Consider the following 57,671-nt stretch of genomic DNA (forward strand, 5'->3'; position numbering starts at 1 on the left):
GGCCGGAGCCGATCCGGCGTGGGCACGCACCGCGCTGCGGCTGACCCGCGACGTGGCGGCCGCGTTCGCCGAGGACCCCGACACGCTCTGACCGTTGAGGCCGGGCGGCGGGCCGAGGGGGAGTTGGCAACCGGGAACTGTCGGGGGCCTCGACTAGGCTTCCGGGCTGTGAGCGAATCGACGGATGCAGCCATCACCGCACCTCCCGAGGCGCGTGAGCGCTGGCAACAACTCGCCGAGGAAGTGCGCGAACACCAATTCCGCTACTACGTGCGCGACGCCCCGACCATCTCCGACGGCGCGTTCGACCAACTCCTCGGCGAGTTGAACGCACTCGAAGAACAGTATTCGGAACTGCGCACGCCCGACTCGCCGACTCAGCTCGTCGGCGGCGGCTTCGCCACCGACTTCACCGCCGTCGACCACCTCGAGCGGATGCTCAGTCTCGACAATGTTTTCGACGAGGGCGAACTGCGCGGCTGGATCGCCCGCATCGAATCGGAGACCGGCAGCGACCTGCACTATCTGTGCGAGGTGAAGATCGACGGTGTCGCGTTGAACCTGGTCTACGAGAACGGCAGACTGGTGCGCGCGGCGACCCGCGGCGACGGCCGCACCGGCGAGGAGGTCACACTCAACGCCCTGACCATCGAGGACATCCCGGAACGCCTCGTCGGTACCGACGAGTTTCCGGTCCCGACTCTGCTCGAGGTGCGCGGCGAGGTGTTCTTCCGGCTCGAGGACTTCCAGGCGCTCAACGCGAGCCTGGTCGCGGAAGGCAAGGCGCCGTTCGCGAATCCGCGCAATTCCGCGGCGGGGTCGCTGCGGCAGAAGAACCCCGCGGTCACCGCCCGGCGTCGGCTCGGCATGATCTGCCACGGATTCGGGCGCCTCGACGGGTTCCAGCCGGTATCCCAGTCCGAGGCGTACACCGCGCTCGCGGCATGGGGTCTGCCCGTCTCCTCGCACACCGTCCGGGTGCAGGGCGCCGACGCGGTCGTCGAACGGATGCGCTTCTGGGGTGAGCACCGGCACGACATCGAACACGAAATCGACGGTCTCGTCGTCAAGGTCGACGAAATGTCGCTGCACCGGCGCCTCGGCGCGACCTCCCGTGCGCCGCGCTGGGCGATCGCCTACAAGTATCCGCCCGAGGAGGTCACCACGAAACTCCTCGACATCCGGGTCAGCGTCGGCCGGACCGGCCGTGTCACCCCGTTCGCGTACATGGAACCGGTGACGGTCGCCGGTTCGACGGTGTCGCTGGCGACCCTGCACAACGCATCCGAGGTGGTCCGCAAGGGTGTGCTCATCGGCGACACCGTGGTGCTGCGCAAGGCCGGTGATGTGATTCCCGAGGTGCTCGGTCCCGTCGTCGACCTGCGCGACGGCACCGAACGCGAATTCGTGATGCCCACCGAATGTCCGGAATGTGCAACATCTCTCGCGCCCGCGAAAGAGTCCGACGTCGATCTGCGGTGCCCCAATCAGCAGCACTGCCCGGCGCAACTACGCGAACGAGTGTTCCATGTCGCCGGGCGCGGCGCGTTCGACATCGAGGCGCTGGGTTACGAGGCATCCGCCGCGCTGGTCACCTCCGGTGCGATCGGCAACGAAGGCGACCTGTTCACGCTCACCGCCGACGATCTGATGACCACCTCGATCTTCCGCACCACCAAAGGTGCGCTGTCGAAGAACGGCGAGCGGCTGCTCGAGAATCTCGCAGGTGCCAAGGACAAACCGCTGTGGCGGGTACTGGTCGCGCTGTCCATCCGGCACGTCGGGCCGACTGCCGCGCGGGCACTGGCCACCGAATTCGGCAGTCTCGAACGGATCAGGGCCGCGTCGGTGGACGACCTCGCCGCCGCCCCAGGGGTCGGCCCGACCATCGCCGCGTCGATCGGTGAATGGTTCGCCGTCGACTGGCACGTCGACATCGTCGACAAGTGGGCGGCCGCGGGGGTTCGCATGGAGGACGAACGTGACGAATCGGTGGAGCGAAACCTCGAGGGCCTGTCCATCGTCGTCACCGGCAGCCTCGACGGATTCTCCCGCGATCAGGCGAAGGAAGCGATCCTGCTGCGCGGTGGCAAGGCCGCCGGGTCGGTGTCGAAGAAGACCGCGTTCGTCGTGATCGGTGACGCCCCCGGTTCGAAGGCCGACAAGGCTGCGGATCTCGGGGTCCCGATCCTCGACGAGGCCGGATTCCGCACGCTGCTCGAGTTCGGCCCGGACGCGGTGGCCGGTAGTGCGGCGGCCGACAGTGACGAGTGACGCAGGCGACGTCGAGACCTGACTGTCGTGAGGATCGCTCTCGCGGATTTGGGCGGCTGCAGAATCGGCTGTCATAGTGCAGCAATGATCGAGATCAGGCGTGTGAGCCCGGACGAGTACGAGACCGTCGGCGACCTCACCGTCGACGTGTACGTCGGTGGTGGCTTCGTCGAACCCGACGATCCGTACGTCCGCCGGCTGCGCGACACCGCCGCCCGCGACGCTCAGGCGGAGGTCGTCGTCGCGGTCGCGGACGGCGAGGTCGTGGGGTCGCTGACCCTCGCCGAACCGTCCTCGCGGCTCGCGGACATCGCCGAAGAGGGTGAACTCGAGTTGCGCATGCTGGCGGTCTCACCGAACGCGCGTTGTCGCGGTGTCGGTTCCGCTCTGATACGCCACGCCCTCGAGTCCGCCTACGAACGCGGAGACCGCGCCGTGGTGATCTCGACGGAACCGGCGATGGTCGACGCCCGCCGCATCTACGACCGCAACGGATTCGTTCCGGTCGTCGAACGCAACTGGGTGCCGGTTCCCGGCGTCGAACTGACCGCGATGGTGCGCGAACTCGTGTGACCCTGCCCAGGCCTGATCGGCCCAGTCCCGGAGGTTCAGCCCAGCACGGTCCCGATGATCCCGGCGAGGTAGCCGACCCGCGCGACTTCGGACGGCCGGAACTCCGGTCCGCCCGGACGGCCGAGCATGAGTACCCGGTTGGGGGAGCCGAGGGGTGCGGCGGCGAGCATCGTGTCCATCTGTTGCCACACCGCGGGCACCCACGAGGCTTCGTGGTCGAGTAGTTGCGGCTTCTCGAGCGGCATCCACGGCAGGTTCAACGCGTGGGTTTCCGGCGCGCCGGGACTACCCGCGACCCGGTAGGGGCCGTTCGGGCCGACCGCGATCACCGTGGCCCAGCCGACGCGCAGCACCCGCGGCGCGCCGTCGGCGAGGATCTGGAGCCGGCCGTCACGCGCGGCGGCGACCTGGTCGATCAGTTCGAGTTCACGATGGGTGTCGAGCATGCCCGCGTACGGCCGGATGGAGTCGACGGTGACGCCGTCGAGTGCTTCGGCCGCGGTGATCAGCGTGTCGGGCAGTTTGCCGGGCTCGACATCGACGACGAGGTCGTCGATGGCGAAGTCCACGCCCCGCTCGACGACGTCGAGCGACAGAATGTCCGCTCCGACCGAGCCGAGCGCGACGGCGAGGGCGCCGAGGCTGCCGGGCCGATCGGGTAGCTGGACACGCAACAGGTACGACACGTGCGTCCTTTCGGTCACCTATGGGCACAGCTGCCCCCGGTGGGGAGCGGCAGTTTCGAGGCCGCACGGCGACCCCCGACGGTCACCATCCTGTCACCTTCGCGGCGACCCCGAAATGGCAATATCGGGCGAAACGGGCGGGGGGCCGGCAAATTCCCCGGTCGCAGGCGGGCAGGAAACACGATTGCAACGCGCGTTTCGCGGCGAAGAAACGGTTCGGCCGCCCGCAGGGTCCCGCACAAGGGGTTGAGCCGGGCACGCACTAGGCTGGATGCGACGTTCGTTCTCCATGAAAGGGGTCACCGACGGTGCCTGCCATCTCCCGCGACGAGGTCGCACACCTCGCCCGGTTGTCCCGGCTCGCGCTGTCCGATGCCGAACTCGACGAGTTCGCCGGACAGCTGGATTCGATTCTCGGTCACGTCAAGGCGGTGTCGGAAGTGGCCGCGGACGATGTCACACCGATGGCCAACCCGAACGCGGTGACCAACGTGACCAGGCCCGACGTCGTCGTACCGGGCCTGACCCCCGACGAAGCGCTCTCGGGCGCACCGCTCGTCGAGGAAGGCCGTTTCTCGGTTCCGCAGATCCTGGGAGAAGGCGAATGAGCAGCGAACTGACCCGACTGTCCGCCGCCGACCTGGCGTCGAAGATCCACGCCGGTGAGGTGTCCTCGGTGGAGGTCACCCAGGCGCATCTCGACCGCATCGGCGACGTCGACGGCGACTACCACGCGTTCCTGCACATCGCCGGTGAACGGGCGCTCGCCGCGGCCGCCGAGGTCGACCGTGCGGTCGCCGCCGGAGACGGCCCCGTCTCACCGCTCGCCGGCGTGCCGATCGCCCTCAAGGACGTGTTCACCACCACGGACATGCCCACCACCTGCGGATCGAAGATCCTCGAAGGCTGGGTCGCACCGTACGACGCGACGCTGACCACGAAGCTGCGGCAGGCGGGCATCCCGATCCTCGGCAAGACCAACATGGACGAATTCGCGATGGGTTCGTCCACCGAGAACTCCGCGTACGGCCCGACCCGCAACCCGTGGGACACCAGCCGCATCCCGGGTGGTTCCGGTGGCGGCTCCGCCGCGGCACTCGCGTCGTATCAGGCGCCGCTCGCGATCGGTACGGACACCGGCGGCTCGATCCGCCAGCCCGCCGCTGTCACCGCGACCGTCGGCACCAAACCCACCTACGGCACCGTGTCCCGGTACGGCCTGGTGGCGTGCGCGTCGTCGCTGGACCAGGGCGGACCGTGCGGCCGCACCGTTCTCGACACCGCGCTGCTGCACGAGGTCATCGCCGGGCACGACCCCCGCGACTCCACCTCCGTCGACGCCTCGGTCCGACCGGTCGTCGAGGCGGCCCGCCGGGGCGCGGCCGGCGACCTGACGGGTCTGCGGGTCGGTGTCGTCAAGGAACTGCACTCGGACAGCTACCAGCCCGGCGTCATCGCCTCGTTCGACGCCGCCGTCGAAACCCTGACCAAGCTCGGCGCCGAAGTCGTGGAGGTGTCCTGCCCGCACTTCGAGTACGCGCTCGCTTCCTACTACCTGATCCTGCCGTCCGAGGTGTCCTCGAATCTCGCGCGGTTCGATGCCATGCGTTACGGCATGCGCGTCGACGACGGCACCATGAGCGCCGAACAGGTCATGGCCGCCACCCGCGCCGCGGGTTTCGGCAAGGAAGTCAAGCGGCGCATCATGATCGGCACCTACGCGCTGTCCTCGGGCTACTACGACGCCTACTACGGTCAGGCGCTGAAGGTCCGCTCGCTCATCGCGCAGGACTTCGACAAGGCGTACGAGCAGGTCGATGTCCTGGTGTCGCCGACGAGCCCGTTCACCCCGTGGAAGCTCGGCGACAAGGTCGACGATCCGCTGGCGATGTACCTGTCCGACCTGTGCACCCTGCCGACCAACCTGGCCGGGCACTGTGCGATGTCGGTGCCGTCGGGTCTCTCCGACGACGACGGCCTGCCGGTCGGTCTGCAGATCATGGCGCCGGCGCTGGCCGACGAGCGCCTGTACCGCGTCGGCGCGGCCTTCGAGGCGGCGCGCGGCCCGGTTCTCGTCTGATCCCGACCGGGCAGGGTCACGGCGCGACGCACCGGGCCTGGTCGGGCCCGTAGCGATGCCCGTGACCCGGTGCCGCGTCCAGCGCGAACAGCAGATCCACCGAGGTCTGCACGAACCCGACGACCGGTAGCCACGCGGGCTGCGGGGCGTCGACGCGGGCGCGGGACAGGTCCGGCGGAGACCACAGCAGCGACGGCTGCCAGCGGATCACCGGATCCGACGAATTCGCCAGCACCGTCCCGCCGTCCGGGCGCACCGATCCGGCCGGCGGACCCGCCCACAACGCGTCGCACGGCCCCGGCGCGGGGAGTCCGTCGAAGGCGGCGCCGGCACCGATCGCGCCGAGGCTCTGCCCGTACACGTGCAGTTCCGGACGGTGCGCCGGATCCAGTGTGGCCAGATGCGAGCGGACCGCGGTCACCAGTGTGGTGGCCGCGTCGAGCGCGGCATCACGGTCCAGCATGAACGTCACCCAACTCGGAGCCGACGAATACTGTGTCGCCACCAGGGCGACGTCGTCGCCGTAGACGGTTTCGAAGCCCGCCACCGCGTTCGCGTCGATCCAACCGGAACCGGTCGGTACCGCAACCACCACGTGCCCACGATCGAAACCGCCGGCCCGGTCCAGTTCCCGCACCGCCAGCGCGGCACGCGCCCGCGTATCCGGCGCCGAATCCACACCCACATACGTGCGAATCGGGGACCCGGCCGAATCGAGCGCCACGAAACGGCGGCCCTGCTCGCCGAGGGTGTCCCACGACACCAGTGAGGACGGTGCGCCGGATACCCCCGCCGACAGCGGCGGCGCCGCGGCGGACGCGAGTGCCGCCGGTGCGACACCGGTCGCGGCGGCGTATCCGGCGACTGCGATCGCCGCGGCTGCCGCGATCGACCGCGCGGGTCCGACGCGGTACACGCGTGCGGCGGCACCGAGGCCGACGACCGAACCCACGATCAGGGCGGCGACGGACGCGACCGTCACCCAGTGCACGATGCCGACCGGATCGACACCCATCGCGGCGCGAAGGCCGTTCTGCCACCGGTCCGCCGCGAGTATCGCCGCCCCGCACAGCACAGCTGCCGAGCCTGCCGCGCTCTGTCTAACGCGAAGCGACGTGAAATGGTCTGTGCCACATGTTCTTGCGCGAACAGTTCGGGAGGCGGCGAGCAACCCGAGTCCGCACAACACCGACACCGCGGTGAACACCGCCTGCGTCACAGCGGGCCGCGGTAACAGCGACGGGGCCAGCGAGACCCACACCGACACGGTCATCATGATCGCCGTCGACACGCGCGGGTACGTCGGCGCGTGCGCGAACGGGATCAGCGAGATCGGCGAGGGTGCAGTGCTCGACGTCGGCGACCAGACGACATCCGCGCTCACGAGCGCACCCGCAGCCCCGCGACTCCCACGACGAGGGCCGCACCCAACCCGAGCAGGATCGGCAGCGGCGACTCCGGACTCGGCGGCCGATACTGCTGCCGCCACGAATTGATCCGCACCGCAACCGAGGCGACCTCGGCGACGACAGCACAGCCCGGATCGGCATCCGGTGCCGCCGCGCACGCCGTGCGCAGGTCCCGGGTCAGATTCCGATCCAGTGCGCGTCGCGCGTCGGGGCGCAGTTCGGCACCGGAGTCTCCGGCGAACCGCAGCAGGTCGTATCCGAGATCGTGGGTGCGGCAGGCCGGTTCGAAAAGCGCAGGCAGAGGTACCGGCGACGAACACGAACCGTGCGGATCACTCAGTCGCTCCCCGCCCCCGGCCGCGGGTTCGCGGATCGGGCGGTAGTGCATCGCCGCGCCGAAATCCGACGGGAACGCGGCACTCGCCGCGTCGGTATCGCCCGAGCCCATCGCGGCCACGGTGGCCGCGGCGGCGGGATGCCCGGCGACGGCCGGAATCTCGGTGACGGGGGAGCCGGCGGCACCCACACAGGCGCAGGCGGCGAGGGCACCGATGGCCGTTGCGGTCCGGGCCTTCGCGGATCGGATGATCATGGACATCGACGCTACGAACGCCGCACCGATGTCCGGATCACCCGACAGGCCCGTTCGCGACGGGCGGGGGCATACCGTGGCGGTAGCCGGATATCACTCCCCGGTATGACGACACTCGGCGTCGCGGAATCTAGCGTGGGAGCTGTGAAGTCGTTGGTACCTGAGGGTGTCCGAAGCAGTGCGAACCTGTCGGCCCGGTTCGCGCGTGGCCGCGGGTGGGACGTCGTGATCGTCGCGGTCACCCTGATCCTGTATTCGATCGCGTGGCCGACCCTCCAGGTCACGCATGAGGTGCCGGCGGCGCTGATGCCGATCATCTCCGGGCTGGCGGTGTTCCCGTTCCTGCTGGTCCGGGCGCAACCGGCACTGGGCTGGTCGATCTCGGCGGCCGCGGCGATGGTCGTGCCGTGGGCGTTCGACCGCGTCCCCGGCTACGACTTTCCCTGGCAGGTCGTGCATCTTCTGGTGCTGCTGGCCCTGCTGATCGCGGTGTGCGTGCACGACGAGATCCGCATCGTCGCAGTCGTCTGGCTCGCGACCGTCCTGCTGTTCTTCGCCTACACCCCCGGCAACGACGGGTGGGGCTGGGCGATCGGCATCACCGCGATCGTGGCGTTCGCGCTGCTCGTGCGCTGGCTGGTGCTGTCGCGTCGCCAGCTCGCCCGCGAGGAGGAGGTGAGCGAACTCGAACGCGCACGCCGCGCGGTGCTCGAGGAGAAGGCGCGGATCGCCCGCGACCTGCACGACATCGTCGCGCACCACATGTCCCTGGTCGTGGTGCAGGCACAGAGCGCCCCGTATCGGTTGCCGGACGTCTCCGACGAGTCGCGCGCCGAGTTCGAGTCGATCGGGTCGCTCGCGCGGGAGGCACTGAACGAGGTTCGCGGCATGCTCGGTGTGTTGCGCAGTGACGGCACGCTGCCGGAGAACGCGCCGCAGCCCGGCGTGGGCAGGCTCGAGGAACTGTTCGTCGCGTCGCGTCGCGCCGGGGTCGACCTGACCGCCCGGATCGAGGGGGACACCACGTCGGTGTCCGACGGCGCGGGACTCGCGGTGTACCGGATCCTGCAGGAATCGCTTGCCAATGCCGCCCGGCACGCCCCGGGATCGGAGGTGTCGGTGCAGATCGTGTGCGGTGCGGAGCAGGTGGAGGTGACGGTGTGCAACGGCGCCGCCGCCGACGACGGTATCGACCGGCCGGTCACCCAACCGGAACTCGGCGGTGGAAACGGCATCCGCGGCATGTCCGATCGGGCCGCGTCGGTCGGCGGTCGACTGCACGCACATCCGCGACCCGACGGGGGATTCGAGGTGTCGGCGACGCTGCCGCGTGTACCCGCGGCATAGGCTGGGGGACGATGCCTCAACCACCTGCACCCATCACCGTGTTCATCGCCGACGATCAGGCCATGGTTCGCCAGGGCTTCGGCGCGCTGCTCGCCGCGCAACCCGACATCAGCGTGGTCGGCGATGCCCCGGACGGGAAGGTCGCGGTGAGCGAGGTTGCGCGGCTGCGGCCGAATGTGGTGCTGATGGATGTGCGGATGCCGGAGATGAACGGTCTCGACGCGGCCCGCAGTATCCTCGCCGACCGCCGGGAACCCCGCTCGAAAGTGTTGATGCTCACGACATTCGATTTGGACGACTACGTGTACGAGGCGCTCGGTATGGGTGCGAGCGGCTTCCTGCTCAAGGACGCCCCCGCCGACGAACTCGTGCGGGCCGTTCGGGTCGTCGCCGACGGGCAGGCGCTGCTCGCGCCGACCGTCACACGGCGGCTCATCGCCGACGTCACGAAGCGCCGGGTGCCACGACGCAGCACCGCCCTCGATGCATTGACCCCGAGAGAAACCGAGGTGCTCGAACTCATCGCGCACGGGCTGTCGAACCAGGAGATCGCCGAGAAGTTGTTCGTCGCCGAGCAGACCGTGAAGACGCATGTCGGCAAGGTGCTCGGCAAACTGCACCTGCGTGACCGCGCGCAGGCGGTCGTGGTGGCCTACGAGTCGGGTCTCGTGGTGCCCGGCTGACACGAGCGTGAGCCGGGCACCGGATCGCTACGCGCGTACCGCGGCTGTGTCGGAAGCCGCTGGGTCGGAAGCGGCTGTGGCGGTGCCGGAATCCGCTGCGACGTCCTGCTGAAGTCCGCCCTGCGCGGGGGTTCGTCCGTGTTTCATGATCAGCACGACGACCAGTCCGACGGCGCCGACCAGTGCGGCGAAGAGATAGCCCCGGGTGATCGCTTCGTCGGCGTAGAGCACCGCGTGGGTCTGCGGATTCACCGTGAGAACATGATTCGACATCACCACACCGGTCAGTGTGGTGGCGATACCGCCGGCCAGCAGGGCACCCATCCCGCCGATCGTGTTGCCCACACCACCCTGCGATGCGGGCAGTGCGTCCTGAATGAGATTCGCGTTCGACGACTGCAGGAAGCCGACCGCGAAACCGGCGGTGACGCTCATGATCGCGACCTGCCATTGCAGGGTGAACAGGCGCGAGCCGAGGAACATGACGCCCAGGAACAGGATCGCCGCGGCGAGCAAGACGTACCGTGCACCGATGCGCCGGGAGAGGAATCCGCCGAGTGGTCCCGTGAACATCGCGACGATGCCCAGCGGGAAGATCCAGATGGCCAGTTCGGTGGCCGACAAGCCGGAGCCGTAGCTGATCCCCGGAAGTCCGGCGGGTGTCTGCAGCATCGTCGGAACGATGAGCGCGTGCGCGTTCATCATGTACGAGACGCACGAGACAGCGAGAATGGTCGGCCCGAATTTACTGCCCAGCAGCACCTTCAGATCGATCAGTGGACTGGAGGCGATGCGCTGCCGCCACACGAACGCCACCAGCATCGCCGCGCCGGCGGTCAACACCGCGAGCGTGGTCGGCGACATCCATCCCCACTGGTTGCCCTTCCCGACGCCGACGAGCACGACCGCGATGCCAGGGCCGAGCAGGGCGGTGCTCACGTAGTCCACCGGCCGATCGACGCGCACCGGACTCTCCGGAACGACCAGCGCATAGATCGGCAGCAGGGCGACCACGTAGATCGCCATGAACCAGAAGATTCCCCGGAATCCGGGACCGTCGATCAGCCAGCCCGCGATGAACGGACTTGCGATGGCGGACATGCCGATTCCGGTGACCACCACGCCGAGTGCCACGGGCACCAGGTCCCGCGGGATGATGTCGCGAACGAGCCCGTAGGAGATCGCGACGATGCCCACCAGCGAACCCTGAAGCAGACGCCCGGCCAGCAGCATCGGCAGCGACGTGGACAGTGCACATACGACGCTACCCGCGACGAACACGCCGGCCATCACGATGATGATTCGCTTCTTGCCCCACTTGTCCGACGCTTTGCCCACCAGCGGACTGACCGTCGCGCCGGCGAGTGTCACGATCGAGACGACCCATGCGATGTCGAGGGTCTGGAACTCGGGAACCATGTGTGGCAGTGCGGGGAGCACCATCAGGATTTCGAAGGTGGCCATCTCCGACAGCAGAACGATGAGTGCCAGGACGGCAACTATCCGCCCACGGCTCATCGACACAGATTCGGCATTCACTTCGTGCACTCGTCCTGTCCGGCGCCGACACCGACCGGTCTGTCGCCGACGATCGAGATGCGGTCCATCACCCGGCGGGCCGGATAGTAGTCGCTCGATGCGTAGTGCTGACACGTGCGGTTGTCCCAGAATGCGATGGTGTTCGGCTGCCAGCGCAGCCGCACCTGGAGTTCGGGGCGCATCACGTGGCGGTACAGCAGGCGCAGCAGTTCGTTGGACTCGTCCTCGGTGACACCGAGGACGCGCTGGGTGAATGCGGCGTTGACGAACAGCGCCCGCCGTCCCGTCTCGGGGATCACCCGCACGACCGGGTGCGCGACCGCAGGGAATTGGGGACGCAGCGCTTTCACGGCGTCGTCCGGCATCGCGGAACCGAACGAGACGATCCAGTCGTGCTCCGCCTCCAGACGGTCGATTCTCGCCTGGATGTCTTCGGGCAGCAGGTCGTAGGCCGCACCCATGTCCGCCCACAGCGTGTCCCCACCGACCGGGGGGACCTCGACGGCACGCAGAACCGCTGCGAACGAAGGAAATTCGTGCCAGGTGACGTCGTTGTGCCAGATGTTCTCGGCGCCGACCGCGGTTGCATCCTTCGCGAGCGTGGTGACATCGACATCCGACTGTCCGGGTTGGGTGAACTTGAAGAACGGGTGCTGCTCGAGTTCGCCCCATCGTGCGGCGAAAGCGCGATGGTCCGCGCGTTCGATGTCCTGGTCCCGGAAGAACAGCACCTTCCATTCGAGGAGAGCTCGGCGGATTTCGGCGATCACATCGTCGGTGAGGTCGCCGCCGAGTCGGATTCCGGTGATCTCGGCCCCGATCGTCGGGGTCTGCGGTTCGAGCGAGAACAGTTCGTAGGGACGATCGTCGACGCCGGCGGCGGTTCGGGGGGCGACCAGGGGGCCGAAGCACGCGAGCGGGTCGGTCGGCATGGTCACGCCTGTTGCGGGAAGCGCATAGGTCACGGAGTGGCTCCTGGAAATTCGGTGGTGGTTTCGGAAACTGTGGTATCGGAAGTGGGGGCCTCCAGCATGGCGACGCACGTGTCGACGAGGTCCGACACGATGGCAGCGGTGCGCGCGGGGGTGCTGTCGACGCCTTCTCGTGCGGCCAGGATGGTCATGCTGAACATGACGATGTTGTCGGTACGCCACGCGGCGATCTCGCTCGGCGCCGGGCAGAGATCAATCATCAGTTGATGTGTGTGCCGGTAGGTTTCGGCGCGCAGATGCTTCTGAACGAGATATGCGAGAGCGGGGTCGAACATTGCCTGGACGAGGAAGCGGGCGTATCGGCTGCCCGGCCGTCCGATCGTCTCGGCGGCCAGCGGCCGGATGAGCGCCTGCACTGCCTGACGGATCGTGAGAGGAGCGTCGAGCCGCTCCAACTCCGCGAGCAGTTCCTGCCGGCGGGTGTCGACGCGCGACATGCGGAACTCGACGACGGCCTCGATGAGGCCCTCGCGGGAACCGAAATGGTATTTCGCCGCCGACTTGTTGGATTGGTCGGCGGCGATCTGCACGTCTTTGAGCGTCAACGCGGGCATTCCGCGTTCCGCGATGATCTGTTCGGCTGCTTCGATCATCGCCAGCCGTGCTGTGGTCTCGGTCACAAATTCGAGATTAAGGTTCCAGCCTTACTTCGTCAATAGTTCGGATCCGCGAGATTTCAACGACGATCGGTCGGCAGACAGCGCAGAACGGACCGGGCGCCACGACCGCGCCCGATCCGTTCTGTATTCGAGAGGTGAATGCTGCTGTATCAGACCGATTCCGTCTCGCGTGCCGGTGCGATCTCGACCGCGGCGCGTTTCGGCCGGGTGCGAACATGGGTGGTATAGATGGCCAGGCCGACGAACACCACACCGCCGACGAGATTGCCGAGGACCGTGGGAATCTCGTTCCACACGAGGTAGTCGACGAGAGTGAAATCGGCACCGAGCAGCAGACCGGCCGGGAATAGGAACATGTTGACCACGGAATGCTCGAAACCCATGTAGAAGAACAACATTACCGGCATCCACATGCCCAGCACCTTGCCGGTCACGTGCTTCGACATCATCGCGGCGACCACACCGGTCGAGACCATCCAGTTGCACAGCACACCGCGCAGGAACAAGGTGGCCATGCCGGCGGCGCCGTGCTCGGCGTATCCGAGGGTGCGCCCCTCGCCGATGTGCATGAGTTTCTCGCCGACCTCACCGGGCCCGATCGAATAGCCGTAGGTGAGGACGAACGTGATGATGACGGCGACGGTGAACGCACCGGCGAAGTTGCCGAGGAACACCAGCCCCCAGTTGCGCAGTATGGCGCCGATCGTGACGCCCGGTCTGCGATCGAGATACGCGATCGGCGCGAGAGTGAAGACGCCGGTGAGCAGGTCGAAACCGAGCAGATAGAGCAGGCAGAAGCCGATCGGGAACAGGGCGGCACCGAGCAGGGCGTTGCCGGTCTGGACGGTGACGGTGACCGCGAACGCCGCCGCGAGTGTGAGCAGCGCACCGCCCATGAACGCGCGGATCAGAGTGTCGCGGGTGGACGTGAGGACTTTGCTATGGCCGGCGTCGACCATTGCGCGGGCCAGCTCGGCCGGCGGGACATAGGACACGGCAAACCTCCTGTGGGATCGGAGAAAGTGTCCGGGGTCATGGTGTCCGGCGTGTTGCTTCATCGTTAGTGCACGTTGCGTTCCGCTCAGCGTCACCGCAGATTCGTTGTGAGACTTCGCAGCAAGTAACGTCGTTGATCGAGATGACGCTCACGCCTGTTGCGGGCAGGATGACAGGAGCGATAGGGATCCGCGACAGCAGGAGGCGTACATGACGAAGGTCGGGATTCTCACCAGTGGTGGAGACTGCCCCGGACTCAACGCGGTGATCCGAGGAGCCGTCCTGAAAGGGGAGACGGTGCACGGCCAGGAGTTCGTCGGATTCCTCGACGGCTGGCGCGGACTCGTCGAAGGCGACGCGATACCCCTCGACCGCAGTTCGGTGCGAGGCCTGTCGAGTCAGGGCGGCACCATCCTCGGAACGAGCCGATTCGGCCCGTACCAAGGTCCGCAGGGGGGCGCGCAGAACATTGCCCGCACCCTCGACACGCTCGGTGTCGACGCGGTCGTCGCGATCGGTGGGGAGGGCACCGCGGCGGCGTCGAAACGGTTGTTCGAGGAAGGTATCCCGATCGTCGGGGTCCCCAAGACGATCGACAACGATCTCGGCCGCACCGACTACACGTTCGGATTCGACACGGCCGTCGAGATCGCCACCGTCGCCATCGACCGGTTGCGCACCACCGGCAACTCACACAAACGGTGCATGGTACTCGAAGTGATGGGCCGCCACGCCGGGTGGATCGCCCTGCACTCGGGAACCGCGGGCGGCGCCCACGCCATCCTCATTCCCGAAAACCCGGAAAGCATCGACCAGATCTGCACGTGGGTCACCAGTGTGCGCGACCGCGGCCGCGCCCCGATGGTCGTCGTCGCCGAAGGATTCACCCTGCCGGACATGGCCGAAGCACACTCACACAAGGGCCTCGACGGGTTCGACCGCCCACGGCTCGGCGGTGTCGCCGAGATCCTGGCGCCGATGATCGAGGAACGCACCGGCATCGAGACCCGCGCGACGGTGCTCGGGCACATCCAGCGCGGGGGAGTGCCCACCGCCTTCGACCGGGTCCTCGCGACCCGGCTCGGCATGGCCGTGACCGATCTCGTCGCCGACGAAGACTGGGGACACATGGTCGCGCTGCACGGAACCAGCATCGCCCGGGTCGGGTTCGACGAGGCGCTCGCCCATCACAAGCTGGTGCCCGCCGACCGGTATCAGGAGATGCGCGTTCTGTTCGGCTGACTGCGCAAGACGACAGGCCACTGGTGGTGGCGAGGGCGGAGGCGGCGACGTCTAAAATCGAGCACATGACTGCCGCCATGTCCGATGATCTGCTCGCCTACGACGACGTGCTCGCGACGTTCGAGCCCGTGATGGGCATGGAGGTGCACGTCGAGCTGCACACCGCCACCAAGATGTTCTGCGGCTGCCCGACCGCGTTCGGTGCCGAACCCAACACGCAGGTGTGCCCGGTGTGCCTCGGCATGCCCGGTTCGCTGCCCGTCGTCAACCAGGCGGCGGTCGAATCGGCGATCCGCATCGGCCTGGCCCTGAACTGTTCGATCACCCCGTGGGGGCGGTTCGCGCGGAAAAACTACTTCTACCCGGATCAGCCGAAGAACTACCAGATCTCGCAGTACGACGAGCCGATCGCGACGAACGGCCACCTCGACGTCGTCCTCGACGACGGCACCACCTGGCGGGTCGACATCGAACGTGCCCACATGGAAGAGGACACCGGCAAGTCGCTGCACGTCGGCGGCGCCACCGGTCGTATCCACGGTGCGAGCCATTCGCTGCTCGACTACAACCGTGCCGGTGTGCCGCTCGTCGAGATCGTCACCAAGCCGATCGTCGGCGCCGGTGAACGCGCCCCCGAGGTGGCGCGCGCCTACGTCACCGCGCTGCGCGATCTGCTGAGATCCCTCGACGTGTCCGACGTCCGCATGGACCAGGGGTCGATGCGCTGCGACGCCAACCTGTCGCTCAACCCGATCGGCGCCGGCGAGTTCGGTACGCGCACCGAAACGAAGAACGTCAACTCGCTCAAGTCCGTCGAGGTCGCCGTCCGCTACGAGATGCGCCGCCAGGCCGCGGTGCTCCTCGCCGGCGGCGAGGTCATCCAGGAGACCAGGCACTTCCAGGAAGGTGACGGCAGCACCTCGCCCGGTCGCCGTAAGGAAACCGCCGAGGACTACCGCTACTTCCCGGAGCCGGACCTCGAGCCGGTCGCGCCGAGCGTCGACTGGATCGAGGAACTGCGCGGCACACTTCCGGAACTGCCGTGGCTGCGCCGCGCCCGCATCCAGGCCGAATGGGGTGTGTCCGACGAGGAGATGCGCGACCTCGTCAACGCCGGCGCCCTCGACCTGGTGATCGCGACCACCGAGGCCGGTGCGCCCGCCTCTGAGGCCCGGTCGTGGTGGGTTGCGTACCTGACACAGCAGGCCAACACCCGTGAGGTCGAGCTCGCCGACCTGCCCATCACCCCGGCTCAGGTCGCGAAGGTCATCGCGCTCGTCGCCGACGGCAAACTCACCAACAAGCTGGCCCGCCAGGTCGTCGACGGTGTCCTCGCCGGTGAAGGCGAACCCGAGCAGGTCGTCGCCGCCCGCGGACTCGAGGTCGTGCGCGACGACTCGGCGCTGCAAGCCGCCGTCGACGCCGCGCTCGCCGCGAACCCCGACATCGCCGACAAGATCCGCTCCGGCAAGGTTGCTGCGGCAGGCAAGATCGTCGGCGACGTCATGAAAGCCACCCGTGGCCAGGCCGATCCGGCGCGGGTCAAGGAACTCGTCATCGCCGCGTGCAGTTGATCTTCGGCCGCTAATGTAGCGGTGCATGGACGCTGCCGTCGCCACCTCGTTGTTCTGGATCGTCGTGGCGGCGGTGGTTGCCCCGGTCGTCGCGGGTGCCGTCCCGCGACGACTGATACCGGAAGTGGTGCTGCTGCTCGTCGCAGGGGTCGTCATCGGCCCGTTCGCCCTCGACATCGCACAGGTCGACGGTGGAATCGAGATGCTCCGCGAACTCGGCCTGGGACTCCTGTTCCTGCTTGCCGGATACGAAATAGACCCGGCCGAGTTGCGCGGTCGCGGCGGTCGCCGCGCGCTGATCACCTGGTGTGTCTGCATGGCGTTGGCCCTGACGACAGTCGCGGCTCTGGGCGCGGCCGGGTTGGTGCGCGCCGAAGTCGCCGTCGCGATCGCGTTGACGTCGACCGCGCTCGGCACCCTGCTGCCGATTCTGGTGGATCGGGGAATCGTCGACACCCCACTCGGGCGGTCGGTGCTCAATCACGGTGCCGTCGGCGAGTTGCTGCCGGTGATCGCGATGGCGACATTGCTCGGTGCGCGCGGCGCGATCGGGTCGCTGCTGGTGCTCGCCGCATTCGCGCTGGTTGCGGTGATCGTGGCGGTGCTGCCGTCGCGCATCCTGAAGGAAGGGTCGCAGTTCCTGTCGTTCGTGCGCCGCACGTCGGTGACCACGGCGCAGACCTCCGTCCGGTTGACGATGCTGCTGCTCGTCGGTCTCATCACCCTCGCGGTCGTGTTCGACCTGGACGTGATCCTCGGTGCGTTCGCCGCGGGTTTCATTCTGCGCCGGGCGATTCCGGCCGGTGATGCACTACTCGAAACGAAACTGGACGGGCTGGCCTACGGGTTCTTGATCCCGATATTCTTCGTGACGTCCGGGATGGCGATCGACGTGGGTGCCGTCGTGGGTGCGCCCGGTGTGCTCGCGGCTTTTCTCGTGTTGCTGATCCTGGTGCGGGGCGTGCCGGTGTTCGTGGCCACCCGGTTGGACCGCTCCGCCGGGTTCGGTACGTCCGAACAGCTGCAGATCGCGCTGTATTCGACGACGGGGTTGCCGCTCATCGTCGCGGTCACCGGGGTCGCGGTCGCGGCGGACGAGATGACCAATGCCAGTGCGTCGATTCTCGTTGCGGCCGGGGCGATCACCGTGCTGATCCTGCCGATGATCGCCGGGTTGCTTCGGTCCCCCGATCGAACGAGGTCGGTGAGTTCGACCGACGTGGAGCGCTGAACTCGGGTTGCCTATCCGAGAAGTTGTTGCACCACTCGTCGTGCTCGGGTAGCGGGTTCCGGCGATCCGGTGATTCCGGCAGCGACCATGCAGCCTTCCGCGAGAAGGTATGCGGCGTCGGCTGTCGTCGACGACGCGCCCGCATCATCGGTGAGATCGCTCAGATAGTCGCGCAATCGTGCCTTGTGTCTCCGGGCCGCATCGGCGATGGCCTCGGAGGTGCCGCCGAGTTCGCCGTAGGCGTTGGTCCACGCGCATCCGCGATGGCCGGCACCCGAGAGCCATACCGAGAGCCAGTCGAAAACGGCGAGCAGGCGCCGGTCGGGTTCGGTGTAGCGGTCGACGTAGTTCGCAAGTTCAGCGTTCCAGCGGTGGTCTCGGCGGTCCAGCATGGCGACGGCCAATGCCTCCTTGCCCGGGTACAACGCGTAGATCCGTTTGAGTGACAACCCGGATGCTTCCCGGATCTCGTCCATTCCGACGGCCTGGTAGCCACGCTCGTAGAACAGCACCTCGACGGCGTTGAGGAGCGTGTCGTGTGCAGCGTCAGTGGTTTCGGGGGTGGATCGGCTCGACGGGGGCATGTGCGTACGGTTCCTTCCTCGCTTTTCGACCCTTGCGCTTTGACGAGAGAACGGTCGTTCCCTACTATACGGAATCGATTCGAGAACGATCGTTCTCGTCGAGTGGAAGGACCGGTCCTGTCACGATGGCAACCTTTGTCTCGGTTCTGAGTAGCAAGGCCCCGCCACGGCCGACGCTGGGGACACTGCTCGTCGCGGTTGCGACGGCGTCGATCGCACTCTGCGTGCTGGTACTGCTCGGAATGCTCAGCGGCCACATTCTGCTCATTCCGCCGATGGCGGCGAGCATGGCTCTCGTCGCGGGAGCGCCGGGCCTTCCGCTGTCTCAACCACGCAATGTCATCGGCGGACAGGTGATCTCGGCATCGGTCGGCGTGCTCGTCGGGTCAGTCGACCATTCACTGTGGGCAGGTGCGGTCGCCGGCGGCGTGGCGCTGGGAGCGATGCTCGCAACACGCACGTCGCATTCCCCGGCCGCAGCGACCGCTGTGATCGGGGCACTCACCGTCGACGGGCACACGTCGTTCGTTGTCTGTGCGGCACTCGCCGCAGTCGTTCTCGTTGCGGCGGGCTGGACTCGCGCGAAGGTGACACGCTCCGCGTATCCCGCCTACTGGTGGTGACGCCGGTCCGGACACGGCGTATGCGCACCGAGTCGGCCGAGGATACGAACCCCGGCGGGGTGCCGGTGCTGTATCCCGCACGGAAAACTCGTTCGCGTGCGGTGTGCATCGTCGCATACCGTACCCGGATGAAACACGCCTGGATCGTCGATCTCGACGGAACACTCGCGCTGCGCGGCGACCGGAACCCCTATCGGTGGGATCGAGTCGGTGAGGACGAACCGAACATACCCGTAGTCGTGGCGACACAGGCGATTGCCGCGCACCCGTCAGCACCGGCGGTCATCCTCGTCTCCGGGCGCGATGAGTCGTGCCGGCGCCAGACGATCATGTGGCTCGACGCGCACGACGTTCCGTTCGATGAACTACACATGCGGCCGTCCGGTGACGGAAGGCCGGACGACATTCTCAAAGAGGAGATCTATCGCGTCGCGATCGCAGGTAGATTCGCTGTCGTCGGCGTCATCGACGATCGCCGCAAGGTGGTCCGGATGTGGCGTCGCCTCGGGCTCGTCTGCTTTCAGGTCGACGACGGCGAATTCTGAAGTCTGTGGTGGTAATCCAGCCTACGGTAGGTCGCCGAGGCGGTGACTTCTCTCTGTTGCGCGCATCCCGCCGGCGCTGAGCGCGATGAACGCGATCGCCACCGGAGCGATTCCTGCGACGACGAAAATCGTCTCGGTCGGGACGACGAGCGACAACGGCCCGGCGACGGCGATCGAGATGGGCATGAACGCGATGGAGACGAAGAAGTCGAGGCTCGCGACCCGCCCGATCATCTCGAGCGGCACCAATCGTTGCAGCAGCGTTCCCCAGACGACGACCCCGGCGCCCGTGGCAGCCCCGACGGTGAACAGCGCTGCGAGCATCACGATCAGGTCGGTCGCGAAGCCGAGCACCACCAGGGGAAGGGTGCCCCCGCCCCAACAGAGAAGCATGAACGTCAAATAGCGCCGCGGAAGCTTCAACGACGACACGGCCAGGGAACCGACGGCGCCACCGATGCCGTAGGCGGCCAGAAGGAAACCGAATGAGGATTCGGCGTCCTCGAAACGGTCGCGGGTGAGGAGCGGCAGGAGCACTTCGATCGGACCCTGAATGATCAGCGCAAGCGAGGAGCCGAAGATCAGCGTCCACAACAGCCAACGCGTGTGTGCCACATATCCGACTCCGGCGCGGAAGTCCGCCCACATGCTGGTGCGCTCGCCGGGCAGAACCGGTTCGGTCGACTCGTCGCGTCGGCTCAGGAACAGCATGATGACGAACGCGATCACGTACGAGGCGGCGACGATGGCGGCACCCGCAGCAGGAACGAACGCACCGACGATGATCCCGCCGAGCGCGGGGCCGAGCCCCTGCCCCATCGAGGGGCGGAGCGCACCCTCGAGGCCGTTCGCGGCGAGCAGTTGCTCCGCCGGGAGTACTTCGGGCAGGTACGCGCTGTATGCCGGGTAGAAGAACGCGCTGCCTGCGCCCATGACGAACGAGGTGAACGCCACATGCCAGAGTTCGATCATTCCGGTCAGGGACATCACCGCCATTGCGGTCATCACCGCCGCGGTGCAGCCCTGCACGGTGATGAGGATGCGCCGCTTCGAGAAGCGATCGGCGACAACGCCACCGACGGTCGAGAACGCGAACAGTCCCAGGCTCATCCCGGTCGCAACCGCCGACAGTGCGACGGGACTGTCGTCGAGAGCGAGCACCTGGAAAACCATCACGATCGTCCACATTCCGGTGCCGAACACCTCGATGGCCACCGCGGCGAAGAGTAACCGGTAGTCCCGCGTGGCCAACGGACGGAGGGCACGTACGCGGTCCAGGGGCCGGTCGCTCATACCAGCACCTCGCCGTCGGTCACGGCGGTCAGATCGAGACGCGGCCACGCGCCGACGTCTCTGAGCAACTGCCGGTCGTGAGAGGAGAGAACGACCGCTGCCTGAGTAGCTCCGAGCGCGTCGGTGAGTTCGTCGACGAGCGCGACGGAGAGATGGTTGGTGGGTTCGTCGAGCAGCAGGACATGGGGTTTCGTCGCGATCACGAGCGCCAGATCGAGGCGGCGCTGCTGCCCCATCGAGAGTTCGTCCACACGTTTGCTTGCTTCGCGTGGTCGTAGGATGCCGAGCTGAGACAGCCCGATGCACTCCGAATCCCGCAGTGTTCCAGCGGTGACCAGCGCATCGACGTGCCGGGCAAAAATTTCGCTCGCCCGGCGGGCCGGTGGCAGCGTCGTCTCCTGCCGGAGGAAGCCCAGCCGCGTGCCCGTCGGCATGGTGACCGAGCCGGTGTCCGGTACGAGTTCGCCCGCGGCAACGGCCAACAGCGTGGACTTGCCAGCCCCGTTCGGTCCGGTGACGACCAGACGTCCACGATGTGAAAGGTGAAGAGACACAGGCCCAGCGAGCCTTCCTGTGACGCGCACACCGTCGACGCTCAGAAGTGTTACGCCGGTCCGGCTGGGTAACTCCGGGAACCGGAAGATCTGCGGCGGCTCCGGCACCGTTACAGCGTGCGCTTCGAGCGCTTCCCGACGGCGGTGCACGTTCTGCACGAGACCGCCCGCGCGTGTCGCTCTACCGTGCTTGTCGGTGCCCTTCTCCGGCCGCCATCCCGACACGAGCCGGTTCTGTGCCGTGCTCAGGTTGTCCTGCAGGCGTTGCCGTTCGGTTTGCTGCCGGTCGTACTCGCGTTCCCAGCGTTCCCGCTCGGCTGCACGCCCCTCGCGATAGCCGGTGTAGCCGTGACCGTAGACGCGCGGACGACCGTCCGGCGTGGGATCGAGGTCGACGATGGTCTCGGCCAGGTCGGAGAGCAGAGCCCGGTCGTGACTGACCACCACGACACCGCCGTCGCGGGCTCGGAGCCGATCGGTGAGAAAGTCGAGACCACCACTGTCCAAGTGGTTGGTGGGTTCGTCGAGGAGCAGGAAATCGTCGTCGGCTCCCAGTAGACAGGCCAGGCGTACTCGGTATCGCTGACCCACAGAGAGGTCGGCGAGTCGCCGGGACCGGTCGGTTTCGGCGTCCAGCGCATCGAGTGCGACCTGCACTCGGCGTTCGGCATTCCACGCGTCGAGGGCTTCGGCGTATTCGAGTGCGGCGGCGTATTCCGCTGCGGCGGTGTTTATGTCGGTGCTGTCGGTGCTGTCGGTGAGGGCATGTGCCGCGGCGTCGAGTGCGGCAAGAGCCGCGAGCGGCTCGGCAATCGCGTCGTCGACGGCCTGCCCGACGGTGCGGCTGTCGGCGGCGTCCATTTCTTGTTCGGCAAGGCCGAGCGTGCCGATGCGCTGCACCGATCCGCTGTCGGGAGACAGGGTGCCCGCGAGGACATGCACGAGAGTCGACTTGCCTCGGCCGTTTTCGCCGACGATCGCGATGCGCGATGCGGGAGGGACGACGAGATCGACATGGTCGAGAACCGGGGTGACCCCTCGGACGACGGTGACGTCGGAGGCGATGAGCTGCGCACGACGGCGCGCGGGAACACGGTGTGTGGGGGTGAGCATTCGAATCCTTCGAGTGGGCGCACCTCGTGCCATGAGACGTGGAGGTACGCGAAATGACGGCAACCGTGGGGTGTGAAAACCACTGGGTGTGAAAACCGCTGGGTGTGAAAACCGCTGGGTGTGAAAACCACAACCAGCCGCGGGCTCGGAGAAACTCAACGAGCGCGGCAGGCGCAGTCAGCCGTCACAGGAAGTACAAATGCATGCCGTCCACTGTAGCGCACGGCGGCTGCAGCGCAAGCAGCGGAATGGCGCTCGCTATCCGGTCGGTCATGTAGAAGTTCGTTGAGGTACGACTCACGGAGTGGGCATGCCACCGTTCACATGCACGGTCGAGCCGATCACATAACTCGATTCCGGTGACGCGAGGAACACGTACGCGGGTGCCAGTTCGGTGGGTTGACCGGCGCGTCCGATCGGGGTGCTCTGGCCGAACTCGGGCAGCTTTTCCGTGGGCTGGCCGTCCGTCGGCTGGATCGGCGTCCAGATGGGGCCCGGTGCAACCGAATTGACCCGGATACCTTTGTCTGCCAACTGGGTCGCCAAGCCCTTCGTGAAGTTGTTGATCGCGGCCTTGGTGGAGGCGTAGTCCAGCAGCAGGGGAGACGGCTGGTATGCCTCGATCGAGGTCGTGTTGACGATCGTGCCGCCGGCGGGCAGATGCGCCAGAGCGGCGCGGGTGACGCGGAACATCGCCAGAATGTTCGTCTGGAACGTCTTGTCGAGTTGGTCGTCGGGCAAGTCGTCCAGACTCGTCGAGACCACCTGCTTGCCCGCGTTGTTGACCAGAATGTCCAGACCGCCGAGCTCTTCTGCGGCCCGATCCACTACCTGTTTGCAGAAGTTCGTGTCGGTCAGATCTCCCGGTATGGTCACGGCTCGACGCCCGGATTCGCTGATGATGCGAGCGACATCCTGCCCGTCCTTCTCCTCTGCGGGCAGGTAGGTGATGGCCACATCGGCGCCTTCACGGGCGAATGCGATCGCCACTGCGGCGCCGATTCCAGAATCCCCGCCCGTCACCAGGGCTTTACGACCCTCGAGACGTCCGGTGCCCCGATAGGAATATTCGCCGAGGTCGGCTCTCGGCTGCAGTTCGGATTCGAGGCCCGGCTCGGGCTGATGCTGCTCGGGCGGTTCGATCACCGGGTACCGGGTTACCGGGTTCTGGAAGTGGAGTTGGTCGGTACGGGTGGTGTTCAGATCGTCGTCAGCCATGTGCGTGCCCTTCTACGTCGTGTGTGCGGCCCCTCATGCGGGTTCCTGCGGTCCCTGGTTGTGCCGGCCCCGCACGTCCGGATCGTCACCGGTGTGCACTGCGTACCCGGGCAGCCCGGAAGGGAAACGGCGGAAAAACGGTCGGGTGCTGTCAGTCGGGTGTTGTGGGCGGGGTTTCGTTGGCGCACCGAACGGGAACGCGTCTCGGATGAACGAGCAGAGGAGCAGCAACGTGCATGCCGACAGATTCGATCAATTGATCTCGGCGCAAGGGCCTTTCGCATCCGTCTATTTCGACGACACCCACGACACCGAGGATGCCGCCAAGAAACAGGAATTGACGTGGCGTTCGTTGCGTGAGCAACTGACAGACGCCGGCGCCCCCGATGCGGTTGCCGATATCGTCGAGCAGGCGATCAACGACAGCCCGCCCGCGGTGGGCCGCAGTGGGCGAGGACTGATCGCGAACGCGGAGCGGGTTCTGCTCGACGAACACCTGTTGAGGCCGCCGCCGGTCACCGAAGCCCGATTCTCCGCCCTGCCCTATCTGGTGCCCATTCTCGAGCACGGCGTCGGCGGCCCGGCTCGCTTGGTGGTGGCCGTCGACCGACAAGGCGCCGACATCACCGTCGAAGATTCTCAGGGGCGGTCCACGCACACCGAAACGGTCGAGGGCGGGGAGTATCCGGTCCACAAGGCGGCCGGGGCGGAAACCGCAGGCTACGGAGACCCGCAACCGGTCGTGGAGGAAGCGATCGGCCGCAACATCAGGGTGGTCGCGGACCGCGTTGCGGCCCTCACCCGCGAGTACCCGGTCGAGCCGATCTTCGTGGTCGGCGAGGTGCGCGCGCGCACAGAACTCCTGGAAGCGTTGCCCGAGCACGTACGGGAACAGTCCGTAGAACTCGAGGTGGGGTCGCGCGCCGCCGGTTCCGACGCTGCGGGTTCCGAAGACGACGTCGCCGGGGCCGTCGCGGAAGAACTGACCCGCCGGCGGCTCGAGGTGATGGACGACGCCGCCGAACGTATCCGCGCGGAAGAAGGCCGCGGGTCCGGTTTGGCGGCGGAAGGGCTCGAGGCCGTCGGCGCGGCTATTCGTGCCGCGAGCGTCGGCACTCTCGTCATCGGGGACCTCGGTGACCGCACCGTGCTGGTGGGCGATCAGCCGACGTGGGTGGCCACCGATGCCGGCCAACTTTCCGAATTCGGGTCGAGCCACGCCGACATCCGGCGAGCCGACGAGGCGCTGCCGTTCGCCGCTCTCGCGACCGGCGCGGCGGTGATCCGGACCGACGAGCGGATCGCGCCCGCGGACGGGTGCGCCGCCCTGCTCAGGTACGCATGAACGTACGCATGAACGAGAGGAGAATATCGTGACCGAACCGCATGACACCCCCAACCTCGACGACGTCATCGACCCGACCGAATCCGCGCCCCGGGACCGGCGTGAGCACGGCAAATCACCCGACCGGATCGACGACGACTACCTCGAATACCGCACCGAGCAGGAACGTATCGCCACCGGACTCGAGAACTACGACCCGGACCACGTTCCGCCGGCGACCGAGTAGCCCCCGCTTTGTAGCCCCCGCTTTCGACGCGGAGGAATGCCGCGCTCGGGGACCCGATGCGGGCGCATCTCGATCCGGGGTGAAGAACGGCGAGTTTTCGGATTCGACGATTCGTGTCGGAGGGCCGAGTTAGTATTCGAACATGCATTCGAGCGGAGCGGGACGAGAGTCGGCCGAGGCGCGGCTGACCGCTCTCGACTCGGCCGTCGAAGCCCTGCTCGGAGAAGACCTTTCGACACTCTCGGACGACGACATCGTCGACGCGCTACACCGGGTGGAAACGTCGCTGCGGAAGGCATCGGCCCTGGGCGATCGGCTGGTCGTCGAATCGGTCGAACGATCGATTCCGGGTACGCTCGCCTGCCGTTCCGCCAACGACTTTCTGATCGGCATCTTGCGGATCTCCGCATCGGACGCGGCACGGCGGGTCAAGCGCGCCAAAGAAGTCGGCACCTGGCACATGCTGGGAGGCGACGAGCACGAGCCGGAACTGCCCGCGACGGCCGCCGCGCAGCGCAGCGGCGCGATCGGCCCGGATCACGTGGCGGCGGTCGCGCAGATCATGCGGAAGATGCCGCACGGGGCCGGGTTCGACGAGATCGCCGTCGCGGAAAAGATCTTGGCCGACACCGCCTGTTCGGTCACGCCGGAGGACGTGACAAAGCTCGGGGTACATCTGCTCGCGCACCTGAACCCGGACGGCGACGTGCCGGACGAGAAAGAGCGCAAGCGCAGGCGCGGGGTACGGATCGGCAAGCAGGGCGCCGACCTCATGACCCCGATCTCCGGGCTGCTCGATCCCGAGACGCGGGCACTGCTCGAGCCGATGCTGGCCAAGCTCGCCCGGCCGGGGATGAACAACCCCGACGATCCCGAATCCCCGTCCGGGGACGTCGATTCGCCGGACCTGGACCGGACGGCCCTCGCGAAGGCCGCGTCCCGCGACACCCGGACGGTCGCGCAGCGCAATCATGATGCGCTGAAAGTCGGCCTGCGGCAGATGCTGTCGTCCGGCGTGCTGGGCAGCCACCGAGGTCTGCCGGTGACGGCGATATTCACCGTGTCGCTGCAGCAACTCGAGGAGGCGTCCGGCGTGGCGACCACCGCGACCGGCGGCCTGGTGCCGATCCGCGATGCACTGCGCATGGCCGAGAACGCACACCCGGTGCTCGCGGTGTTCGATCACAACGGTCGGCCGTTGCATCTCGGGCGCGCGAAACGGCTCGCGTCGGTGGATCAACGGCTCGCACTGATCGCCGCGTCCCGTGGCTGCACCCGGCCCGGCTGCGACGCACCCGCCACAATGTCTGCGGTGCATCACATCACCGAGTGGAAGGACGGCGGACCCACCGACATCACCAACGAAGACCTCGCCTGCGACGCCTGCCATGCGCTCGTCCACGACGGGCCGGGCGGCTGGCGCACGCGAGTCGCGGGGGCCGATGCGGAATATCCCGGCCGGACCGAGTGGATTCCGCCGCCCCACATCGACCCGGAACGGAAAGCCCGGGTCAATCACCGTCACCACCTCGGCGATCTGCTGGCGGCGGCGTTGGCGCACTACCGCGCGCGGCGGGAGTCGGAACTACGCGAACACCGGCGACGGTGGCTGCAGGAACCTGCCGGGGACGGGGATACGAGTGACGGCGACGTTCCGTAGCGGCACATGGAACCTGCTGTCGCTACCTCGGTGTTCTGGATCATCGCGGCAGCCGTGGTTGCACCACGCTTCGCCGGAACCGTGCCACGCAAGTGGGTGCCGGAAGTAGTGCTGTGAGATCGCCGTCGCCGCTCCACGCGGACCGCGCTGCTGGGTGTCCTCGACGATATCCGTGGCGACATCGCAGCGTAGGGGGCTTCATGTGTCACATCCGGTCGGTGCGGCTCCACCGGCATGACGTCGAGGCGCGGGAGGCGCTCGGAGGATCGGACCTAGGGCAGACCGAAACCTGGTCTGTCGCACGCGGCGACATCAGTCGTGTGTTGGGAGACAGCGCCGGGAAACTCCTGCCAGGTGTCATATAGCCGAGGCTTTCAGGGCACAGACGGCGACGTGCGAACCAGTGTGCGTTCCTTCAGTGATTCGGCTGCCGACATCGGATCGACGATGCGGGCCGAAAGGGTTCGGCGGGCGAGTGCTTCGGGCAGCGCTGCAGAGAACTTGAGTCCCTGTAGCGCACGCTTGTCGACCACTGGCAGCGGACGCTCTCCGGTATGCGCTCGCACTGCTGCGAGTTCGCTTCGGATGTCCTCGACCGCCAGGTCGCCGTGCAGTCGGATCGACTCGGCTCCGATCCGCTGACGTGGGGGAACGAGGTTCGGAGCCCACGCAGCGAGGGTTCGGTTGGCTTTCGCTCCGGCCCACGTCCACCACCGCCAGTCGTCGTGATCGTCGCGGGCGATGATAAACGCACCGTCGATGACGTGGTCGGCGCGCTGCAGGCGCACGTCGTCGAGGGTTGCCACGGCCCGGCGGGTGAGCGTCACACCGGCCGGCAACGCACCGAGCAGCACGTCGCGGACGCCGCGGGTGATCTCGAAGGAAGCACCGTCGGGGAGCGACATCCATTTCGCGCGGCCCGCGAGATCGGTCGTCTCGACGAAGACCTGTCGGCGCTTCCAGTCGATGTGGGTGACCTTCCACGACCGTCCGCCGAGCAGTAGGACTCGTGGTCCTTCGATGTCGTCGGTGAGGACGCTGGTCTCGACGGAACCGATCTCCTGTCGTCCGGCGAGCACCGTGAATTCCGGTGCGGCGGTGAACACGGCGAGCAACTCCATGAAATGCCGACGCCCGAAGTGCTTCTCCGCTTCCGGCCCGATGAAGGCGGTTCCCGAATCGTGTTCGAGGAAGCCTTCTTCGAGGAGATGGTCGAAGATCTCCTGGCCATCGGTCCCGAACAGCGGCAGCGAGCCCCACGTGTTCTGCCATCCGGTCAGCGGAACACGTCGGGTCTGCAGCGCAGAGGCGAGGATCTGCTGTGCCGCGATGTGACGGGGCTCCGGTGTCGCGACCACAGGTTCCACCCAGCCGGTGGACCAGCACTGCAGCATGCCCAACGTGCTCAGGACCGCCTCGTCGGTGACGCCGAGGAACAGGCAGTTGCGGATGGTGCCGGGGCGCCGACCGGTGCGGCCGAGGCGCTGCAGGAACGACGAGACGGTGCGTGGCGCGTTGATCTGGATGACCCGGTCGAGGTCGCCGACGTCGATACCCAGTTCGAGGGTGGAGGTCGCGACGATGACGCAGTCGCGAGCCTCGGTGAACGCCTGCTCCGATTCGCGCCGTTCGGCCGCGGACAGCGACGAGTGCGACACGAACGTGGTGATGCCGTGGCCGCGGAGCATGGTTCCGAGCTCTTCGGCGAGCCGCCGCGAGTCGACGAACACCAACCGTTTCTCACCGGCATGCAGTGCCGCAACGACCTTGGCGGCATTCTCGACGCTGCCGACGGAATCGACGGTGATCTCGGGGACCACCGCGCTTCCGGCAACGTCCGGCGCGATCACCCGACCGGGCGCGGAATGGCCGCCCTGCAACCAGCCGAGCAGTTCGTCGGGATTGCCGACGGTGGCGGACATGCCCACGCGCTGCAACTTTCGGCCGAGCAGCGATTCGAGGCGGGCGAGGACGGCGAGTAGATGCCAGCCGCGGTCGTCACCGGCGAAAGCATGGACCTCGTCGACGACGACGGCCCGTACACCGCCGAGCACGGTGGCCGCATCGACGCTCTCCGACACGAGCATCGATTCGAGCGACTCCGGGGTGGTCAACAGAACGTCCGGTCGATCCCGCTTGATGCGGACACGGGCGGACTGTCCGACATCGCCGTGCCAGGTCTTGGCATCGCGACCCATCCACGTCGCGTACTCGGCGATCCTCGGCTGGAGGTTGTTGAGTAGCGCCTTGAGTGGACACAGGTAGAGGACCGAGATCCCATGCCATCGCTGTTCCTGCATCCGGGTCAGGATCGGGAATATCGCAGCCTCGGTCTTACCGCCGGCGGTCGGCGCGAGCAGGATCGCGTCCGATCCCGCGGCGATCGGAGCGACCGATTCGTCCTGCAGCGGTCGCAGACCGGGCCACCCGAGCGAGTTGACGATGTGATGCTGAAGGACAGGGTCGAGCAGATCGAATCCGCCCATCAGCACCGCAACCCGGTCACAGTTCCACCTCGTCGGCGGAGGTGGCGCGCGTGATCTCGGACTTCTCGGTCTCGGCGATCGTCAGCGAATAGTGTTGCCGCGGATCGAAGTCCGGGAACTGGTCGACACGGTCGAGCACATCGGCGACCAGTTTCTTGAGGAACAGGCGTGGTGAGACTCCGACCTTGCCGCCGAGTTCGCCGGCGACCGCGGATGCCAGATCGCGTAGGTAGGTATCGTCGACCACCGATCGGATGCGCTCCGGTGCCGCCGAGCCCTCGGCGTAGATGTCCCGGACCCGGACACCGACCTCGACGAGCCGATCCAGATCGAAACCGGTGAGCCGGATCTGGGGAGCACGAGGATTGTCGAAACGGGCGTCGGTCCCGAAATCGGTGTGCAGCCGCTGCGCGAGCGGCGGCAGGGATTGCACGCCGAGCCGGCCGTCGAAGAACGCCGGAGTGCCGGTGATCACGAGGTACAGGCCGGGATACCGCCCGGAGTCGAGCTCGTCGATCCACTGGCGCAGCGCGTTGAGCGCTTTGGCCCGGCTGTCGCTGCGCATGCGTTGCAGGGTCTCGACCTCGTCGATCACGAGGACCAGGCCGGGGTGTCGCGCGCCCTTGAGGACGGCGAGCAGCCCCTGCAGGAATCCCATCGCCAGGAAGTGATCGACGTCCTGCCGAATACCGGCGATCCGTTTCGCGGCGGCACCTACGTGCGGTTGCCCGCCGAGCCAGGCGATGAGGGCATCGGCGGTCGCGGCGTCTTCGCGTTCGAGCGCGGCGCGATAGGCCCGCAACACCATCGGATACACCGGTGTTGCCGTCGCAACCGATGCGAGCCGCTGCTCGAGCAGGTCCTCCACCTGGGCCGAGGTCGCCTCGTCGACGCCGGCGGCGGTGGCGGCGTCCTCCTCGATGCCGTACAGCCACGCGTCGATCACCGGGCGGAACGCGCTCTTCGCGAACGCCGACGTCCGAAGTTCCTCGATGGTCCGGCGGTAGACGGTCTCCACCTTGTGCAGCGGCGTCTCGAGTTCGCTGATCTGCACCTCGGCGACCGCCAGGCCGCGGCGCATCGCGCGTTGCTCCACCCACCGGGAGAAGAACGTCTTACCGGAGCCGTACTCGCCGCGGACCGCTTTGAACAACGATCCACCTGCGGCGATGGTGTCGAGATCGGCGTCGATGGTGGTCGCGAAGCGGTCGATTCCGACGGCGAGGGCGTCGAGATTGCCGTCGGGCACGGTGCCCTGACGCAGCGACTGCAGCAGTTCGCGGCGCCGGATGGGCGAGAGTGTGCTCACGGCGTGACCTCGAACTGTTCGAAGAGGGCAGCGGATTCGAGTTCGACGTCGCTGCCGGTCACCGACAGGACCACGACGCCGTCGGTGTTGAGGACCTGCGCGAGCACCTGTACGGCCGGCCCCGCACGGAACACCTTGACCCCGAGGATCTGTGCGGCGCGGGGGAGGGGGAGGACACCGCCGCCGTCGATGGTCTCGCGAATCAGTGTCGCGATGATGTCGCGACTCATCTTGCGGCCGTAGGTTTTGTACTGACGGGCGAACAGGTCGGACTCCAGCAACTCGGCGATCCGGTCCCGGCCGCCCACCGGTGCCGCATGCACGGGCTCGGCCGCCACCGGGGTGCCGACGTCGAAAAGGGACTCGGCCTGAGCCTGCGCCTTCGCCACGGCTTTCTTGGCAGGCGCGGGTGCCGCCGGAACGGCCGCGACCGGCGCCGGGACACTGCGCGCGGGCGTCCACCACGCCGGTTGCGGTGCGGGTGCCTCGACGAGCCCGAGATGCGATGACGCGGCGCCGTTGACGAGGATCGAAACCGGAATCGTGACCTCTGCGAGCGCGGCGCCCCCGTGATAGCCGGCCTTGAGCCCGGTGTATCGCAGTTGCTCGTCGACGGCGAGGACGGCGCGATTACCGTCGGTGAGGACTCGCGGACCGTCGACAAGCACCTCGTCGGCCGGCAACGTCGTGGGATCGACTCCGGCGGCGAGCCGGTAGCGCGCGGAGATCTGTTCGCCTCGCTGCACGCTGGGCTGTTCACGGCGTTCGACGACGTGCCCGTGGTCGGAGACGAGGACGATCGTGCGACCGACGGCAGCTGCTGCGGACATCAGGGCATCGAGCCGCTTGAATCGATCGGTGGTCCACACGGTGCCGATCGGATCGGAACGATCGAGTGCGTCGTCGATGTCGTTGAGTACACACGCGATGACCGGGCGGTGATCGGTGTCGTCGACCGCGGCGCGGACATCGACGGCCAAGGCGCTGCCGCGGGTCATGGACTCGAGATCCGCCTTGTGGAAGAGCACCTGGCCCTGCCCGCGCAGGCCGTGGCCGGCCAGCCATGCGGAGAATCCGTCCCGTTCCTTGGTCTGCCCACCGCGTGTGAGAACACCGGAGAGCAGCGAGCATCGGGAGAACTCGGTGACGCTGGGCAATGCCGACAGTGCGACCGTGACCGGGTCGCCGTCGGTGAGGACGTATTCCAACCACTGCGGCCGGTTGCGCCGCAGCGCGTCTGCAACGACCTCGTTGGCGGCCGACGCACTCATCCCGTCGGCAACGATGAGAAGGACGGGCGACGGCTTGGCATCCCGCATGCGCCCGTGCGTGGGGGCAGTCAGCGGTTCGACGACGCGATCGAGCAGGTCCTCGATGTAGGCGGGGGCACCCGGGCCAGTGTCGCGGTGGGTGCCCGCCACCGCCAGGACTGCGGCGAACGCACGGTCCTGGTCGGCGCGCCGGCCTCGGACCGTGGTGACGATGCGATGTGCCGCCGCTGCGAGAACCGGGTCGTCCGCGCCGACGAACGCCTCGTCCACGGCGCCGTCCACCCAGGACAGGTCGGCGCGGTAATGAAGAAGCCAGTCGGAAAGGGTCGCCGGTGCTGCGACCGCCCGGCGACTCCACCGCAGCAGTCGCAGCGCTGCCGCGCCGACCCGCACATCGCGAGGGGCATCGGTGCTGTCGGCGCGGGCGAGCCGATGGGAGATGACGTCCGCCCACGCGTTTTCGACGGCGGTCAGGTGTCCGGTGTCGAGGACCCGTTCGGCGCCGTCCAAGGTCGCGGCGAACCGCGCGATACGCGGGGCAAGCGCAGACCGCAGTACATCGGACCGTCCCACCAATGCGGTGGCCTGCAATTCGGTGACGAGATCTTCGGCGAGTCGGAGTGTGGCGTCGGGGACGTCGCCGCCCGCCACGGCGAGGGTGGCGGTGTTGCCCCACGCGGAGATCTGACCCTCGGTGAGGGCCTGGTTCCCGAGGGCCACCTCGAGACGGGTCCGCACCGGGACGGTCACCTCGAGGGGGGCCGGAAAAACGGCGGCCGCTGCCGCGGAATCGTCGACCAGGGCCGCGACCAGACCCAACGGCACCAACTGTTCGGGGCCTCTGGTTCGCCACACCAGCGTGATCGCTCGACCGAGTGGTCCGAGTTTGCGTTCGAGCCAGGTGTAGAACTGGTCGAGCAGAGACGTATCGGTGTGGGACTGCCAGGCGGCGAATCTCGCGGTGCGCGCGGTGTCCATCGACCACAGGGCGACATGGTGCGGTGTGAATTCTGTTGGCGCCAAACCGAAATTGCGGTCGGTCAGGGCGCCGAAGAGATGGTCGGCGGTGAGGACACCACCGGGTGCGGGAGGCGCGGTGTCGTCGAGCGCCCGCAGCGCGGCGCGCGCGGCGTCGTTCTCGGTCGACAGGAGATTGAACTCCTGCCGACCGGCCTTGAACAGCTCACGCAGCGCCGGCCACGGGTCGAGGTTCGACAGGCGTCCGGCGGTGAGGTGGTCGACGATGCCGGTCGGAATCTCGGAGGACTCGCGATCGGTGAGGACGACCACCCAGTCGTAGCTCGACCGTTCGGTGATCGCATCCCGGATCGCGAGGACACTGGGCGCGACCCGGATCCGGACGCTGCTGCCGTCGAGGTCGACGGTGTCCGGACCGGGCCACGTCGGCGCGGCCGCGATCGCGAGCACCCCGCGCCGGTGCCCACTGTCACGGTGGTGGGAGATGAGGTTCCGGATGCCGGGTAGGTCGGCCTCGGGCAGGGTCGTGGACAGGGTCACGACTTCACCCGGGTGATGGTGACCGTGAACTCGTCGTTCGGGTACTTGTCGATCAGGTCCTTCAGTTCGGCTTCCACTACCGATGCGGCGACCGAACCGCGCACGGTGAATGTCTGCTCGTCGGCTTCCACCGCGGGGGCCGGAGGATCGAGCGGGACCCCGTCCGGGTTGGGCGTCACGTCCGGTTGAGGGTCGGGCTTGACCCGCTCGGTCACCGCGGCTTCGAGCCAGGCGTCGCGGGCGCGGTTGGCAGCTGTGAGTGCGGTGGAAAGACTCTGAGTGAACTCGTGTGCCTGCACGGCCTTTGCCAGGTCGGACAGAATCGCCTTTGCCTGGACTGCCCGTTCGTCGGTTCCTGCCCCGGCGTTGCGCAGAACGTCCCACCGACTCACCGGGTACGTGAGCAGCGCTCGCTCCACCTCTGCGGCTGATCCGAGAGACTTGCCGGCTTCGGTGTCATTGCCTCGCAGCTCCGCATCCGCAACAGCGGTGACGAGGTCGAGGTTGGTGACATGCGCGAGCCGGGTTTCGAACAGCTCGAGCAGGTCGGCTGCGAGCCCGTAGCGGCCCCGTGCCGGATCCAGGTCGAAGTACGTGTACGCCTGCCCGATCACGTTCACGAACTGACCACGGCCGGTGAAGGTGGAGCGGGCGTAGTCGCGTACCTGCTCGGCGAACGACGCGAGGTTGGTGGCGGTGAGGTACTCGTTGACGTTCTGCCCGGTCCAGACCTTCCAACGCCGGACGGCGTCGGCCCACACCTGGCGCTCGGGCAACGGCTCGAGACGCAGTGCGGTGTTGCGGCGGAAGTCGCCGATCATCGCCTCCGCGGTGGGGGAGGAGTGCAGGAACCAGGACCGCTTCGTCTGCGCAGCCCAGGCCGCCGCGATCAGATCGATCATGTCGGTGGTGAGGCCGCGCTTGGGGCCACTGGCGACGATCGCGGTGCGCAACACGTCGATGTCGACATCGCCCTGTTCGTCGATCGCGAGCCGGGCCAGTTCCTGCGTGATGCGGGTCTGCCACGCGGTGAACTGTTCGGGACCGAAGATCAGGTGGGTTTCGTTGACCTTCGCCAACCCGAGGGGTTCGACGATGCGACGGGCGATGTCGCGGTCGCCGCGGACACCGGCTTCGAGCGCGATGCGCCCGTCGGACTGGGACTGGGCCTCTCGCAGCCGGGTGAGCACAATGTTCAGGTCGCGGCGGGTGATCAGCTTGTCTGCAGGGGTGAAGTCCGGGTGGTCCGGGTAGAGCGCGTCGAACGCGTCGCGGATGAGACGGTCGACCGCTTCACCGAGAGTGTTGCCGATCGGAGGCTGCGCGACGAAACCGGCATGCAGCGACCGGAGCGGCGGCTGACTTTCGGGGAACTTGGCGCCGCTCGCGGTGCCGTAGGCAACCTGGATGGCGTTGCCGAGCTGCCCGCGGACCTGGGTCTGCTGTTGTTCGAGGATGGTGCGCGCGGCGAGCCGGTCTCCCTCGGAGAGTTCGTTGGCGTAGGTGGCCCAGCGGTCGCCGGCGAGTACATAGTTCAGGACGACGAGCCTGCCGAGCTGGCGAACGACCTTGTCGGGGAAGAAGTTCGGAAGCCATGCCACGGTGAACCGGTCCTGGCCGGTGCGCAGCAGTTCCTCGATGCGGTCGTGGTCTTCGGCGATGGTGTGGCCCGGGTCGTCGAACGGCAGGTCGACGATGAGCCGCAGCGCGCCGGGGGTGGCGGGGCGGAACCGATCGTCGGAGAGGTATCCGCGGTCGCGGACGTTGCCGAACACCACCTCGATGGGGCGTTCGGTGCCACGCCAGATCACGGTGCGCAGGAGGGCATCGTCGAGGGTGCGTTCGGCGCCCTGGACGTTGAAGTGCTCACCCAGCAGTGACCGCATCAGTTCGCGGCGGCGACCGTCGGTGTCCTCGCCCTGCGCGCGGGTGATGATCCGCTCGTAGTCGACGGATTCGAGGGTGACCGAGATGATCGGGTTCGCGTCGGAGGTGACGTTCACCTCGGGGATCTCCGCGGCCCACTGCTTCACCTTGTTGGTGATCTGCCCGACCTGGTCGCCGGGGATCAGCGACACCACACTGCCGTGGTTGAGGGAGGCGAGGCGGCTGGCGTCGATCTGCTTGAGCGCGGGCACGTTCGGCGCGACCGCGGACATCAGCAGGGTCTTGGCGATGCGGATGTCGGCGCGCAGTCCCGGCGGCACGTCGGCGTCGGGCATCGACTCGTCCACGCCCGCGTTACGGAAGAGCAAGGGGCGCAACTTCTCGGTCCAGAGGGCGCGTGCGGTCTTGAACATCTTGGCGGCGTCGTTGTTGATCGGGGTGGAGTTGGCGCTGTCGATGATGTAGTCGAAGGCCTCGCCGACCGGGATCACATGGTCGATGGTCAGGCGGTCCGCGCAGTCCTGCAGCATCTGCTGCATCACCTTCAGCGCGGTGCGTTCGCGCTGCATCTGCCCGGACAGAGCCCGCAGGGTCGCGATCAGCGCGGGTGAGAACGGGTAGGTGAGCGTGAAGGCGTCGGCGTCGGAGCCGTGGTGCTGGTCGTCGGTGTTGACGCCGTCGAGGAGGACGTCCCACACGCCCGGGTTCCGGTCGATGCGAGCGAAGGCGGCGTCGAGCGCGGCCTGAGCCTCGGCGTCGATCGGCTGGAGGAGACGCTTCTTCGCGATGAACGGCAAGTTCTCGTCACCGAGCTTGACGTCGCCGAATCGGCCGGCCTGGTGCGCGAATGCCTGCTCGACGGCCTGCTGGGTGGCGCCCGACTCGGGGCCGCCGGCGACCCAGCGGGACAGGTCGTGCTGGCGGGCGATGAACGAAGTGATCGGCACGGCGAGGCGGCCACGGCTGGTCTCGACGAGCTTGGTGATCTTCTGCACCTCGGCGTTGAATCTGTCGCGTTCGGTGATGAGGAAGGTCAGCCACAGCACCAGCTCGTCGAGCATCAGCACGATGCCGTCGTAACCGAGAGACTTGGCGTGATCGGCGATGACCGCGAGGCCGTCCTCGAGGGAGAGCCAGTCGGTGTTGCGGGAGTAGCTCGTGAAGTAGGACGCAATCAGTGCCTGCTGCAGACGGGAGCGTTCGGCGGGATTCGCATCGGGTGCGGTGGTGGCGGCGTAGGTGTCGGCCGTCCACGTGCCGGTCGCGGCGCCCAGTGCAGCCCAGTTCACGGTGCCGGCGGACGCTGTGGCTCCGCCCGTCGCGTTGAGAGCGGCGAAGAACTTCTCGTCGCCGACCTCGGCGCGCCGGTTGTCGGCGTCGGTGAACAGGCCGCCGGCCGAGTGCAGCACCGGCGGCAGGGTGCCGGGATGCAGCGCGCTGATCTGCCGCAGGTATTGCTCGAACAGGGCGGACTCGATGGTCGTCGAGTCGAGGAAGTGGAACGTCAGGCGCAGCAGGTTCGCGTCCGCGATCTTGGGATGGTTGGCGACGACAGGTTGCAGCTCCGGAACGGACAGAGCCTTGGGGGAGTGCCCGAGGATGCCGTGCAGGACCGCCATGAAGTGCGACTTACCGGAGCCGAAGGAACCGTTGAGGTAGGCGGCTTTGTTCTCGCCGGTGCGCAGTGACTCTTCCACCGCCGACAGGGCCTGGTCGAACGCCTCTGCGATGGCGGGGGTGACGACATACGAGTCGACGGTTGCGGCCAGTTGATCGTCGGCAACCGAATCCGACAGGCGCAGTACGTAGTCGTTGGTGCCGTGTGACACCGGGATGTCGAAGGTCTGCCGCAGCGTGCGAGCGTTGCTGGACGTGGCGCCGGGGAACATCGGGTGCTGCACTCCGTTCGAGCGGGGATTGGGCCGAGTGGTGCGTGTCGAACGAGTCGGCTCCGCGCGGATTACATCGTGCCATGCGGGTGTTTCGGTTACGGGTTGCGACCCGGGGCGGTGGGTGCGTCGCTCGTGAGACCACGCCGCTCCGTCAGTCCGCGAGGCCCAGGAACACGATCAGGGCACGGTCGAGGCGGACCAGATCGTCATCGGTGAGACGGCCGAGACGGTCGCGCAGGTTCGCGCGCGGCATCGTGGTGACCTTGTCGACCATGATGTGGCTCGGCTGGTCGAGGCCGGTGACGGGAGTCGCGTCGACGACGATGCGAAGGAGCGGCGCGTCGATGGGGTGGGTGGTCATCGGGCAGATCGTGACGGATGCGGTGGCGTCGAAACGGTCGTCCTGGACGATCACGATCGGTCGCGGTTTCCCGGTGTAGGCGCCGCGGGCTGCGGCAACGAAGATGTCTCCGCGCCTCACTCCGTCGGATCTCCGGGAGGTGGTTCGTCGTCCCAGTCGACGGAGATCGCGTCGACGAACGCCTGGTCGTCGGTCTCGTGCTCGCCGGCGGCGACAGCGGCCGACTGGCGGTGCGCTTCGGCCACGAATTCCGCTGCGCGCACGTCGGGCACCCAGATCTGTACCGGTCGTAGGCCCTGGGCTCGCAGTCGCCGGCGGTGTTCGGCGACCCGATCGCGTGTGCTCGCCATGACCGGATGTTACATGTAACGATCCGCTGGGGATGAAGTTTACAAACCTGCCCGGCCGAGTCGTTCGATGAGGCTCGTCTTGCGGGCATGCGTGTGACGCAATGCCTGGCTACGGCGGGTGAAGGCGTCAGGCCGGCCCTCGCGTTCGGCAAGTGCCTGCAGGTCGGTGAGGAGCGCGACGGCAGCGTCGTACTCGCCCGGTTTCCGGGTCGCGATCAGTGCATCGATACGCGACCAGGCGGCTTCCTCGTCACGGGCCAAGTCGTCCAGCCGGTGCTCGCGGGCGAGGGCGAGGGCCTCCTGCCGGCGGGTTTCTTCCTCGGCACGGCGTGCGGCGATCCGGCGTTTCCGGTCGCCGCGACGACGAGAGGCCGCGTCGAGGAGTTCGTCGACGGTCCGGCGTTGTGAGGTCGGAAGGTTCGGCATGTGCGCGTCGTGGAATCGGCGGAGCAACTCCATCCGGACTGCGGCGTGATCCTCGACGACGCGGAGCAGGAGTCGGTTCTTCTCCGCGACGGGCAACTGTGTCACCCATGCTTCGAGTCGGCGGGAGACGTCGGTGGTCTTCTCCTGTTGCGCGCTGGTCTCCGCGGCGGCGGCCAGCAGGTCGCTGTCGACGCGGAGGAAGTCGGCCAATGCGCGCTGCGCCGCGGTGAGGGTGGCCAATCCGGGCGGCACGGGTGGCTCGAGTTCACCTGCCGTCGACAGTGTCAGACCTGCCAGCCAGGCGAGATAGAGCGGCCGGAGATCACCCGCGGCGAGTTCGGAGCGGATCCCGACCAACGCCGACATCGGTGTGTCGCCGGTGGGATCCCAGTCGCCGCTCTCGTCCTCACTGGTCAGATCGATCACGAGGAATTTGCCTGCGGTCCGGGCGATTACCCGGTCTCCGACGCAGTAGTCCTCGGCGACGTCGAGATCGAGCAGAGTGCGGGGGAGGCGGAGCATGATCCGCCGTGTTCCCCAGTTCGCACGGTAGAGGTGCGCGTCGTAGTACCGCTCCATCATCTTGTCCGGATTTCCGCGGAAGCTACCCCAGTGGTACTCGTTGACGAAGCTGGTGGTCGTGACCGTCGCACGGGTGGACAGCGAACGCACTTCGGCCAACTGACGGTCGTTCAACGGCCGGTCGACGGCGAGGAACTCGTAGTACTGATATTCGCTCATCGCCTACCTGCCCGAATGGCGCGCTCGGTCCGGACAGCCCGGAAGCCGGAGTCGTCTCCCCAGTGGATGAACAGGTGGCCCTCGATCGTCGTGTCGTCGAGCAACACGGCCCAGCCGCGCCCGCTGACGCGGTCGCCTTCGTCGTCGCCGTCCCAGGTGAACTCCGCGGCGGTGTGTCCGTCGCGTTTCGTGGTCCGGCAGTCCATCGAGCCACGGAGCGCGACGAACCCGAACTCACCTCTCTTGTCGGCGGTGAACTCGATGAAACCGGGTTCGATGAGGTCGATGGCGTCTCGGTCCCACATATCCATCTCCACGATCCGCCATCGGCCGGTCAAGCGCTTCACAGGTCCTCCCACGATTGTCGTCAGGTGTGAGGCGAGGGTAGCCACCGCAGATGGTAACGGCGGGAGGGGTCCGCGATCACGCGACTGTGCCGCGAGTGCCATGCGGCACTACGTGCTCATCGGTACCGATGAGCACGTCGAGGACTCGGGGTTCACGCGGTCGGGTCTGCTAATTCGAACGCCGACCGGATCGCCTCGGCCAGTGCAGGTTCCTGCCCCGGATGCAGGAACCCTACGGTCTGCCCGAGGCTTGTCGCCGGGATCGTTTGGACGTTGTCGCACGAGACCACGCAGTCGTGGTCGAGTCCGTTGGCCGGCCCGACCGGGACCTCGGTGGACAGGCCCTTCACGGTGCTGGTGATCGGCGCGACTGCCACCAGCCGCAGGTACGGGCGCGCGATCTCGCGCGTGAGAATCAGCACCGGGCGGGTCTTGTCCAGTTGTGCCAACCGGATTTCGCGCATCAGTCGATGTCCAATGGCGTTGCCGAAGCGTGGTCGGCGAGTGAGTCCAAGTGGTCGGGGTCCTCTCGATCGCGCCATGCTGCGAGGATCGCAACATCCCGCTCGGCGATGAGGCGACGCTGCTCGTGCCGCAATGCGCGGGCCACCACATCGGCCCGTGAGCGTGCGTGCTCGGAGCCGACCTCGTCGTCGAGGAAAGCCACGAGATCGGCGGGTAGCCGGATCGCGATCTGCTGTGTCTTTGCCATATGGAAGAGAATACCGATCTGGATACCCATCTGGGATGCGTCCGATGGTGGAGGAGAACGTCGATGAGAAGGTGGTCGAGTCGGTGCTGAAGCAGTTCTTCGAGCAGTCGTTCGCGGAACGGCGCTCGATCGGGGCGACCAACAGGCCGTGAGCACCGTCCTCACCGGCATCGTCGAGATCGCCCGCACGTCACCGCTGGCGAACATGGGCGATCTCGGCCAGATCCGGGCCGCACTCGACGACCCGGACCACGTCTGGGAGTTTTGAACCGCTCGGAGCTGCCGAGGTGGATTGGCCGATACCGGATCCGCCGGGTGCCTTGCTCGGATTCTCTCGGCGGCTCGGAGCCTCGTCGCGACGCGCAGGTAGCGCGGGCGCGTCGCGGGCGTTGGTCATCTCGACAGGCGCCGCATCTACTTCATACCCGAGTATGATTTCGGTATGACTGCCAGGTTCACGATCAGTTTGCCGGACGAGGACGCTCGCTTTCTCGACGCGTACGTTCGGGAACGTGGCCTCGGTAGCCGGTCGGCGGGAATCCGCGCCGCAATCCGCATGCTCGGAGCCGCCGGTCTCGAACGGGACTACGCGATGGCGTTCGGCGATGGCGATACCGAGGACGACTGGGACGTCACGACGGCAGATGTCGAGTGATCCGCCGCGGGAACGTGCATTGGGTTGATCTCGATCCGGTGCAGGGGAGCGAAGCGGCCAAGCGTCGACCCGCCGTTGTCGTCAGCAATGACCGCGCCAACACGACGGCCGAACGGCTCGGCAAGGGCGTGGTCACGGTCGTGCCGTTGACGACCAACACCACGCGGGTCTTCGCGTTTCAGGTTCTCGTCGAACCCGATGAATCGGGTCTGCCGCGTGAGTCGAAAGCTCAGGCGGAACAGATCCGTTCGGTTTCGGTTCGTCGCCTCGACGGTGCACCTGTCGGAAAGCTCTCGGCGAGAACGCTTACCGCGCTCGAGGAAGCGATACGGGTGCATCTCGATCTGGTGTGAGGTCGGCGAGTTGAACACCGATCTCGGAACCCTGCCACGACTTATTCGCTCTGTCCGGTCAGCTGACGGGCGAATCGTCCTGTGTAGAAGTCTTTCCGGAAGGATTTGAGCGGCGGCTACTGCGCCGAACAGTCGGCGAGATCGACCTGATACACGTAGCCGATCGCACTGGCTATCACCTCGGCTGCGGGGTGGATGTGCAGCTGAGGCCGAGTCAGTGCCTGCGTCACGACGGCCAGTTCCCCGCTCTCGTCCTCCCTCGCAGATCGCAACTCGTTCCTGGTCAGCAGGATCGACAGCCGTGATCCGGCGACGCCCTTGACCTCGACGCGACGGGTTCCGATGACGTCCCAGCGGCCTGCCCAGTCGGCGACCCGGAACTCCTCGATCTTGTGGTGTCATTGCCGGTCAGCATTGCGGGAGGGATCGGCTGCGAGCCACTTCTCGACGAGCGCCCGGATGTTCTCGGGCATCCATTCGGCCTCGACGATAGGGTCCTTGCTGACCGGCTGGGTGATGTCGACGAATGCCCACGCGTCGATCCGGATGGTGTTGCGCTTTCGGCCAGGAACATCTCGAGGCCATCGTCCTGAACACTCATCGGTGCCTCCGTCTCCAACGACTGCAATCGGGCACAGGATCGGCCGGGCCATCGCTGACCGCACCGACGAGCTGTGCGATCACGATATCGGCCCGTGCGGCCAAATCGACTGTGTAGAAGCGGATCCGGTGGCCCTGTACAGTCAATTCTTCGTCGACGTGGCCGCGCACAACAGGGTGCAGCAGCAGCCCTTCGGACGGTGGTAGCCCCGCCGCTGAGCGGCGATCGTGCTGGGACATCAAGTACGAATACATCTGGTAGATGTATTCGCTCTTGAAGCGGTCCCGGTCGTACTGGTTCGGGCGGGTGATCGAGGTGAACTTGGTGTCGATCACGATGTGCCTGCGGGCCGAGGTCTGCTCGAGCTCCACATCGGTGAACATGCTCGGCAACAGGGCCCGTAGTCCGGGCGATGAGGATTCGATATCCCAGTCGAGCTGGTGGCCGTGCCGGACCGACCAGCCGGCAGGGGACAGTCGATGTTCGAAGAAGCCGTGAACGGCGTGTTCGAAGAGTCTTCGCAGGAAGTGGTCGCCGTCGGCGATGTCGACGAAGGCTCGTCCGTCGCCGCCCGGTGCGGGGATACGGAACGTCAGGAGAAGTTCGGCGGCACAGAGCATTCTGCGGTCTCGGACCATGCTCCGGTCCGCAAGCAGGGCAGAGATCTCGGCTGCTCGCGGCGGCGAATCACCGACACCGAACGCCCGGAATCGTTCCTGGAGTGCGCGGGTGCGTTGCGCGAGTTCCGGGTCGTTCACCAGTCGCGTAGCGCGGCTCAGCGCGGCACGCACCAGACGGTTTCCCGGTGTGTCGACGACGATCTCGTCGAATCTGCACGACACCCGGCCGCGGTCGAGGTAGCGATGGCGATAGGTGTCGAGCACGTCGATCCGGCCGCGTACTCGGGGGAGTTGATCCTGCCGTCGTCGGAAGCCGACGGACAGGCTCTGTCGTAGGCGTGTCTCGGTCTCGTACACGAGCAACCGGGTCACCGCGTCGGGAAGTTCCTCCGGCATGGTTTCGAACCCGGCGAGGTCGGCGCCGCCGCGCCGGTACAGGTGGGAGGCGAACAGTTCCAGCAGCCACAGATTTCGCACCGGGATCTGTGACGAGGTGACCAGGCGAGTCTCCTCGGCCGAAGTCGTCACGACGGCCGATCGCTCGGCTTCTGCAGGATCCGAAGCTGATCCTGCACCTGCTGCGGCTTGTCGAACCAGTACTCGGCGAGCAGTGGCGCGATCTCGAAGCGAACCACCCGCTGGAACCACTTCTCGGAGAAATGCTCGCCCGCCTCCGCCACTGACCCCGGGGTGAAGTAGGAGTGGCCGATGCCGTAGTCCTTGCCGAGGTTCGGGTCGGCCGCGATCACGTCGTTCAGTGCGGTCATCCGTTCCGCGATGTGGTCGACGACCGCGTCGTCGTATCCGCGACCGGTCACGAACTCCCGCCAAGCGTCGTTGAATTCCGGTTGCAGGTCGAAGAACGCGAATCTGCGCCGGAGGGCCATGTCCACCAGCGCCAGGGAGCGATCTGCGACGTTCATCGTTCCGATCACGTGCAGGTTTTCGGGCAGGTGGAACGGTCCTTCACCCTCGCGTGGATAGGCGAGGTTCAGTGCACTGTCGGGGTGACGTTTGTCGTGTTCCAGCAGGGTCAGCATCTCACCGAAGATCTGCGCGGGATTGCCGCGATTGATCTCCTCGATCACCAGGACGTAGTCGTTGCCCGGATCCTTGCGGGCCTTGTCCGCGGCGGTCAGGAGCGGCCCGTCGACCAGGGTCAGTGTGCCGTCCGATCCCGGACGGAAACCGCGCACGAAGTCTTCGTACGACATCGAAGGATGGAACTGCAGGAGAGTTGTCCGCTTGGATCCGCGCTCATCGCACAGGACCCAGCCCAGTCGCCTCGCCAGCCAGGTCTTCCCGGTGCCTGGGGGACCCTGAAGGATGATGTTCTTCTTCGACTTCACGGCCTCGATCATCGACTCGAGAAGCTGGACGTCGAGGAAGGAGCCGTCGGCAACGATATCTGCGACCGTGTACCCGTCCGCTACGTCGGATACGTTCACCGGACCTCCGGTCGCGGTCGACTCCGAGGGCGTGGCGGATCCGTCCGTCGCGGTCGCCGATGAACTCCCGGCGGTTCCTTGGTAGAGCCAGGCGCTCCGGGAGAGTTCAGGTGGCGTGGCGAACGGTGACGACGACGAGCTGAGCCAGCTGGTGACGGTTTCGGTGTTGACCAGAAAGTCCTCACCGGAGATCTTTCCCCCGAGGTTGAGGTGGGCGGCGATCTCGGGGTATGCGTTCGCGAGGAAACGCGAGTTGACGCCGTCGAATGCGGTGAAGGTTTCCGGCCGAACCCAGTAGGTGCCCATGGTGAGCATGCGTGTCTGACCGGTTGCAGCGCCGTCGAACGCGGTGATGAGTCTTTCCCGGTTCGTCTCACCTCGGGATTCGGCGTATGCCTTCGCTGCCTCGAACAGATCCCACAGCCTGTCGACGGCATCGTCGGCGCGATCGATCTCCCAGCGGATAAACCACGAGTTCCTGTTGTCCACCACAGGGATTCCGTCGAACCTGGTGGGCGCGGGAGCAGCGATTCCGAAGGCATCGCGGTACGCCTCGGCGATCCGTGTCCGGCGGGAGTCGGTGATGCCGCGGTTGAACGGGCCGTAGACGGTGAACGGGTCGATGTCGGTTAGGGCACCGATCGTGCCGTCGAGGCGATGATCGGTCTTCAGGTAGCGGAACAGACGCTCGGCACCTGAGCGTCCTGCAGCATCCCAGAGGATGTCGAGGAGGTCCCCTCGGCGATCACGGAACGGGACCAGTTTGTCGGCAAGTTCGGTGTAGAACGGCACCCAGGTAAAGTCTGCTTTCCCTGTTACCGGCCGACCGTGGTCGAGGAGGTGTTCGAGTTCCGGACGGGCGGTCTGGATGCGGAACAATGTCGTGGCCGAACTCAGTTCGTTCTGAGCGGCTTCGGACAGTTCGTCGCGGCTGATGCGGGGGATGAGCCACTGGACGGGACGCCAGTGCTGGTACGGCGTCTCCGGCCGATACTCGTACGGTCCGCAGATTCTGCCGATGCGCAAGGTCCGGTCGGCGCGGTTCGGGGAGACGACGATGTCGCCGTCGCTCATCTCGTGGACGAAGCGGTACAGCGTGCCGGCGCTCGCGGCATGGCTCTTGTGCTCGTCGGGGTAGGCGTCGGCGACGGCTTTCCGGAAGGCGTCGCGCGTGGCGTCGAGCGTGCGCAGATCGGGCATCTCGTCCCACCCGACCCGCACGGCATTGTCCGCGAGCGGATCGATGTCGATACGGTCGTTGTGGATTCCCCAGTAGTCGACCACGAGAAGCGCTCCTTACACCTTCGTCTTGCGGCCGCGAGTTGTCTTGGGCGGACGCCACTGCCCGAGGTCGGGGACGGGAACACCGACCGCGGCGGACTTCTCGTTGAGTTGGCCGCTCAGGTAGTCGGCGAGGTCGATGCCGAAGGTCGGGTCGACACCGCTGTGCCACTGCTTGACCCACGGCAACACCTCGGCGATACCGGCGACCACCGGGACCAACTCGGACAGCTCGATACCTTCGGATTCGCGGTAGGCATAAATCGTCGCCAACGCGATGCCCTGCTGTGCGTGGTTCCAGCCCGACCAACCCAACAGCGGCGTCGGGTCGGTGGCGCGGCCGGCGCCGGGGTAGGAAATGAAACGCTCCTTCGGCACGTCGAGTTTGCCGCGATGGCTCCAGAACGACGACTTGAGGAAATCGGCGCTCGTGTATTTCGGCGGCACCGGGATATCCGTCGCCTTGATCAGTCCGGCGTCCTCGTCGCGCTGCAGATCCCACACGCGTTCCCACTCCGCGCGCTTGCGCAAACCGGAGTCCTTGTACCGCATCGCAGCCAGGTACGGCACCGCTTCATCAGCGAGAAGCTTGACGAGGGTGTCGGTGACAGGCGCGTCCTTCTTGCCCGACCATAGGTCGAGTGCGGTGATGAACTCGGGGTCCTTCTCGACGTGTCCGGCGAGTTCGGCGGCAGACAGCATCTGCGGGGTGCCTTGCGGGGTGAACCACAGTGACTTGTCTTCGAGGCGATCGAGCATCCAGTTCTTCAGCGCCCGCTGCAGTTTCACATCCCACGAGTCCCCGGCCCAGCGGCGCTTGTATTCGGGGCGCTCCAGCAGGCGGATGAATGGGTTCGACTCAATCGCCTGCAGTCGCTTCTCGACGAGTTCGCGGTATTCGGCCGACCAATGTGCAGGGAACTTGGTGATCGGTTTCGAGCCGTGGCGTGAGAACCACTCGGTCTCGACTTCGCCAGCTGCCATCTTGCGGGCCAATGCGATCTCGAATGCTCGCTCCCCGAGCGCGATCCGGGGTGCCTGGCCAACGGGAAGAAACAGCTCATCGTCGATGAGGTCGTAGTTGCTGTAGGCCTCCCAGTCGAGCTCCTCCTGTTCTGAAATCATACGTCCGCGAATGTGTTCTTGCTCTTTGCTGGCCGAGTGAGCCCGGGTGGTATTCGGGGCTAAGGTGGAAAAAACTCGCTCAGGCTCCAGATGTGCAAACGCCGTTGCTAGTTCCTGGATGTTCTGGATGCGGCCGATCGACTCGAATTCCACTAGTGGAAAGTCGCCAACTGTGGTTCCGTTGAAATCGTATGTGTGGGCCCACGGTTGGTTGGCGTCACCTCCGCCCAGGCCGCCACCACCCTTTTTTTGGCAGTTCTGCCGAAGCCAGAAATTTGCAACTGAACTATTTAGTAGTGCAACTGTCGACAGATAGCTTTCGACGCTGGAGTCGGTAAGGGTAATAACTTGTATTGAGTGTTTAAAGACCGCACTGCTGTCGCTCAGTACAAAATTGTTGTGTGAGGATATTTGTGCATACGCGATTCGTCTGGCGGCGGTCAACTTTGAAGGGTATAGTTCCCGCCACTCGAACCAGGGAAGGTCGCGCTCTTGCATTGAAATGCCGAACTTTCTACGGTTTCTTAGTGTCGCTCGGTTTCTCCAGAGGGTGCTCTCACCGCCGATCTGATCGATCGGTATAACTTGATAATCTGACCCGTAGGTCCAGATTGCGGTCTCGCCTCGGGGTTCGACCCAGTCGCGAAGGTCGGGACCCTCGATGAGTTGGCGGGTGCATGCAACACCCAGGCGATTCGCGGTGCTTATGTCAGATATCTGGAACGCGGAATCTTCGCCCGTGACTGCACAGTAGCCGACTTCGTTCGAGATTTCAGATAGGGTGAATTGTGCTGCTGAGGATATCGATTGCAGCAACTCCACTGCCCCGCCGCCGCTTAGTGCCCAAGGGTGTGTGTCGAGGTGCGCTCGAGGAAGGTCGACGATCGAGATCCATTCGTTCTCAAATCCAGGTGAGTCGATATTGTGCGTAATTGACTGCCAGACGATGCCTTCCGATGGATTCAGAGTGTCTTCTGTTTTGCCTTTGATTGCAAGGGCAGCGCGTACCGTTGCGCTGATCGGTTCCCGGTTCCGGGCGACGAGAATGAGGGTTGGAGTTGCATGGCCTGGAATGTAGGTCCCGGACGTGTCCGCGACCAATGTTATGTCCTTGTTCCGCAGGAATTGCTCGACGATTGGTACGCCAAATTCACGCTTCATGAAAGAGTTGGAAGTAATTTGCCCGATCCAGCCGGGCCGGAGCCCCGTACTCGCAAGAGAAAAAAATCGCTCCATGAATGGGATCGTTAGAGCGTATTCGCGATGGCAACGGCGATAAATCTCTCGATATCGGGCATTGAGTGCCTTATCCTTGACTGTAATGTAAGGGGGATTTCCGACTACAACGTCATACTGTCCCGGCGCGAGGATCTTCCGCAGCAGCGTCACATCCTCCGTGGAGTACGCGAACCCGGACACCACCGCGTCCTTGTCGAAGCTCAAGTCGCCGTAGTCGAGCGCTTCCGCCCCACCCTGTTCAGTCCCGTGCAGGAGCGAATCCCCGTTCGCGAGATTCAAAGTGAACTTCGGCGCGTTCACCAAAGTCGTTTCCCCACATGCCTTCAACGCGGCGACGATCAGGCGGAACTTCGCGATCGCAACCGCGAACGGGTTCAAATCCACGCCGTACACAGACGACAGTGCCTTGTCGACGCGCGTCCGCAGATCCAGTCCTGGCGCCTCCCGGTGCCACCGATCCACGAGCCGCGCGAACGCGCCCAGCAGGAAGTGCCCCGACCCACAGGTCGGGTCGATGACTTTGAAGCCCTCCAGCGGACGGTCCTTCAACGCAGGCTCGAGGGTCTGGTCGAGGATGAACTCCTCCATGAACTCCGGCGTCTGCAGCAGCGCGTACTTCTTCTTCGCGAAATCCGACAGATCCTGATACAGATCACCCAAGAAACGGGTGGACAGCTCCGGATCGCGGAATGTCCACACCAACTCACCGGCGTCGTCGACCTGCCGCCAGAATGAGAGCACCTGATGCACCGCGTCGGATGTCGGCGCGATGATGTTCAATGCCGCGTGCTCGTCCACCAAAGACTGTGTTGCAGGGAACTTCCGCAACGCATCGAACGACTGCGCCAGCCACTCACGGTACGAGTTGCTGGTGTCGCTGCGGTAGAACGCCTGCTCAGCGTCCACCGCCCGCTGTCGGAGCATCTGGTCGGGGTGAGTGATCCACACGGCAGTTTCGCCGAGGAGGAGGTTGTCCTCGCAGAACCGCACGAACACGGACGTCAGCAGCCAGCCGACGGCGGCCTGGGTGAGCTGGTCCTCCGACCAGTCTGTCCACGACACCGCAGTGCGCTTGTCCGACACGGCCTGGCGGTGCGTCGCCCGCCAGCGTTCCAAATCATCGGCGTCGGCCGTGAGTTTGGCGCGCATGTCGTCGACCAGCAACGTCAACTGCGGTTTGAGTGCATCCTTGAGCGCGGCTCCCGAAATCGTAGCCCTGGTGTGGAGGGGCGCCGCCATCAGACATGCTCCTTCATCGATCGATCTTCACTGGTCAACAACGCTCGCAGACCGAACCGGTCCACTTGCACGAACTGTTCCGGGGTGGTGCGGGGGAGGGCGGTGCCGTCGACGCGCGCGCCGGGCCGGCCCCCCGACTCTTCCGGTTGCGGGATCAACGCCCATACCGCGTGCGGCGGCGGATTCGTTACATCCACCCACGCCAGCAACGTACCCAACTGGCCGTACGCGGCGAGTGTCGACAGGTCTGTCAGCACCACCGGCCCACCGGCCGCGTTGACAGCGTCGACGACCGCCGGGATCGACTGTGCGACAAACCCCTTCAATCCCTCACGGTCGGCGGCTGCGCCGGAGTCCGCGGCGAGGATCGCCTCCCACGGAATCCCGGCCTGTGCGGCCCGCGACCGCAGCTCCCCGAGCAGCACCTCGGTGACGTCGACGCGCACCGCGCCGAACCGCTGCGCCAGTGCCTCCGCGACTTGATCGGAAGCACCCATCGGCACCCCGAGCGCGCGGAACGTGCGCTCCCGGATGCTGGCGTGCAACAGCAACTCGACGTCACTTCCGGACCCGCCCGCCACGGCGGGTGCGCCGGCGATCGTGTGCCGAGTGGGCACGTGCGAGTGCTGCGCAGGTGCATCCTGGAACTGGTAGCGACCGCGCTCCTCGCTCCACACCATCCCCGGCACAACGGTGGCGACGAGAGCATCGAGTTCGGGGCGGCGGGGCAGCGACTTCGTGAGCGTCGGGAACCGTGCGGCGACCCGCGATTCCAGCTCCGCCCGGCTGAACGCGTCCGACGTGGACAGACCCTGCAGCAGCAACGCCAGCACATCGTGGATCGGCAGCGTGCGGGTGTGCAGTTCGTCGCGCGCCGACAAGGTCACCTCGCCGGACGACGCCGCTGCAATGCGCAACAGTACGTATGGCGGGATCTCCACCTGTTCCGGTGCGATATCGAGCACCGACGCGGCGACCGCTCGCAGTGGTCCCGCCGCGTCCGAGGAGGCAACCAGCGCAAAGCCCTGCGCGGCGCCGGCAGCCTCCACGAGACGGTCTGCCTCCCGGGCGAGCACCCGAGCCAAGCGGCGCTCCTCGAAGGTCGCGATCATCGCCACCGTGCCCGTCGACTGACGACGCACCAACCGCGGCTCGCGGTTCTCGCCCGAATCCGCCTCGCCCGGCGCGGCCTCGGGCGGGGGCGGCGCGGACGCCAGGACCAGGCGCAGCACGCCGAGCGCGGCGCGCTGCGGATCGGACACGCCATCGGTGTCCAGCGCACTCACCAGCTCCCGGGCCAGCAGCTCGGGAGTGCTTGCCCCACCGGTTGATTCGAGCAGCACCACACCACGTCGATACAACTGGTCGACGGTCGCCGCGAGCTGCGGGTTCTTCGCCCACAGTTCCCGAAGCTCACCGAAGATCTGCGCGATCCGTCCCGACGTCACCTTCGCGAGCGGCGACAGCACTTGATAGGTGACGAACGGATCGGCCGGCGACAGCTCGTGACTGCCGAGGATCAGTTCCACCACCTGCCGCCGGATCGCCGACGATTTCGTTGCCGCCGCCCGCGCGAACTCGGCTGTGAGTACCTTCAAGGAAGCGTAGGTGGCGACGGGTTCGCCCACGGTGACCGTCGGCGCCACGAGTGTCGCCGTACCCGTCGCGACAGGTGCATGCACCACCGCGGGCACCGGTTCGGGATCGACGGCCTTGGCCGCGAACACCGCAGCCCACGCGGCGCGCATCGCCGCCGCCGTATCGAACCGGTCACGTGCGTTGCGGGCCAGCGCGGTCCGGAAGAAGCCGGCCAGTGCTTCGGCTCGGGTACGCGAGTGCCCGCCGAAATCCTCCGCCGACACCGACACGTCGTCGGTGAGCACCCGCGGATCGCTCACCCCGTCGCCGTAGAGGGGGGTGCTGGCCGTCGCCATCTCGTACAGCACCACCGCCGCCGAGTACCTTTCCGCGGCCGAATCGTAGACGGTCCGAATCCCGGTGCCGAGGAACGGATCCCGATACGGGGGAGTGCCGGCGTCGATCTGGTCGACCGCCGCGCGGGACAGTGAGAAGTCGAACAGCGCCAGACGTGCTTTCGCGGACCTCTTCCCCTCCGGGCGGGACAAGCCCAGGTTCGCGGGTTTGATGTCGCGGTGTGTGATGCCCGCGGCGTCCAACGCGACCACCGCGTCGAGCAGGCCGAGGCCCCACATCTTCAGCTGCGACTCGCCGAGCGGGGTGTAGCGGACGACGTCGGCGAGGGTCTGCTCGCCGCAGTTGCTCAGCAGCAGCGCGGTGCGGTGCGCCAACTGCAGCGGGCCTTCGATCAGCTCCACCACCCCCGGTACCGGGGGCTGCTGCTGAGCCAGCGTCGTCAGGACCTCCGCCTCGTCCCGCAGCCGGTGCGCGGCGGTGTCGTCGAGACCGACCTTGAGCACGCGCTGCCGGCCGTCGGCCTCGTGATCGGCGACGAGGATGCCGCGGGCGGTGGACCCGGACCCGAGCACCTGCAGCACCTCGAAGCGGTCGTCGAGCAGCGCACCGGTCGGCGGGTTCAGCGGATCGATCTGCGACGCCGCGGTCGTCGATGCCCGACGATAGGCGTCCAACTCGGCCGCGAACTGCTGTGCCCCGAACGTCGGGCGCCCCGACTTGGATTCGATACCAACACGTTTCGACACCGACGGGTTCGTGGTCCGCAGCACCAGCTCGCGCAGCTTCTCGTCGACGAACCGGCCCGTCGCCGCCGCCAGGTCCAGCCCCTGCTCGAGCCGCAACCGTTCCAGCAGTGCCGCGCGGTCGCGGGCCGGGTTCTGCCCGCCGGACAGCAGGAAGTACGCGAGCGCACCGAGGGAGAACACGTCCAGTGCGATGCGGTCCGAATCGGGCGCCCACCGGTCCTCCGGTGCCTGATACACCTCGTCCGCGGCGGCGCCGCCGGTCGCGGTCACCGCGGTCCCGAGCATCGTTCCGGAGCGGGTACCGCCGTCGTGGATGCGACCCGCCCACGACCAATCCACCAACCGCACCTCGACCCGGCCCGCATCCAGCCGTTCGGTGTGGATGAGCACCGACGACGGGCCGAGGCCCCGGTGCGCGACGTGATTGCGGTGCGCGTACGCCAGGGCTTCGGAGACCCGAGTCAGCACGGTCAGCGCCTGCTCGGCGGTGAGAGTGCGCGTCGCCAACGCCAGATCGAGCGGCTCGTAGCCGGGGGTTTCCGGGTAGACGAGGACGGTGTTGCCGTCGTCGTCCTGCACCAGATCGCGCGGGGCCACGATCGACTCGTGTCGCAGTGACGCCAGCAACGTGTACTCGCGCTGCATCTTCCGATGCGCGGCGGCACGGGCATGCGTCGGTGTCCCCGGGCGGAACGAGACGATGCGGGCGCGGGCCTGCTCGTCGGTGCCCTTGTGCTTGGCCGGCCACTCCTGCCAATCGTCACCCGAGGCGAGCGGTGCCCCGGAGATGGTCCACGAGCCCGCGTCGCGTTCGGTGCGGCGAGCGACCCCGAGGTTCCGCAAGGCCAGCGCGATGATGACGCTGAGATCCTCGTCGACGCGGCGGCCGTCCGTGGGTGGCTCGAGAATGCGGGTGGAGATCCCCGGCAGCTTCGAGAACGTCTCGTGCCCGTCGAGGCCGAACAGCCCGGACTTGGCCAAATCCGGCATGTCGACGGTGAAGTCCGCCGCGTGCAGAAACACCGACTCCTGCACGAACGGCAGCGCCCGGCGCACCTTCTCCGGATTCAGCCCGTTGTCGATCGCAACCTTGCGGGCTTCCTCCTCGATCCGGGTGGCCAACCGCTGCGCCTTGCGGCGCGTCAGCAGGAGCGGGGAACGCTGGGTTCGGAGCTTGCCGTTCGGCAGCTTACGTACCCAATTGGTTTCGTTGCCGCCGAGACGACCGACGAAGTGCTTGAGTTCGATCAGATGCACACGGCGCCGGCCCAGCACGAGCGCGTCGACCTCATGCCAGATGCCGTGGTTGTCCATGAACTCGAAGTTCGTCCACACCCGATACGGCGAGGCATTCGGGACGATCTCGCGGAGAAAGTTCAGACCCTCTGTTTCGTGAGCGAACGCCGACTTCGACACCTCGACCCAACGGTCATTGCCTTGCGCCACGTCACCGCCTGTCACGAATCCCTGTCGCGGCCGAACCGGGTCGCGTACAACCAGGCAACGAGGTTACCAAGGCATCGGCATTGCGCTCATCCCGACACGAGGTGCCGACGGTGGCCTCGTTCGCGCACGGCGATCGTTCGCCCGTACCCCACGGGTTCAACAAGATCAATCGAATCCGCCGCCGCCCGCGGGGAACTGGATGCGCACCACACGATCGTCGTTCGGTCCCGGTTCGCCGCCGTCGGTGTTGACGGTGGAGACCCACAGCAACCCGTCCGCGCCTGCCGACGCGCCGCGCAGCCGCCCGTACCGGTCCTGCACGGCCAGGACCGGCGCTGCGGTGACCGCGCCGGTCCCCGGGTCGGTGGCGACCACCGACACCGCCTTGCCGTCGGTCAGTGAGATCGCGACCGCATCGGGTCCGGCCGCGCATCCGGCGAGCCCGGGCCGTTCCGGCCACGTCCACACCGGTGCGGCGGCGACGGACCCGTCCGAACCGACCCGCTGCAACCGATCTTCGAGGGGTGTGCGGTCGGTGATCCACAGATTGCCGATCGGGTCGCGGCACACGTCGCCCGCGGTGCCGATACCCGACAACACCACTGTCGGGGCCGGTGCCGGGCCACCGGGAGCAGGCAGGGGGACGCGCAGCAGCTTCCCGGCCCACGACGCGGGGTCTGTTGCCGCAGAGGGATTTCCGGTGTCTCCTGTCAGGACTGCCAACTCGGTGGGGGTGACGAATTCGACGGCACCGGCGTTGCCGCTCGCACCGCGCGGGATGCCGGTCAGCACATCTTTGGGGACGTCCCCGGCGGCGATCCGCACGATCCGGTTGTCGACCGCGGTCGTGATGTATGCGTACAACAAGCGGTCCTCGCCGAACGTGGGCGACAGGGTCAGGTCGAGCAGTCCGCCGTCGCCGGACCCGTCCACGGGGATCGTCGCGACCTCCACCGGTTTCGCGCCGGGAGCGACCTGCAGAATCCGCCCGGTACGGCGTTCGGCCACGAACGCCGAACTGCCGTCGGGCACAGTGACCAGACCTCCGGTGGTGTCGAGGCAGGTGGCGACGACCGCGGGGTCGGGATCCACACACGGGCCGGGTGGCACAGGAGGGACGGACGGGGTTGTCGATTCCGACGGCGACTGCTCGAGCGGACCGACGTCGGCGCCGCCGTCGAACGACGGTTCCGGGGTGAACGGGGTCGACGCGGCATCGTCGAACCGGGCGCACGATGTGACCGCGGCGAGCAGACCCATCGCCACGATCAGTGTCGGCAGCCGCCGCGGACCCCTCAACCGTGCACCTCTCGTCATGCCGCAAACGTTACCGGCACGCCGGGCGTCGCCTCGGTTACCGGGTGCGTGGCAGCCCGAGACCTACCCTGGACGGTGTGAGCGACAAGGCGAACGAACCCGTACCGGAACCGGAGCCGTACGAAAATCCGACGCTGGAACTGCACCGCCCTCGATCGTCGAGGCTCGAATCCGACGACGACCTGGCCTTCGACGGCAGGTCGCTGGACGGACCGACCGAGCAGATCTACCGGCCGGAGCCGCCGGGAATGTCGGAAATGTACAGGGAACCGGTGGCTCCCGAGCCGGATGTCACTGCGGTACCCCCGAAGGCACGCCGCGGCACCCTCGACCTCGGTCTGCTGATCCTGCGTCTCGCGGTCGGCGCCACCATGATCGTGCACGGGCTGCAGAAGCTCACCGGATGGTGGGGTGGGCCCGGGCTCGGCGGATTCGAAACATTGGTGGAGAACGCCGGCTACCGGTATTCGGACGTGCTCGCCATCGTCGGCGCGATCGGGGAGGTCGCGGCCGGAGCCCTGCTCGTGCTCGGGCTGCTGACACCGCTCGCGGCGGCGGCTGTCGTCGCGATCATGATCAATGCGGTGTTGTTCAAACACAATCTCGAACCGGGGGTGCAGTACTTCGCCGCCGAACAGTCCGGTGTGGAGTTCGAGGTGCTGCTCGGTGCGGCTGCGGTGGCGATCGTGCTGACCGGACCCGGACGGATCGCCGTTGACGGAGCCCGCGGCTGGGCGACCCGCCCGTTCATCGGGTCGTTCGTGGCGTTGCTGCTCGGTGTCGCCGGCGGTGTGTGCCTCTGGCTGTTCGTCCGCTGAGTTGTTCGCCTGCTGCACTGTTCGTCCGCACCTCTACCAGCCGGGGTAGGCGGGCAGGGTGTCGGGTGGGGCGTCGGACCGGATGGTGGCGGTGCCGTAGTCGGGGGCGTCGGTGGCGAACTGTTGTCCCCACGGTCGGCATGAGAGGGTGTGGCCGGGCCTGGTCCATCCTCCGCGGATGATGTTCCAGCCGGCGAAGACGTCGTAGGTCGGGGCTTGCCATTGTGGACGGCCGGTCTCGCCGACGGGGTCCGGTCCGGGCGCTGTCGGCGTCGGCCGGGAGCCGGTACCGGGTGGGGGCTCTGTTCGCTCGAAGGCGATCTTGGAAGCCATATCGCCGCCGTCGACGAATCGCACGTAGCGACCGTCGCGTGCTGTGTAGGCAATATCCGAAATCTGTTCGCAGGTGTGGGCGATGAAGCCGTTGTCGGTCGGTTCGATTCCTCTGATGTGGTAGTAGGCGGTGCCGTGTGTGATGGCGTCGTCGCTGCCGAGTTGGGTGTAAAGGTCCACTGTTTTCCGGTCGATCGCGCGTGCGTAACCCGGGTAGCTTGCGTCGAGTCCGCCGCCGAGCGCCACGTCGTTGGCTTCGACGGCGCCGCGGGTGAGCGTGCCGTATTCACCGAGGAGGTCGATGCCGGGTTCGGCGGACCAGACGACGGTGGAATTGCGCATGTTGTCGGGGACCCGGTAGTCGCCGGGCGTGGTGGTGATCGTGGCGGTGCTGGTGGCCGATGCGGGCGTCGCGGTGGTGTCGGTGGGGCTGCAGGCGCTGATCGCTGTGATGGTGGTGAGAAGGGCGATGGTTGCGATGGTGGCGCGCACACCGGTCGTCGACACGATTCTCTTGCGTGGTGCGAGTTCGTTGCATCGCGTGGCTTCGGTGTACACGTCGGTGATCCCCCCGGATATGTTGCGCGCGCTGTGGATACGGTAGGCGATGGCCCGTCCTGTCGTGGCAGGGCTACCAGCCGGGGTAGGCGGGCAGGGTGTCGGGTGGGGTATCGGACCGGATCTCGGCGGTGCCGAGGTCGGGGGCGTCGGTGGCGAACTGTTGTCCCCACTGTCGGCATGCGAGGGTGTGATCCTGTCCGGACCATCCGCCGCGGATGATGTTCCAGCCGACGAAGACGTCGTAGGTCGGTGCTTGCCAGTGCGGCTGTCCGGTTGCGTCGGGGTCGGCTGTGGTGGTCGCTGCTGGTGTTGTCTGACTGCTGGTGCTGGTGCTGGTGCTGGGTTCGGCTCGTTCGAAGGTGATTTTGGATCCCATGGCGCCGCTGTAGACGGTTCGAACATAGCGACCGTCGCCTGCCACGTAGGCAATATTCGAATTCTGGTAGCAGGTATGGGCGACGAAACCGTTCTCGGTCGGCTCGATTCCGCTGATGTGGTAGTAGACCGTGCCGTAGGCGGGGGCGTCGTCACTGCCGAATTGGGTGTAATGGTCGACCGTTTTCCGGTCGATCGCGCGCGCGTAACCCGGGTAGCTCTGGTCGAGTCCGCTGCCGAGCGCCACACGGTTGGCTTCGACGGCGCCTCGGGTGAGCGTGCCGTATTCGCCGAGGAGATCGATGCCGTCGTCGGCGGACCAGACGACGGTGGACGTGCGCATGTTGTCGGGAACCCGGTAGTCGCCGGGCGTGGTGGCCACTGTGGAGGTACTCGTGACCGGTGCGGTTGTACCGGTAGAACCGCAGGCGGTGACCGTTGCCAGCACGGTCAGGGCGAGGAGTCTCACTCCGATTCGCGTAATCGTCATACAGGCCACCTGCTCATCGCGGTGGGGCTTCCCGAGCCACGAATCGCGGCGTCGAAAGTCCCGTCTCCGTTCACCCGCCCGAAGATCATGTTGTGGTACGCGCCGACAGCGATCGAATGCTGGTGAAGGTATCCCTCTGCCGAACGGAGGCCGGCATCGTTAAGATACTCGGGCAGGCTCTCGATGAGCGTCTGTCTTCCTCTAGCTGGATCGCGAGATGAGTCGAAGTCGCCGGTCGATTCCCTCTCGATGAGTTCCGCGTAGGTGATCACTCCGCCGTCGTTCCGCACATACTCGGACACCGAGGTAACGGGGATCCGACCGGTCTCGACGAGCTCGGCGAACATGCTGTAGCTGATCTCGTTGTCGGTGACCTGTGTCTGGTCCGGAGTATCGGGGTCGCCGGCTCCCAGCCTGAATCGCGCTTGGGGTGATTGTGTGTACGCGTCGGCAAGATTTCCATCAGCATCGATGATGTCGGAGGCGAGAAACGCACCTACAGCGTAAGTTCCGGTGGATGCGGCGACACCCCACGGTGGTGGAAGGTAGCTCAGCGCGCCTGCACCGATCGCCTGCGCCGCACCGAAGAACCCGGCGCGCGTCGTAGCTCGTTCTGCCTTGCGTTCGTCGATATCGTTTACGCGGTCGCCGATTTCGATATCGAGTCCGCCTTCGACCGCTGCACGTAGTCGGCCCGACGTTTCCCCCAGCATGATCGGCGGCGGCTCCCGATCCGACCGCGCGAACGCGTGGTCGATCTCGTCGGCGGCTGCGAGCGCGTGCCCGCTGA

The 57,671-nt window shown here is 66.7% G+C and carries 47 protein-coding genes (1 of these 47 running past the window's edge); 17 read left to right on the forward strand and 30 right to left on the reverse strand.

The features are described from left to right. The first annotated feature begins 168 nt into the window (after nucleotides 1–168). Both ligA and WAX14_RS01265 read left to right on the forward strand, forming a co-directional pair. Nucleotides 169–2,274 (forward strand): NAD-dependent DNA ligase LigA, encoded by a 2,106-nt coding sequence (gene ligA / locus WAX14_RS01260; protein WP_422626284.1) that lies wholly within the window; start codon nucleotides 169–171, stop codon nucleotides 2,272–2,274. Nucleotides 2,275–2,358: 84 nt separating this feature from the next. Further along, complete coding sequence (locus WAX14_RS01265; RefSeq protein WP_422626285.1) at nucleotides 2,359–2,847, forward strand: GNAT family N-acetyltransferase; 489 nt, start codon at nucleotides 2,359–2,361, stop codon at nucleotides 2,845–2,847. 35 nt (nucleotides 2,848–2,882) lie between these two features. Here the strand turns inward: WAX14_RS01265 and WAX14_RS01270 are convergent, their stop codons facing one another. Continuing rightward, nucleotides 2,883–3,533 carry an amino acid-binding protein gene (locus WAX14_RS01270; protein WP_422626328.1) on the reverse strand — a complete coding sequence of 217 codons (651 nt, stop codon included), beginning with the start codon at nucleotides 3,531–3,533 and terminating at the stop codon, nucleotides 2,883–2,885. Between the two features lie 308 nt (nucleotides 3,534–3,841). On the opposite strand from WAX14_RS01270, the gene gatC reads away from it, so the two are divergent. Together gatC and gatA are read left to right on the forward strand one after the other, a co-directional pair. After that, entirely contained in the window at nucleotides 3,842–4,141 is a 300-nt protein-coding gene (gene gatC, locus WAX14_RS01275; protein WP_422626286.1) for an Asp-tRNA(Asn)/Glu-tRNA(Gln) amidotransferase subunit GatC, read from the forward strand. After that, nucleotides 4,138–5,613 (forward strand): Asp-tRNA(Asn)/Glu-tRNA(Gln) amidotransferase subunit GatA, encoded by a 1,476-nt coding sequence (gene gatA, locus WAX14_RS01280; protein ID WP_422626287.1) that lies wholly within the window; start codon nucleotides 4,138–4,140, stop codon nucleotides 5,611–5,613. Before gatC ends, gatA begins: the two co-directional genes overlap by 4 nt. A gap of 16 nt (nucleotides 5,614–5,629) precedes the next feature. Here the strand turns inward: gatA and WAX14_RS01285 are convergent, their stop codons facing one another. Together WAX14_RS01285 and WAX14_RS01290 are read right to left on the reverse strand one after the other, a co-directional pair. Next, nucleotides 5,630–6,997 (reverse strand): alpha/beta-hydrolase family protein, encoded by a 1,368-nt coding sequence (locus WAX14_RS01285; RefSeq protein WP_422626288.1) that lies wholly within the window; start codon nucleotides 6,995–6,997, stop codon nucleotides 5,630–5,632. Continuing rightward, nucleotides 6,994–7,614, reverse strand: coding sequence for a hypothetical protein (locus tag WAX14_RS01290; protein ID WP_422626289.1), 621 nt, complete (start codon nucleotides 7,612–7,614; stop codon nucleotides 6,994–6,996). The genes WAX14_RS01285 and WAX14_RS01290 overlap by 4 nt, the downstream gene beginning before the upstream one ends. A 105-nt stretch (nucleotides 7,615–7,719) precedes the next feature. Here WAX14_RS01290 and WAX14_RS01295 point away from each other — a divergent pair, with 105 nt between their 5' ends. Next, nucleotides 7,720–8,961 (forward strand): sensor histidine kinase, encoded by a 1,242-nt coding sequence (locus WAX14_RS01295; protein WP_422626290.1) that lies wholly within the window; start codon nucleotides 7,720–7,722, stop codon nucleotides 8,959–8,961. An 11-nt stretch (nucleotides 8,962–8,972) separates the two neighbouring features. After that, nucleotides 8,973–9,644 (forward strand): response regulator, encoded by a 672-nt coding sequence (locus WAX14_RS01300; RefSeq protein ID WP_422626291.1) that lies wholly within the window; start codon nucleotides 8,973–8,975, stop codon nucleotides 9,642–9,644. 27 nt (nucleotides 9,645–9,671) lie between these two features. Here the strand turns inward: WAX14_RS01300 and WAX14_RS01305 are convergent, their stop codons facing one another. The 4 genes from WAX14_RS01305 to WAX14_RS01320 form a co-directional block, all read right to left on the reverse strand. Continuing rightward, complete coding sequence (locus WAX14_RS01305) at nucleotides 9,672–11,162, reverse strand: MFS transporter (protein WP_422626292.1); 1,491 nt, start codon at nucleotides 11,160–11,162, stop codon at nucleotides 9,672–9,674. Nucleotides 11,163–11,179: 17 nt separating this feature from the next. After that, nucleotides 11,180–12,115 carry a TauD/TfdA dioxygenase family protein gene (locus tag WAX14_RS01310; RefSeq protein WP_422626329.1) on the reverse strand — a complete coding sequence of 312 codons (936 nt, stop codon included), beginning with the start codon at nucleotides 12,113–12,115 and terminating at the stop codon, nucleotides 11,180–11,182. A 29-nt stretch (nucleotides 12,116–12,144) separates the two neighbouring features. Continuing rightward, nucleotides 12,145–12,795 carry a TetR/AcrR family transcriptional regulator gene (locus WAX14_RS01315; protein WP_422626293.1) on the reverse strand — a complete coding sequence of 217 codons (651 nt, stop codon included), beginning with the start codon at nucleotides 12,793–12,795 and terminating at the stop codon, nucleotides 12,145–12,147. 149 nt (nucleotides 12,796–12,944) lie between these two features. Beyond that, complete coding sequence (locus tag WAX14_RS01320; RefSeq protein ID WP_422626294.1) at nucleotides 12,945–13,790, reverse strand: formate/nitrite transporter family protein; 846 nt, start codon at nucleotides 13,788–13,790, stop codon at nucleotides 12,945–12,947. Nucleotides 13,791–14,001: 211 nt separating this feature from the next. On the opposite strand from WAX14_RS01320, the gene WAX14_RS01325 reads away from it, so the two are divergent. The 3 genes from WAX14_RS01325 (at nucleotide 14,002) to WAX14_RS01335 (ending at nucleotide 17,838) form a co-directional block, all read left to right on the forward strand. Then, nucleotides 14,002–15,033 carry a 6-phosphofructokinase gene (locus WAX14_RS01325; protein WP_422626295.1) on the forward strand — a complete coding sequence of 344 codons (1,032 nt, stop codon included), beginning with the start codon at nucleotides 14,002–14,004 and terminating at the stop codon, nucleotides 15,031–15,033. 65 nt (nucleotides 15,034–15,098) lie between these two features. Further along, nucleotides 15,099–16,607, forward strand: coding sequence for an Asp-tRNA(Asn)/Glu-tRNA(Gln) amidotransferase subunit GatB (gene gatB, locus WAX14_RS01330; protein ID WP_422626296.1), 1,509 nt, complete (start codon nucleotides 15,099–15,101; stop codon nucleotides 16,605–16,607). Nucleotides 16,608–16,632: 25 nt separating this feature from the next. After that, complete coding sequence (locus WAX14_RS01335; protein WP_422626297.1) at nucleotides 16,633–17,838, forward strand: cation:proton antiporter; 1,206 nt, start codon at nucleotides 16,633–16,635, stop codon at nucleotides 17,836–17,838. Nucleotides 17,839–17,849: 11 nt separating this feature from the next. On the opposite strand, the gene WAX14_RS01340 is transcribed toward WAX14_RS01335, so the two are convergent. Then, on the reverse strand, nucleotides 17,850–18,422 hold the full coding sequence (locus WAX14_RS01340) for a TetR family transcriptional regulator (protein ID WP_422626298.1): 573 nt from the start codon (nucleotides 18,420–18,422) through the stop codon (nucleotides 17,850–17,852). A gap of 125 nt (nucleotides 18,423–18,547) precedes the next feature. On the opposite strand from WAX14_RS01340, the gene WAX14_RS01345 reads away from it, so the two are divergent. Together WAX14_RS01345 and WAX14_RS01350 are read left to right on the forward strand one after the other, a co-directional pair. After that, nucleotides 18,548–19,045: an HPP family protein gene (locus tag WAX14_RS01345; RefSeq protein WP_422626299.1), complete on the forward strand. Its 498-nt coding sequence runs from the start codon at nucleotides 18,548–18,550 to the stop codon at nucleotides 19,043–19,045. A 128-nt stretch (nucleotides 19,046–19,173) separates the two neighbouring features. Beyond that, the gene (locus WAX14_RS01350) at nucleotides 19,174–19,590 is read left to right on the forward strand and encodes a polynucleotide kinase (protein ID WP_422626300.1); all 417 of its coding nucleotides are present in this window, start codon (nucleotides 19,174–19,176) and stop codon (nucleotides 19,588–19,590) included. 21 nt (nucleotides 19,591–19,611) lie between these two features. On the opposite strand, the gene WAX14_RS01355 is transcribed toward WAX14_RS01350, so the two are convergent. The 3 genes from WAX14_RS01355 to WAX14_RS01365 form a co-directional block, all read right to left on the reverse strand. Continuing rightward, nucleotides 19,612–20,883 (reverse strand): MFS transporter, encoded by a 1,272-nt coding sequence (locus tag WAX14_RS01355; RefSeq protein WP_422626301.1) that lies wholly within the window; start codon nucleotides 20,881–20,883, stop codon nucleotides 19,612–19,614. After that, nucleotides 20,880–22,550 (reverse strand): ABC-F family ATP-binding cassette domain-containing protein, encoded by a 1,671-nt coding sequence (locus WAX14_RS01360; RefSeq protein ID WP_422626302.1) that lies wholly within the window; start codon nucleotides 22,548–22,550, stop codon nucleotides 20,880–20,882. The genes WAX14_RS01355 and WAX14_RS01360 overlap by 4 nt, the downstream gene beginning before the upstream one ends. A 297-nt stretch (nucleotides 22,551–22,847) precedes the next feature. Then, a complete protein-coding gene (locus WAX14_RS01365) occupies nucleotides 22,848–23,768 on the reverse strand; it encodes an SDR family oxidoreductase (RefSeq protein WP_422626303.1) in 921 nt (306 codons plus the stop codon). A 232-nt stretch (nucleotides 23,769–24,000) separates the two neighbouring features. On the opposite strand from WAX14_RS01365, the gene WAX14_RS01370 reads away from it, so the two are divergent. From WAX14_RS01370 to WAX14_RS01380, 3 genes are all read left to right on the forward strand, one after another. Continuing rightward, nucleotides 24,001–25,113 (forward strand): hypothetical protein, encoded by a 1,113-nt coding sequence (locus tag WAX14_RS01370; protein ID WP_422626330.1) that lies wholly within the window; start codon nucleotides 24,001–24,003, stop codon nucleotides 25,111–25,113. 28 nt (nucleotides 25,114–25,141) lie between these two features. Beyond that, complete coding sequence (locus WAX14_RS01375) at nucleotides 25,142–25,339, forward strand: hypothetical protein (protein ID WP_422626304.1); 198 nt, start codon at nucleotides 25,142–25,144, stop codon at nucleotides 25,337–25,339. Nucleotides 25,340–25,481: 142 nt separating this feature from the next. Beyond that, nucleotides 25,482–26,999 (forward strand): DUF222 domain-containing protein, encoded by a 1,518-nt coding sequence (locus WAX14_RS01380; protein ID WP_422626305.1) that lies wholly within the window; start codon nucleotides 25,482–25,484, stop codon nucleotides 26,997–26,999. Between the two features lie 374 nt (nucleotides 27,000–27,373). Here the strand turns inward: WAX14_RS01380 and WAX14_RS01385 are convergent, their stop codons facing one another. The 10 genes from WAX14_RS01385 to WAX14_RS01430 form a co-directional block, all read right to left on the reverse strand. Then, nucleotides 27,374–29,485, reverse strand: a complete 2,112-nt coding sequence (locus tag WAX14_RS01385) for a DEAD/DEAH box helicase (RefSeq protein ID WP_422626306.1) — start codon at nucleotides 29,483–29,485, stop codon at nucleotides 27,374–27,376. 16 nt (nucleotides 29,486–29,501) lie between these two features. Further along, complete coding sequence (gene brxD, locus WAX14_RS01390) at nucleotides 29,502–30,794, reverse strand: BREX system ATP-binding protein BrxD (protein ID WP_422626307.1); 1,293 nt, start codon at nucleotides 30,792–30,794, stop codon at nucleotides 29,502–29,504. Beyond that, on the reverse strand, nucleotides 30,791–33,583 hold the full coding sequence (gene pglZ / locus WAX14_RS01395) for a BREX-2 system phosphatase PglZ (protein ID WP_422626308.1): 2,793 nt from the start codon (nucleotides 33,581–33,583) through the stop codon (nucleotides 30,791–30,793). The genes brxD and pglZ overlap by 4 nt, the downstream gene beginning before the upstream one ends. Next, on the reverse strand, nucleotides 33,580–37,359 hold the full coding sequence (locus WAX14_RS01400) for a DUF6079 family protein (RefSeq protein ID WP_422626309.1): 3,780 nt from the start codon (nucleotides 37,357–37,359) through the stop codon (nucleotides 33,580–33,582). Before WAX14_RS01400 ends, pglZ begins: the two co-directional genes overlap by 4 nt. A 154-nt stretch (nucleotides 37,360–37,513) precedes the next feature. Next, nucleotides 37,514–37,843 (reverse strand): type II toxin-antitoxin system PemK/MazF family toxin, encoded by a 330-nt coding sequence (locus tag WAX14_RS01405; protein ID WP_422626310.1) that lies wholly within the window; start codon nucleotides 37,841–37,843, stop codon nucleotides 37,514–37,516. Then, nucleotides 37,840–38,073 (reverse strand): antitoxin MazE family protein, encoded by a 234-nt coding sequence (locus WAX14_RS01410; protein ID WP_422626311.1) that lies wholly within the window; start codon nucleotides 38,071–38,073, stop codon nucleotides 37,840–37,842. The genes WAX14_RS01405 and WAX14_RS01410 overlap by 4 nt, the downstream gene beginning before the upstream one ends. Before the next feature lie 39 nt (nucleotides 38,074–38,112). Continuing rightward, complete coding sequence (locus WAX14_RS01415; protein ID WP_422626312.1) at nucleotides 38,113–39,240, reverse strand: hypothetical protein; 1,128 nt, start codon at nucleotides 39,238–39,240, stop codon at nucleotides 38,113–38,115. Further along, nucleotides 39,237–39,587: a hypothetical protein gene (locus WAX14_RS01420; protein ID WP_422626313.1), complete on the reverse strand. Its 351-nt coding sequence runs from the start codon at nucleotides 39,585–39,587 to the stop codon at nucleotides 39,237–39,239. The genes WAX14_RS01415 and WAX14_RS01420 overlap by 4 nt, the downstream gene beginning before the upstream one ends. A gap of 152 nt (nucleotides 39,588–39,739) precedes the next feature. Then, the gene (locus WAX14_RS01425) at nucleotides 39,740–40,051 is read right to left on the reverse strand and encodes a type II toxin-antitoxin system PemK/MazF family toxin (protein WP_422626314.1); all 312 of its coding nucleotides are present in this window, start codon (nucleotides 40,049–40,051) and stop codon (nucleotides 39,740–39,742) included. Further along, nucleotides 40,051–40,299: an antitoxin gene (locus tag WAX14_RS01430; RefSeq protein WP_422626315.1), complete on the reverse strand. Its 249-nt coding sequence runs from the start codon at nucleotides 40,297–40,299 to the stop codon at nucleotides 40,051–40,053. The genes WAX14_RS01425 and WAX14_RS01430 overlap by 1 nt, the downstream gene beginning before the upstream one ends. 442 nt (nucleotides 40,300–40,741) lie before the next feature. On the opposite strand from WAX14_RS01430, the gene WAX14_RS01435 reads away from it, so the two are divergent. Then, entirely contained in the window at nucleotides 40,742–40,954 is a 213-nt protein-coding gene (locus WAX14_RS01435; RefSeq protein WP_422626316.1) for a ribbon-helix-helix domain-containing protein, read from the forward strand. Further along, a complete protein-coding gene (locus tag WAX14_RS01440) occupies nucleotides 40,951–41,307 on the forward strand; it encodes a type II toxin-antitoxin system PemK/MazF family toxin (protein ID WP_422626317.1) in 357 nt (118 codons plus the stop codon). The genes WAX14_RS01435 and WAX14_RS01440 overlap by 4 nt, the downstream gene beginning before the upstream one ends. 116 nt (nucleotides 41,308–41,423) lie before the next feature. Here the strand turns inward: WAX14_RS01440 and WAX14_RS01445 are convergent, their stop codons facing one another. From WAX14_RS01445 to WAX14_RS01470, 6 genes are all read right to left on the reverse strand, one after another. Beyond that, on the reverse strand, nucleotides 41,424–41,696 hold the full coding sequence (locus WAX14_RS01445) for a protein NO VEIN domain-containing protein (protein WP_422626331.1): 273 nt from the start codon (nucleotides 41,694–41,696) through the stop codon (nucleotides 41,424–41,426). Nucleotides 41,697–41,904: 208 nt separating this feature from the next. Then, on the reverse strand, nucleotides 41,905–43,056 hold the full coding sequence (locus WAX14_RS01450) for a 5-methylcytosine restriction system specificity protein McrC (RefSeq protein ID WP_422626318.1): 1,152 nt from the start codon (nucleotides 43,054–43,056) through the stop codon (nucleotides 41,905–41,907). Further along, the gene (locus tag WAX14_RS01455) at nucleotides 43,053–45,260 is read right to left on the reverse strand and encodes an AAA family ATPase (RefSeq protein WP_422626319.1); all 2,208 of its coding nucleotides are present in this window, start codon (nucleotides 45,258–45,260) and stop codon (nucleotides 43,053–43,055) included. Before WAX14_RS01455 ends, WAX14_RS01450 begins: the two co-directional genes overlap by 4 nt. Nucleotides 45,261–45,272: 12 nt before the next feature. Next, nucleotides 45,273–48,860 (reverse strand): BREX-2 system adenine-specific DNA-methyltransferase PglX, encoded by a 3,588-nt coding sequence (gene pglX / locus WAX14_RS01460; RefSeq protein WP_422626320.1) that lies wholly within the window; start codon nucleotides 48,858–48,860, stop codon nucleotides 45,273–45,275. Next, entirely contained in the window at nucleotides 48,860–52,987 is a 4,128-nt protein-coding gene (locus WAX14_RS01465; RefSeq protein ID WP_422626321.1) for a protein kinase domain-containing protein, read from the reverse strand. The genes pglX and WAX14_RS01465 overlap by 1 nt, the downstream gene beginning before the upstream one ends. Nucleotides 52,988–53,152: 165 nt before the next feature. Next, entirely contained in the window at nucleotides 53,153–54,304 is a 1,152-nt protein-coding gene (locus WAX14_RS01470; RefSeq protein ID WP_422626322.1) for a PQQ-dependent sugar dehydrogenase, read from the reverse strand. Between the two features lie 77 nt (nucleotides 54,305–54,381). On the opposite strand from WAX14_RS01470, the gene WAX14_RS01475 reads away from it, so the two are divergent. Continuing rightward, entirely contained in the window at nucleotides 54,382–55,122 is a 741-nt protein-coding gene (locus tag WAX14_RS01475; RefSeq protein ID WP_422626323.1) for a DoxX family membrane protein, read from the forward strand. A gap of 33 nt (nucleotides 55,123–55,155) precedes the next feature. Here the strand turns inward: WAX14_RS01475 and WAX14_RS01480 are convergent, their stop codons facing one another. The 3 genes from WAX14_RS01480 to WAX14_RS01490 all read right to left on the reverse strand — a co-directional run. Beyond that, nucleotides 55,156–56,013, reverse strand: coding sequence for a hypothetical protein (locus WAX14_RS01480; RefSeq protein ID WP_422626324.1), 858 nt, complete (start codon nucleotides 56,011–56,013; stop codon nucleotides 55,156–55,158). Nucleotides 56,014–56,086: 73 nt separating this feature from the next. Continuing rightward, entirely contained in the window at nucleotides 56,087–56,881 is a 795-nt protein-coding gene (locus WAX14_RS01485; RefSeq protein WP_422626325.1) for a hypothetical protein, read from the reverse strand. Further along, nucleotides 56,878–57,671 carry the 3' end of a hypothetical protein gene (locus WAX14_RS01490; protein WP_422626326.1) on the reverse strand. It continues 811 nt past the right edge of the window, so 794 of the gene's 1,605 nt are visible here — the last part of the coding sequence; its start codon lies off the right edge, out of view; the stop codon is at nucleotides 56,878–56,880. Before WAX14_RS01490 ends, WAX14_RS01485 begins: the two co-directional genes overlap by 4 nt.

It is taken from the genome of Rhodococcus sp. (in: high G+C Gram-positive bacteria) (assembly GCF_049299235.1).
GTDB lineage: Bacteria > Actinomycetota > Actinomycetes > Mycobacteriales > Mycobacteriaceae > Rhodococcus.

Excerpts from the sequence above, each read along its gene's own strand:
- WAX14_RS01265 (WP_422626285.1), top strand. The coding sequence starts at position 2,359 with ATGATCGAGATCAGGCGTGTGAGCCCGGACGAGTACGAGACCGTCGGC.
- gatA (WP_422626287.1), top strand. The coding sequence starts at position 4,138 with ATGAGCAGCGAACTGACCCGACTGTCCGCCGCCGACCTGGCGTCGAAG.
- WAX14_RS01290 (WP_422626289.1), bottom strand. The coding sequence starts at position 7,614 with ATGATCATCCGATCCGCGAAGGCCCGGACCGCAACGGCCATCGGTGCC.
- WAX14_RS01295 (WP_422626290.1), top strand. The coding sequence starts at position 7,720 with ATGACGACACTCGGCGTCGCGGAATCTAGCGTGGGAGCTGTGAAGTCG.
- WAX14_RS01300 (WP_422626291.1), top strand. The coding sequence starts at position 8,973 with ATGCCTCAACCACCTGCACCCATCACCGTGTTCATCGCCGACGATCAG.
- WAX14_RS01305 (WP_422626292.1), bottom strand. The coding sequence starts at position 11,162 with ATGAGCCGTGGGCGGATAGTTGCCGTCCTGGCACTCATCGTTCTGCTG.
- WAX14_RS01310 (WP_422626329.1), bottom strand. The coding sequence starts at position 12,115 with ATGCCGACCGACCCGCTCGCGTGCTTCGGCCCCCTGGTCGCCCCCCGA.
- WAX14_RS01325 (WP_422626295.1), top strand. The coding sequence starts at position 14,002 with ATGACGAAGGTCGGGATTCTCACCAGTGGTGGAGACTGCCCCGGACTC.
- gatB (WP_422626296.1), top strand. The coding sequence starts at position 15,099 with ATGACTGCCGCCATGTCCGATGATCTGCTCGCCTACGACGACGTGCTC.
- WAX14_RS01335 (WP_422626297.1), top strand. The coding sequence starts at position 16,633 with ATGGACGCTGCCGTCGCCACCTCGTTGTTCTGGATCGTCGTGGCGGCG.
- WAX14_RS01340 (WP_422626298.1), bottom strand. The coding sequence starts at position 18,422 with ATGCCCCCGTCGAGCCGATCCACCCCCGAAACCACTGACGCTGCACAC.
- WAX14_RS01345 (WP_422626299.1), top strand. The coding sequence starts at position 18,548 with ATGGCAACCTTTGTCTCGGTTCTGAGTAGCAAGGCCCCGCCACGGCCG.
- WAX14_RS01350 (WP_422626300.1), top strand. The coding sequence starts at position 19,174 with ATGAAACACGCCTGGATCGTCGATCTCGACGGAACACTCGCGCTGCGC.
- WAX14_RS01355 (WP_422626301.1), bottom strand. The coding sequence starts at position 20,883 with ATGAGCGACCGGCCCCTGGACCGCGTACGTGCCCTCCGTCCGTTGGCC.
- WAX14_RS01360 (WP_422626302.1), bottom strand. The coding sequence starts at position 22,550 with ATGCTCACCCCCACACACCGTGTTCCCGCGCGCCGTCGTGCGCAGCTC.
- WAX14_RS01365 (WP_422626303.1), bottom strand. The coding sequence starts at position 23,768 with ATGGCTGACGACGATCTGAACACCACCCGTACCGACCAACTCCACTTC.
- WAX14_RS01380 (WP_422626305.1), top strand. The coding sequence starts at position 25,482 with ATGCATTCGAGCGGAGCGGGACGAGAGTCGGCCGAGGCGCGGCTGACC.
- WAX14_RS01385 (WP_422626306.1), bottom strand. The coding sequence starts at position 29,485 with ATGGGCGGATTCGATCTGCTCGACCCTGTCCTTCAGCATCACATCGTC.
- WAX14_RS01400 (WP_422626309.1), bottom strand. The coding sequence starts at position 37,359 with ATGTTCCCCGGCGCCACGTCCAGCAACGCTCGCACGCTGCGGCAGACC.
- WAX14_RS01410 (WP_422626311.1), bottom strand. The coding sequence starts at position 38,073 with ATGGCGAGCACACGCGATCGGGTCGCCGAACACCGCCGGCGACTGCGA.
- WAX14_RS01415 (WP_422626312.1), bottom strand. The coding sequence starts at position 39,240 with ATGAGCGAATATCAGTACTACGAGTTCCTCGCCGTCGACCGGCCGTTG.
- WAX14_RS01425 (WP_422626314.1), bottom strand. The coding sequence starts at position 40,051 with ATGCGCGAAATCCGGTTGGCACAACTGGACAAGACCCGCCCGGTGCTG.
- WAX14_RS01430 (WP_422626315.1), bottom strand. The coding sequence starts at position 40,299 with ATGGCAAAGACACAGCAGATCGCGATCCGGCTACCCGCCGATCTCGTG.
- WAX14_RS01435 (WP_422626316.1), top strand. The coding sequence starts at position 40,742 with ATGACTGCCAGGTTCACGATCAGTTTGCCGGACGAGGACGCTCGCTTT.
- pglX (WP_422626320.1), bottom strand. The coding sequence starts at position 48,860 with ATGGCGGCGCCCCTCCACACCAGGGCTACGATTTCGGGAGCCGCGCTC.
- WAX14_RS01470 (WP_422626322.1), bottom strand. The coding sequence starts at position 54,304 with ATGACGAGAGGTGCACGGTTGAGGGGTCCGCGGCGGCTGCCGACACTG.
- WAX14_RS01485 (WP_422626325.1), bottom strand. The coding sequence starts at position 56,881 with ATGACGATTACGCGAATCGGAGTGAGACTCCTCGCCCTGACCGTGCTG.